We start from the raw sequence: 56,543 nt of genomic DNA on the forward strand, positions 1-56,543 counted from the left end.
CGCCGGGTTCCGCAGCTCGCTGGGGAAGATGCGGGACGCCTACGGCCGCGCCCGGGAGACCATCGACGGGCTGGGCACCGGCGAGCCGACCGTCTTCTACGACGGCGTGCGGGCCGCTGTGGACACCCTCAACAAGGAGTACGACGCCAGCGCGCTGGACACCAGCAAGCTCAACTCCGAGGAGTTGAAACAAGCCTTCGACGAGGTGCCGGAGTGTCGCTGAGCGGGCTCGGTGACACCGGGAAGGCGCAGCCGCCCCCGGCCCTGTTCCCCGCGCCCGAGGCGGACCCGCCCGCAGCCGCGCGACGTCGCGGCGGCCCGCCCCGCAACGCTCCTCCTCCCCAGGGTGGCGACGCGGGTCGGCAACTGGTCTTCTTCGGCGCGGAGGCGGCCGAACCGACGGTGGCCGACCTCACCGGGCTGCTCGCCGGGCCGGGCGAGGTGGTCCGGATGGGTGGTACCGCCCGGCTCTCGGTGCAGGTGGACGCCGCGTGGCGGGTGCACGTGCTGGTCGCCGAACTGGCGGCGCGGGGGTTGGCGGCGAGCTGGGAGCCGACCGAGGGCGAACGACACGCCGTCCGTACGTCGTACACCAGGGTCTTGAAGCCACTCGCTGTTGCCTGGCTGCACGGTTCGGCGAAGCGCCCGCCGGCGACCTTCCACCTGACCGGCCGGCGGTTGCGGCTGTGGCTCGCCGCCGCCGGTACGCCGGCGGCTCCCGACTGCTTTCTGTTGCGGCTGGGCGCCGACGAGCCGGAGTGCTGGGAGCCGATCGGCGTCGCGCTCGCCGCAGCAGGGCTGTCGGGGGAGCTGCTCGGCCCGGCCGAGGGCGGCCCCGCGTACCGGATCGCCGGCCGCCGCCGGTTGGCCCGGCTAGCCGAGCTGGTCGGCGCGCCGCCGCCCGCGACACCCCCCGACGCCTGGCCCACGCGCCCCTAACCCCTCCGCACCACCCCTCAGCCCGTCGATCATGGAGGCGTGGTGGGGACCTACTGCTCCTTTGGGGCTAAAACACCCACCACAAGTCCATGATCGACCAGGGTTCGGCGGCGGTGGCCGGGTGTCTGGTGTTGGACATCGGGTGGGGGAATCCGGGCGGGAAGGGGCGGGTTGGACGTCGGTCGTGGGGCCGGGATCGTCACGGTGACCCTCTCGAGGCCCTACCCACGGTGTACGGTGGCGCCGTCCGACAGTGCCGAAGCGGTTTACCGCCCCCGAAACCCGAAACGCGGGCGGCGCGTTACGTTGGACATCCGGACCGTCGGTGCGACGGCGGGTCGAGAGCGGTCACTGCCCGGGCGCCGGCAGGCCACGAGCAGGAGTGAGGTCGGGGAGAGACGTGCCTAGCAATGCTGGAACCACCCGTCTGGTCATCGTCGAGTCACCGGCGAAGGCCAAGACGATCTCGGGCTACCTTGGCCCGGGGTACGTCGTGGAGGCCAGCTTCGGTCACGTCCGCGACCTGCCGCGCAACGCCGCCGACGTGCCGGCCAAGTACAAGGGCGAGTCCTGGGCCCGGCTCGGGGTGGACGTGGACAACGGCTTCCACGCGCTCTACGTCGTCTCCGCCGACCGCAAGCAGCAGATCAGCAAGCTGGTGAAGCTGGCCAAGGAGGTCGACGAGATCTTCCTGGCGACGGATGAGGACCGCGAGGGCGAGGCGATCGCCTGGCACCTGGTGGAGACGCTCAAGCCCAAGGTCCCGGTCAAGCGGATGGTCTTCCACGAGATCACCAAGCCGGCGATCCAGGCGGCGGTGGCCAACCCCCGGGAGATCGACCGCGACCTGGTCGACGCCCAGGAGGCACGACGGATCCTCGACCGGCTCTACGGCTACGAGGTTTCGCCGGTGCTCTGGAAGAAGGTCATGCCGAAGCTCTCGGCCGGCCGGGTGCAGTCCGTGGCGACCCGCATCGTGGTCGAGCGGGAGCGGCAGCGGATGGCGTTCCGCACCGCCGAATACTGGGACATCCTGGCCACCCTTGCCGTGGCCGACGCCGGTGAGGGCCCGCGCGCCTTCAACGCCACACTGATCGCGTTGAACGGCGACCGGATCGCCACCGGTAAGGACTTCGAGCCGACGACGGGTCGCGTCCGGGCCGGTGCCGGAGTCGTCCACCTCGACGAGGGCGGCGCCCGTGGGCTGGCGGCCCGACTGGAGGGGCGGCCGTTCACCGTCACCCGGGTCGAGGAGAAGCCCTACCGTCGCCGCCCGTACGCGCCGTTCATCACCTCCACCCTCCAGCAGGAGGCCGCCCGCAAGCTGCGCCTGTCGTCACAGCAGACGATGCGTACCGCCCAGCGGCTGTACGAGAACGGCTACATCACCTATATGCGTACCGACTCGGTGAACCTGTCGGAGACCGCCATCTCGGCGGCCCGCCGGCAGATCGTCGAGCTGTACGGCGAGCGCAGCGTGCCGCCGGAGCCGCGTCGCTACACCGGCAAGGTGAAGAACGCGCAGGAGGCGCACGAGGCGATCCGCCCGGCGGGGGACAACTTCCGCACCCCGGGCGAGGTCGCCAAGGAGTTGTCGGCCGAGGAGTTCAAGCTCTACGAGCTGATCTGGCGGCGGACCATCGCCTCGCAGATGACCGACGCGGTCGGTTCCAGTGTCTCGGTGCGCATCCGGGCGGTCTCCACCTCGCAGGAGGAAGCCGACTTCGGGGCGACCGGTAAGACGATCACGGACCCGGGCTTCCTGCGCGCGTACGTCGAGTCCAGCGACGACGAGAACGCCGAGGCCGAGGACGCCGAGCGTCGCCTGCCCACCCTGGTCAAGGACCAGCCGCTGACCGCCGACGAGCTGGCCGCGCAGGGTCACCACACCCAGCCGCCGTCGCGCTACACGGAAGCGTCGCTGGTCAAGGCCCTGGAGGAGTTGGGCATCGGCCGCCCGTCCACCTACGCGTCGATCATGCAGACGATCCAGGACCGGGGGTACGTCACCAAGCGCGGTCAGGCGATGATCCCGACCTTCCTGGCCTTCGCGGTGATCGGGTTGATGGAGCGGCACTACCCCCGCCTCATCGACTACGACTTCACCGCCACGATGGAGAACGAGCTGGACGAGATCGCCGGCGGTGACCACGCCGCTGTCGACTTCCTCACCGCGTTCTACTTCGGCAGCTCCAACGGTGCCGGTGACCAGGACATCGCCCGTTCCGGTGGGCTCAAGAAGCTGGTCACCGAGAACCTCAGCGACATCGACGCCCGCAGCGTCAACTCCATCCCGCTCTTCACCGACGACGACGGCCGCGAGGTCGTCGTCCGGGTCGGCCGGTACGGGCCGTACCTGCAACGGGAGCTGCCCGGCGGCGAGCAGCCGGCACCCGCTGCCGAGGGCGAGGAGGGTGGCACCCAGGGCGACCGGGCGCCGATCCCCGAGGGCCTCGCCCCGGACGAGCTGACCCCGGAAAAGGTGCACGAGCTGTTCCTCGGCGGCAGCGGCGAGCGCAAGCTCGGCGACGACCCGGCCACCGGCGAGCCGATCGTGCTCAAGTCCGGCCGGTTCGGCCCGTACGTCTCCAGCGGCGAGCGGAAGTCGTCGCTGCTGCGTACGCAGACACCTGACTCGCTGACCCTGGAGGAGGCGCTCAAGCTGCTCAGCCTTCCCCGGTTGATCGGTGTCGCCCCGGACGGCGTCGAGGTCTTCGCCAACAACGGTCGCTACGGCCCGTACGTCAAGCGGGGCGAGGAGTTCCGTTCGCTGGAGTCCGAGGACCAGATGTTCACCGTCGGCCTGGACGAGGCGCTGGCCCTGCTGGCCGCCCCGAAGACCCGTGGCCGGCGTGCCGCCGCGCCGCCGTTGCGTGAGATGGGTGTCGACCCGGCGACCGAGAAGCCGCTGGTGATCAAGGATGGTCGCTTTGGCCCGTACGTCACCGACGGGGAGTTCAACGCGTCGCTGCGGCGTGGGCAGACCCCGGAGGCGCTGACCATCGAGGAAGCCTCCGAGATGCTCGCCGAGAAGCGGGCCAAGGGTCCGGCGCCACGGAAGAAGGCGGCGGCGAAGAAGGCCCCGGCCAAGAAGGCCACCGCGGCGAAGAAGACGGCTGCGGCCACAAAGTCCACGGCCGCAGAGAAGACGACGACGGCCAAGGCGACGACGGCCAAGAAGGCCGCCCCCCGCAAGGCCGCGTCGAACACGGAGTAGCCCGACCCAACGAGATCTTGGAAGGAATCCGCCCCTGGAGGGGCACTTTCCTTCCAAGATCTCGTCGTTTGTCCACAGGGGCGGCCGGGCTGGGTGGTCGGGCGGAGACTTGACGGTTATGAGTCTTCGGGGGACGTCGTCGACGGCCGCCTACGGTCGCCGGCTGCCGAGCGATGACGCGGACGAGCTGACCTGGCTGCTCTTCCACCAAGATGACGTGCTGAGCCTCGACCAGGCGCGGCGGCACCTGTCAGCAAAGGCCATCCGACATCGCCTGGCGGCCGGGATGTGGCGACAGGTTCACCGGGCCGTGTTCGTCGCCCACAACGGGCCGGTCGGCCCCGACCAGTTCCGGTGGGCGGCCGTCCTCGCCGCAGGGCCGCAGGCGCTCCTCGGTGGCCTGACCGCAGCGCAGGCCGGAGGTCTACGGGGGTTCCCCGGTCGCCCGATCCACGTGCTGCTCCCCGCCTCCTGCCGGCGTGGCTCGATGCCGCCAGGTGTGTTGGTGCACCGGACCACGACATTGACAGATCGAGACGTGCTGGCCGTCGGGCAGCCTCGACGGACCATGCCGGCTCGTTCGATCGTGGACGCCGCCCAGTGGGCCGGCGATGACCAGCAGGCCCGGGCGGTCGTCGCCGCAGCATTCCAGCAACGGCTCGTGGCCGCCGACGACCTGCACCGGATCGTCGAGGCGTTGCCCCGGGTCCGCCGTCGTCAACTGATCCTGGCCACGGCTGCGGACGCCGCCGGAGGTGCGCACTCCTTGGCGGAACTGGACTTCGCCGGCCTGGTCCGTCGCGCGGGCCTACCGGAGCCGGCGCGGCAGAAGATCCGTTACGACTCGACCGGGCGACGGCGCTACCTGGACGCCTACTTCGAGCAGTGGAGAGTGCACGTCGAGATCGACGGCGGGCAGCACGTCGATCCGCGCGCATGGTGGGCGGACATGCGTCGCCAGAACGATCTGTGGATGGTCGGCGACCGCATACTCCGGTTCCCGGCCTGGGTGATCCGCGCTCACCCGGACGAGGTTCTCCGTCAAATCCTGGGGGCGCTGCGTGCGGCCGGATGGAGCGGCTGAAGATCTTGGAAGGAACCTGCCCCTGGAAGGGCCATTTCCTTCCAAGATCTCCAAGCCGGGCCGGCGGCCGGGCCGACGGCCCGGCCGGCGGGCCGGGCTTCGGGCCGGGGCTTTAGGCGCCGAGGACGTGGGTCAGGTGGGGGTTGGTGAAGACCCGGTTCGGGTCCAGGCGGTCGCGGACGGCCTGGAAATCGGCGAAACGGGGATAGGCCGCCGCCAGCGAGGCCGCGTCGCGATAGTGCATCTTGCCCCAGTGCGGACGGCCGCCCAGCCCGGCGGCCACCTCCTCGAAGGCCCGGAAGTACGGCTCGTACGGCATGCCGACGTACTGGTGCACGGCGATGTAGGCGTTGTCCCGCCCGTAGCCGTGGGAGAGCCAGATGTCGTCGGCGGCGGTGAAGCGCACCTCCACCGGGAAGAGCACCTTGAACGGCAGCCCGTCCACGATCCGCCGGAGGGCGGTGAGCGCCTCGGGCAGTGCCTCGCGGGGCAGGCCGTACTCCATCTCCATGAAGCGGACCCGGCGTGGGGTGCAGAACACCCGGTCGGAGCGGCCGGTGTACCGGCGTTCGGTGAGGGCGCGGGCGGAGATTGCGCTGATCCCCGGCGCGAGGGCGGGCACGGCCCGGCCGAGCCGGCAGGCCCCGGCGAAGACGGTGTTGGACAGGAAGTCGTCGTCCAGCCAGCCGCGCCAGCGGGACAGCGGCCGGTCGTCGGCGGGTACCCGGTCGTTGGCCTTGACCTGGACCCGAGACGTGTACGGGAACCAGTAGAACTCGACGTGGTCGTGGCGGTCGATCAGCGCGGGCAGTTCGCCGAGCACGTCGGCCATCTCGGCCGGGCGTTCGTGGGCGTGCAGGACGAAGGCGTCCACGCAGCGCAGGGTCACCTCGACCAGTACGCCGAGCGCGCCGAGGGACACCCGGGCGGCGGAGAGGACGTCGGGATTCTCGTCGGCGGAGCAGCGCAGCACCTCGCCGGTGCCGGTGACCAGGGTGATCGCCTCGACGAAGGTGGACAGGCACCCGTAGCCGGCGCCGGTGCCGTGGGTGCCCGTGGAGATCGCGCCGGCGACGGTCTGCGCTTCGATGTCGCCGAGGTTGGGCAGCGCGAGGCCGTGCCGGGCGAGCAGACCGTTGAGCGTGTGCAGGGTCATTCCCGCCGGCACGGTGACCAACCGGTGTGCGACGTCGACGCTGACCGGGGTGTCCAGCTCGGACAGTTCCATCCGGCGGTCGTCGGCGAGTGCGACGGCGGTGAACGAGTGGCCGCTGCCCGTCACGCGGATCCGACCGCCGGTGGCGGCGGCGTCCCGGACGGCTTCTGCGACGTCGGTCGGCGAGCCGGGGCGCAGGATCGCGGTGGCGCTGCCACGCTGGTTGCCGGCCCAGTTGGACCAGGTGGCGGTGAGCGATCCGGTGCCGACCATGCGCGCTCCTCATTCATGAATATGAACTGACTTCATATCAGGAACGTTCTACCTGGTAAATACCGCAATTGCGATCCGCTCGTTGTACCGGTAGTCACGGACTCGTGACGTGGAGATATGTTCATCCGTCGAAGGGGGGTGGCGCAGAGTGTCCACACCAGCCGCCACGACCGGTCCGCTGCGCCGCGTACCGGTGCAGGGTCGAAGTGTCGCGCGGGTACAGCGCATGTTGGATGCCTGCGCCGAACTCGTCGACGAGGTGGGGTACGAGGGGCTGACCACGACCCTGCTCGCCGAGCGGGCCGAGGTGGCGATCGGGTCGGTGTACCAGTTCTTCCCGGACAAGCGGGCGATCGTGCAGGCGTTGACCCTGCGCACGATGGAGTCCTACCTCCAGCGCCTCGACGAGCGGTTCGCCTCCGACGAGATGACCCACTGGTGGGACGGCGTCGACGCGGGGATCGACGAGTACATCACGATGCACCGCACCGTTCCCGGCTTCCGTACCCTGCACTTCGGCGACGTGGTCGACCTGCACCTGCTCGACGAGCAACGGGACAACAACGGCGTGATCGCCGACCAGTTGGCCCGGGTGCTCACCGAACGTTTCGGGCTCACCGACGTACCGAAGCTGCGTTTCGTCCTGGAGATCGCGGTCGAGGCGGCGGACGCGCTGATCAAACTCGCGTTCCGGCGCAAGTCCGACGGCGACGAGCGGGTGCTGCTGGAGGCGAAGGCACTGATCCGGGAGTACCTGCATCGGCAGGTCGACGGTTCGGACAGCGCTCAGCCCGCCGTCGAGCAACAGGCCCAACCCGCCTGATCCGTGCTTCCGGCCCCGGGGTGGGGCGACGGGTCAGAGGAACGCCTGCCCCTCACCCCGGTAGGTGGGCACGGTCCCCACGACCGCGTCCCCCTCGACCAGGTGCAGCTCGTTGACCCGTTCACACAGCTCACCGGCCTTGGCATGGCGGAACCACACCCGGTCGCCGATGCGCAGGGTGGCAGCCGCCGCGCCGGACAGCGGGGTCTGCACCTCGCCGGCGCCCTCGGTGCCGACCAGCTTGAGCCCGGCCGGCAGCCACGGCCGAGGTAGCCGGCTGTCGGCGGCCGGGCCGGAGGCGATCCACCCGCCCCCGAGCACCGTCGCCAGCTCGGGCGTCGGCCGGCGGACGACCGCGCAGGCGAAGAAGGCGGCCGGAGTGGGTCGCCAGGCGCGGTAGGCGTCGAACAGCGTCGGCCCGTACAGGCCCGACCCCGCGGTGACCTCCGTTACCGCGGGATCGGCGCTGGTCGCCGCGACGCTGCCGGTGCCGCCACCGTTGACGAACTCCAGGTCGGCGTGCTCGCGTACCGCGGCCACCGCCGCACCCCGGCGGGCCAGCAACTCGCGGTACGACCCGCGCTGGGCCAGCCTGATCGCGCCGGCCAGCAGCGTCTGCCCGGGCGGTGCGTCGCCCAGGCCGGCGATCTGCGCCTCGTACGACATGAGCCCGACCAGCCGGAAACCGGCCCGGCCGGCGACGGTGGCGGCGAGCGCGCCGGCCGCCCGTGCGCTGTGCACCGGTGAGCGGCGGACACCGACGTGCACCCGCCCCCCCATCGGCCGCCAGGAGGCGTCCAGGTCGAGGCAGAGTCGCAGCTCGGCGCGCTGCCCCGGGGCGCGGACGGCGTCGATCAGATCGACTTGTCCGGTGCCGTCGATCATCAGGGTGATCGCGGCAGCCAGTGTCGGGTCGGCGGCCAGCTCGGTGAGCGCCGCCCGGTCCGCGCTCGGGTAGGCGACCAGGACGTCGTCGCTCACCCCGGCGCGGACCAGCCAGATCGCCTCGGGCAGGGTGAACGCCATGATCCCCCGCCAGCCGGGTCGGGTGAGGGCGCGAGTGATCAACTCCCGGCTGCGCACCGACTTGCTGGCCAGGCGGACCGGCTTACCGGCGGCGCGCTCGGCCAGGGCGGCCGAGTTGGCGTCGAAGGCGGTGAGGTCGACCACGGCGTAGGGCGGGTCGAGGTGGGCGGTCGCCCGATCCAGGCGCTCGCGAAGTTTGTCGCTTTCGATGGCCACGTGTGCACGCTAACTGTCCGACGAAGAATGCGAAACACCCTCGCGTACGTCCGGGCTGCGGCCGGTAGCTCCGGCGGCCTAGGCTCAGCGAGCAGGAGAATGTCGCCCGGGGGGTGGCCCCTACCCGGGTCTAGAGTGTTGCACCGGAGGTGCCCAGCGATGGGCCGGCACGTGGAGGTACGGCCATCGAAAGCCAGAACAGCGGCGAGTCGCCCGGCGTGTCGCGATCGAGTGACCAGTCGGGCAACGCCGCCAACCCGTCCAGCGGTGGTCAGGTAGATCCGTCCGGTTATGCCGCCATCCGGTCCGTGCTGCGCATCCAGCCGTTCCGCCGGCTCTGGATCGTGCTCGGCGCCGCCTCCTTCGGCGACTGGTTCGGCCTGCTGGCCACCTCGGTCTTCGCCGCCTCCCAGGTCCAGGGCAGCACCGCGAAGGGCGCGGCCTTCGGTGGCGTGATCGCGATCCGCCTGCTCCCCGCGCTGGTGCTCGGGCCGATCGCCGGCGTGCTCGCCGACCGGTTCGACCGGCGCTGGACGATGGTCATCTGCGACGTGCTCCGGTTCGTGCTCTTCGCCTCGATCCCGATTGTGGCCCTGGTCGGCGCGAGCGGCGCGATGGTGGTCCTCTGGGCGACCGTCGCCACGTTCCTGATCGAGTCGGTCACGCTGATCTGGATTCCGGCCAAGGAGGCGGCGGTCCCCAACCTGATCCCGCGCGCCCGGCTGGAGGCGGCCAACCAGCTCACGCTGATCACCACGTACGGCCTCACCCCGATCCTCGCCGCGCTGGTGGCCGCGGCGCTCGACCGCAGCGTCCGGGCCGTCGCCGGCGGCGACCTCGGCTGGGCGGAGCCCGCCCAGCTCGCGCTCTGGGTCAACTCCTTCTCCCGGCTCGCCACCGCACTGGTGGTGGCATTCGGGATCAAGGAGATCAGCGAGGCGCAGACCGGCGAGCGGGAACGCACCGAGCAGAGCATGCGACGCCAGTTCGCCGAGGGCTGGACGTACATCGGCCAGACGCCGCTCGTCCGGGGCCTGGTGCTCGGCATCTTCGGCGCCTTCGCCGGCGGTGGCATCGTGATCGGCACGGCGAAATTCTTCGCGGCCTCGCTCGGCGCGGGTGACGCCGCCTTCTACCTGCTCTTCGGTGCGATCTTCGTCGGCTTGGCGCTCGGCCTCGGTCTCGGCCCGATGATCGTCAAGGAGATGTCCCGGCGTCGCTGGTTCGGCATGAGCATCGTGCTGGCCAGCGCCGCCGTGATGACCCTCGCCTTCGCCATCCACCTGTCCATGGCGATCGTCGGTGCGGTGCTGGTCGGCGCCGGTGCCGGGATGGCATTCCTGGCCGGCACCACGCTGCTTGGCGGCGAGGTGGCCGACGAGGTGCGCGGCCGGGTCTTCGCTGTGGTGCAGATCGGCACCCGGCTGGTGCTGATCCTGGCCATCGGGCTGAGCAGCGTGTTGGTCGGTGTCGGCGGCTCCCGCAAACTGACCATCGCCGACCTCGGCATCTCCGTCTCCTCCACCCGACTGCTGCTGCTGGCCGCCGGTGCCGCCGGCATCTTCGCCGGGATCAGCGCGTTCGGGCAGATGGACGACAAGAAGGGCGTCCCGGTCCTCGCCGACCTGTGGGGCTCCATCCGGGGTCGCCCGCTGATGCCCGCCGAGCCGTTCGTCTCCGCCGGGCTGTTCGTGGTGTTCGAGGGTGGCGAGGGTGCCGGCAAGTCCACCCAGCTCACCGCGCTCGCCGAGCGGCTGCGCGGTCACGGCCGAGAGGTCGTGGTCACCCGCGAGCCGGGGGCCACCGGCGTCGGGCGGCGAATCCGGTCGATGGTGCTGGACACGTCCGGCGACGACGCGCCCTCCCCCCGGGCCGAGGCGCTGCTCTACGCCGCCGACCGGGCGCACCACGTGGCCACCGTCGTCCGGCCCGCTCTGGTTCGGGGCGGCGTGGTGATCAGTGACCGGTACGTCGACTCGTCCCTGGCGTACCAGGGCGCCGGCCGGACGCTGCCCGTCGACGAGGTCTCCTGGCTCTCCTCCTGGGCGACCGGTGGGCTCAAGCCCGACCTGGTGGTGTTGCTGGACGTCGAGCCGCACACCGGCCTGTCCCGGGTGGCCTCACGCAACACCGGCACCGACCGGCTGGAGGCCGAGTCGATCGCTTTCCACGAACGTGTCCGGTACGCGTTCCTCGACCTCGCCGCCGCCGACCCGAAGCGCTATCTGGTACTCGACGCGTCCCGTCCGGCCGACGAGATCACCGCGCTGGTGATCCGGCGGGTCGAGGAGATGCTCGGCAAACCGGGCGGCATCGTGCACCCCCGTCCGGCGCAGGGCCCGGACACCTCGGTGCAGCCCGAGTTATCCGACGCGGAGCTGGTGACGATGGAGCACAAGACCTGATGCCGGACGTCTTCGCCGACCTGGTCGGTCAGGACGAGGCGGTGGCCGAGCTGCGCCGGGCCGCCGCCGCCGCGGCCGCCGTGCTGCGCGCGGGCGCGGCAGACCGGGCGCGCACGCTGGTCGCCGTCGGCGACGCCGACTCCGCGCTCGCTGGCCATGCCGCCCCCGGCGGGGTGGACCCGGCCGCCGGGATGACGCACGCCTGGATCTTCACCGGCCCGCCCGGCTCCGGCCGCTCGGTCGCCGCCCGGGCGTTCGCCGCCGCGCTCCAGTGCGTGCACGGCACCGGCTGTGGTGAGTGCCCCGGCTGCCGTACCACGATGGGCGGGACCCACGCCGACGTCCGACTGGTGGTGCCGGAAGGGCTCTCCATCGGCGTCAACGAGATGCGCGCGCTGGTGCTGCGAGCGGCCAGCACCCCCTCCGGCGGACGCTGGCAGGTGGTGGTCATCGAGGACGCCGACCGGCTCACCGAGGCCGCCGGCAATGCACTGCTCAAGGCGATCGAGGAACCTCCGCCGCGTACGGTCTTCCTGCTCTGCGCCCCGTCCACCCACCCGGACGACATCTCGGTGACCATCCGGTCGCGTTGTCGCGTCGTACCCCTGCGGCAGCCGCCGGCCGCCGCGGTCGCCGAGGTGCTGGTCCGTCGGGACGGCATCGCGCCCGACGTGGCGCAGTGGGCGGCGGCGGCCGCGCAGGGGCACGTGGGTCGGGCCCGTCGGCTGGCCCGCGACCCGGAGGCGCGCAAGCGGCGCGAGGCGGTGCTCGCGGTACCGCGCCGGTTGACAGGTGTCGGCGCGGCGTTCGACGCGGCGTCCGCGCTGATCGAGGCGGCCGAGGCGGAGGCCGAGGCGGCGGTCACCGAGGCCGACGCGGCCGAGCGGGCGGCACTGGAGACCGCGCTCGGCGCGGGCGGCACCGGTCGGGGCGCCTCCGGCGCGATACGGGGTGCCGCCGGCCAGCTCAAGGAGTTGGAGAAGCGGCAGAAGTCCCGGGCCACCCGGGCCCAGCGGGACGCGCTGGACCGGGCGCTCGTCGACCTGGCGGGCTTCTACCGGGACGCGCTCACCATGGCGCTGCGCGCGCCCGTCGCCCCGGTGCACACCGACACCGCCGCGTTGGCCGGTGCCGGCGCGCAGAAGTGGGACGCCGAGGGGGCGCTGCGGCGGCTGGAGGCCGTGCTCGCCTGCCGGTCGGCGATCGAGGCGAACGTGAAGCCGCGGATCGCGGTCGAGGCGATGATGCTCGCCCTCTGGAAGGGCTGACCCGCACCCTCCTGCCGTTGTCCACAGGCATCGACAGGCCCGATTGCTGTGCGGTACGGTCCGTGTGCCGTGGTGACGGTGACAGCACGCTGAGTGAGGAATCACCCGGGAGGAGTCGGCCGATGCCGCGGGGGGAGATCGACGAAGCCTGGATCGAGGAGGCGGTGCGGCGCTACCGCCGCATCGAGTCGCTACAGGCCGAGTTCGACCAGGCGGTGTCGACCGTCGAGGTGACCGTGCGGTCCCCGGACGGTCTGGTCGAGGTGGTGGTCACCGCCGGGGGGCGGATCACCGACGTCCGGTTCCTCGGGCCGCTGCACACCCGCAGCCCTCGGGATGTGGCCGGCTCCGTGCAGGCCGCGGTCACCGCAGCGGCCGACGCCGCCGAATGGGCCCGGGAAAAGCTGCACAACGAGACGTTCGCCGCCTACCGACCGCTCGCGGGAGCCTGAGATGGACACACTGCGCGCGCTCTCCGCCCGGCTGGACGAGGCGAGCGCCACGCTCACCGCCGTTTCGCACAGCGTCACCGCCACCGATCCGGCCCAGGCCGCCTTCGGTGCCGACGCCCCGGGTCGGCCCGGAGAGATCGGTCGGGCACTGCATCGGCAGTGGACCACCGCCACCGACGACCGGGCGCGGGAGGCCCGCGCCGCCGCCGGTCGACTGGCCACCGCCGCCTCGGCCGTGCGGGAGGCCGCCGACCGCTATGCCGACGTCGACCGGGCGGCCCGCCGCAGGCTCGCCGGAGAGCCGTGATGGACGCGCTGGACCGGCTCGCCGAGCCCGGCCTCGACCTGCTGCGCCGGGTCGACACACTGATCGCCGCGGGCGTCCCGGAGGGGCACCGGGTCTGGCCGCTGCTGCGTCGGATGCAGGTGTTGCCGGGCGACGCGGTGCGCGGCTTCCTCGACCTCCACCCCGCGCCGCTCGCCAGCGCCGGGCACGCGGTGCGCCGGCTCGTCCGGGGGTACGACGACGTCTCCGCCGCACTGACCGACTCGGTGCTCTGGTCCGGTCCGGCCGCCACGGCGTACGGGCAGCAGCGGGCGGCACTGCTGCACCACCTCGACGAGGGGCCGGACAGCCTGGTCGGGCGACTCGAATCCACAGCTGGCTACGCCGACGCGCTCGCCGACTGGGTGGAGGGGAGCCGACTCGCGCTGGCCCGGACACTGGCCGACGTGCTGCGCTCGGCGGAAGCGGTCGCCGTGGTCGCCGCCACCGGTGTGTCGACGCGGTCGGGGCCGGTCGGCCCCGGTGTCGCCGACGCGGCTGAGATCGCCGCCCGGGTGCTGGCGGTGCTCTGCGTGGCGTACGACGGTGCGGAGACGCTGCTGCGTCAGTGGGCGCCGAGCCTCGCCGAGGCGGCCTGGCGACCGCCGATGGAGGGGCGTCCTCGATACGACGAGCCCACCCGGGTCGGCTGGTAGCCGGGTCCCGTCCGCCGGCCGTGGCCGCCCTGGTCCCGGACAGGCCACGGCGTCGCTCGCGGTGCCAGACCTGAGTCGGCTCCCCGGCGACGCCGTGGTCTTCCCCCTGCACCCCCCGCAGGTATGCCTTCACTCAACGCCCTGGGAGGGCGTCTTGTCTCCTGCCCGGGCCCGGATTCAACCGTCCGGGCGAGGAGCAACGGCACGACGGGCCGCCCGGCAATAGGTCAAGTCGACGGTCATGGATGGAAGTGGCGTCATCGGCCGAGGTGCTCTCCGACGCGAAGGCGTCGTAGGGTGGGGGGATGGGCATGCTCTGCGCGGTCAGCTTCAACCGGTACGGGCGCCTCTACTACCTCGACCCCGGCGAGTTGCGCCCCCAGGTGGGCGACAAGGTGCTGGTGCCCACCGACGACGGGCCCGAGGTGGCGGAGTGCGTGTGGGCCGCGCAGTGGGTGACCGAGGAGACCGACGGCTTCCCCCGGTTGCTGGGGCTGGCCGTCGAGGACGACCTGCGGAGGGACGAGGCGCTGCGTCGGCGCAAGGCCGAGGCCAAGGTGGCCGCGAAACGGCTGATCCGCTCGCACGGCCTGCCGATGAAGGTGGTTGCCGTCGACCATGTGCTCGGCTCCGCCGAGGGCGGCGGTGAGCGCAGCACCGTGTACTTCACCGCCCCGCACCGGGTGGACTTCCGCTCCCTGGTCCGCGACCTGGGCGCCACCCTGCACTGCCGGGTCGAGTTGCGTCAGCTCTCCGCCCGCGACTCGGCGCGCGTGCAGGGCGGCATCGGCTCCTGCGGTCGGGACCTGTGCTGCGCGACGTTCCTCACCGACTTCGAGCCGGTGACCATCCGGATGGCGAAGGACCAGGACCTGCCGCTGAACCCGCTGCGCATCTCCGGCGCGTGCGGCCGGTTGATGTGTTGTCTGAAGTACGAACATCCGCTGTACCAGCGCTTCCAGGAGACCGCACCGGCGGTCGGCAGCCGGGTCTCCACGCCCGAGGGCGACGGCCGGGTGGTCGGCCACAGCGTCCCCCGCGACGCGGTGACGGTCCGACTGGACGCCGACGGCTCCCGCTCGATGTGTTCCCGCGCCGACGTCTGCGGCTCCCGCCAAGCCCACGACCAGCACTACACCCCCTAACACCCCGCTTCCTGCGCGCGCCCACCCCGGCCCGTCGCGGTGATCAAGAGGTTTGCGTCATGCTCGGCGCGATTCCTGACGCAAACCTCTTGATCACCTGCGCTCTGCGGGTGGTGTGGGGTCAGGGCAGGACTGTGGGGGGTTCCGCCAGGCGGGGGGTCAGGTTGGTCTTCGGAGTCAGCCAGCTCGCGGTGGGGGACTGGTCCGGGTTCACCTGCCAGTTTCGGGAGACCCGGTCCACAGCGATCGGGAAGATCGTCAGCGTGCCGTCCGGGTCGATGCGCAGCCGCAGGAACACCTTCGAGTCCTCGATGCCCTGGCCGGCGAAGAGTTCGTTGACGTTCACCCCGAACGCGCCCGCCACCAGCAGGTACGCGGCGACCAACTGGCTGGCCACCAGGCCGATCACCGGGCCGTAGAGCACCGCCGCGGCGACCGCCGGCAGCGGCCACGGCCAGTCGTAGAACGGTAGGGCCAACCACACCCAGGTGCCGGCCGCCGCGAGGGCGACATGGGCCACGCCGTGGCCGACGCCGAGGATCCCGTGCCGTACGTGGCGCTTGCCGCTCGCGCTGGGCGGCTTGGCGAACAGGATCGCCGCCAGCACCGTCACGAGCACCATCAACACCAGCGGGACGCTGAACAGCCGCTGGTCGGTGCTGTCGGCCCAGTTCGCTGTGGCGCCCGCCATGGCCAGCATCAGCAGGGTGTGCAGGGTCCCGAGCAGAGTCGTGAAGCCCGGATTGCGGAACGGCAGCCTCGGGAAGATGCCCCAGCCGTAGCGACGGGAGCGGGCCGCGTCCGGATAGCGGGCCACCAGGTCGTACGGCTGGGAGGAGCTGGCCCGGCGAGCCAGGGTGTCCCGCGGCGGCACCTCGATGCGCTCCGGCAGTTTGTGGGTGGGATAGAGGTACGCGCCGCCGCCGCCGCACGTGATCAGCTGCCGGTCCGGCCCGGAGTAGCGGGCGTAGTGATGCAGGTCCCCGGAGAGCAGCAGCCGCACCCGCGCGCCGGTCGGGTCGATGATCGTCCGGATGAAGTAGTCGATCGAGTCGTACGCCGTCGGGCTGTCGGCTGCCTTGACCCAGGTCGGCGCCGGCGCTGCGATGATCACCTTCGACTCCGGGCCGAGCCGCCGGGCCACCTCGTCGAAGTAGGCCAACTGCGGGTCGTCCAGGTACGAGCCGGACTGGTCGTCCACACCGAGAAGCCACCAACCCGCAGGTAGCTCCACCGCGAAGTACGACCGGGACTGCCCGGTGCCCCACCCGGCGAAGTTCCGGTCCCGAGAGCGGACGAACAACCGCAGGAACGCGGTCAGGCCGTCGTACCAGTCGTGGTTGCCCGGCACCGCGAACAGCGTGGGCTTCTCGGGCGGCGACACGGGCAGCGCGGCCTGGTAGGGGCCCTTGCACCGGTCCTCGTACGAGGCGTAGGCCGCCGACGGGTACACCTGGTCGCCACCCATCACCAGGGTCTGCGCCCGGGGCAGCCGGTGCCCGTCCACCGTCAACTCGGGCTGCGCCAGCAGGTACGCCACCGAGTAGGTCGCGTTGAAACCGTCGCCCAGGTCGGCCACGTAGTCCAGCCACAGACCGCCGTCCGGCCCGACCTGGCGGAAGACGCCGTCGTCGAACGCGTTCTGCAACTCGCGCTTGTCCAGGTACGCACCGAAGAGCATCGCCAGCAACGTACGGATGCCGGTGCTGATCAGCAGGAACGGCGCCAGCCACGGCACCGGCTTGCGGGGCGTGAAGCCCAGTTCGAGCGGGTCGGTGCTGCTCGGCCGATGGGCGGCGCGTTCACCGGCCGGCGCGCGGTCAGGACGCTCCTGGTGGGTGGAATGGTCGCGTTCGTCGCTCACCCGCCGCAGCGTAGTCCCGCACCCGATCATCCGCTGTCCGGTAAACGGCTAGATGGCGGCCGATGTCCGGTTGTTGATGGCGGAGCGGGGTGGGGTATCCCGTTCGGTCCGGGGGCGCGGGGTGCCGTACACTTGCTGATCGTTGCCGCCTTAGCTCAGTCGGCTAGAGCGACGCACTCGTAATGCGTAGGTCGACGGTTCGATTCCGTCAGGCGGCTCGGCACAGAAGCCCAGGTCACAGACCTGGGCTTCGCCGTTTCCCGAGGTCGATCACCTCGCCATTGGCGGGTCGAGTCCTTGAAGTCCTTGTCCCGTGCAGCGACCGCCTCGTCCAGGCGGTTGGCGACCGCGTCCAGGTCGTCACCGAAGAGGCCCGCGTACACGTCCAGCGTCATCGACGCCGAGGCGTGTCCGAGTATCCGCTGCACCGCCTTGACGTTGGCGCCCGCCGCCACGGCCAGACTCGCCGCCGTGTGCCGCAGGTCGTGCGGAGTCAGGCCCGCCAGCCCGACGAGGAGATCCGCCCACTACCGTCAGTGCCCCACATCACCCCGACGACTCGTCGTCAGGCCATAGCTCAACGGCGCGATTGGCAGCATCGATGATCGGCTGAGCGTCGACGGTTACGCGGGACTCCGGGATCTTGAAGGTCGGCCACTCGCAGACGAAAGTCAACGGTCCCGGCGGTGGTAGCGGCCAAATCCAGTAGCGCATGTCGTTTCGTCGGTTGGTCCCACTGCCGCCTTGGTGCAGGAGCACCGGTGTAGCGGGTTCGGGCATCTGCGCCAACGGCGGTCGGGCCAGGTTGGTGGCAACCAGTCCGTCAGAAAACTGCACGCCGAATCGAAGGAGCTCGTCTGGCAACGGCCCAGCGCCGAAGCGCCTCATCCCGTGCGGTGGGCCAGGATCGAATGGCCGGCCGACACGCTCACGGCGCAGCACGGCGGTAAGAGTGAACTCAAGCCCGGCGGGAAGTGCCAGCAGGCCGGTAACGGCAACTGCGGCGTCAGGAGTACGTGCCAACAGGACTTCGTAGGGTACGCCGCCGGCCACCACGGCCTCAGGCTTCATCCATGCTGGCCGAGGCGGCCGGGGTGGCTCGGGCTGCGGCTCCAATGCGGGTAGGAGATCTTCGAAGAATCCCACCGGGAGATCCTGCCATGGACGACAGGGCAACGGCGCCCAACCGCGGCCCCCGGCTCTCCTCGTCACCGGCCCGCAAATAGTCCGCAAGAGGACGACGGACCATGGGGAGCGGTGAGAGATGTCGGAAGCCATTTCCGCTGCTAGACCGCCATGTTCCCAGGCCAGCGGGACAGGCAGTTCGATCTCGTAATGCGTAGGTCGACGGTTCGATTCCATCAGGCGGCTCGGTGTGCTGCCCTAACCAGCGGAGACGCAGGTCAGGTAGTCATTTTCGTCGATAAGGAATTGAGTCACCCCCGAAAACGCCTCGGGTGTCAGGACGGTGGCTGCCCGCACTCTCGAGGACGTGTGTGCCCAGGGTGTCTACCCTGGGCACACGAGCATCGCCGGATGGGAGCGGCCGGGGATGCCCAACGGTGTGCTCATGGCAGGGGGTCTCAAGGCCGAGAACGGGAATGTTGTGGAGTTCAACCGGTGGTCCGGCCACTACATGCCGCAGGACTACGGGGACGACGACGAGATGCTTGAAGAAGTCTCTCAGCGTGCGTTCGCGGTAGCCGGGTACGGCGGGTCCGCGACGTACAAGGGCGCAACGCTGTGTGAGGACAACTAGGACAGTGGAACGTTTGAGCGCCGCCGTAGTTGAAGCGTTGACCGATCGGGCGCGCGATGCCTCTCCCGATCAACTGACCGTCGACCGGTCGGTCCTGGCGACGTTCCTCGACACGCTGCTGGGCGAGCTGCCGTGGTGGAGTCGCGCCTGGCGGGTCGCCGAGGTGGGAGAAGTGCGTAAGAGCTCTTCGGCTCTGGCCCTGCCGCCTGGGGAGCCACAGGTTGTCGAGGTGACCGTGCCGGGTTCCCTGGGTGGCGACGCGGGCAAGGTTCAGTCGTTCTCCGCCCGGGTGAGGCTCCTGGAAGACCGGCTCCTTCGTTGGCAGATGAAGATCGGCGACACGGTCATCGGACCGGCGGTCGCGCCGGCAGGGGAACCGGAGCCGCATCCGTTCGGCGCCGTGTTCGGGATGCTGGTGGAGATGCGCGGCCTGTCGTTGCGCGAGGTGGCCTGGCAGGCCGGGCGAGCCCACTCGACGATCATGAAGCTCCGTCACGGAGGTCTGGTTCCCGAACGGGGGCTGATCGAGCAGCTCGCGCAGGCGTTGAACGTGCCGGCAGAGGACCTCACCCTCATCGCCGGAGTGGACTCAGCCGATCCGGGCCTGCCACGACGTTTCCGGACCTGACCAACGCTGGGGGTCGGTTTGGGAACCCTTTACTCGGCCGATCTGTGCTTGCAGAGACCCGGATCTGGCTGGCGTCTTCGCTGAAGGTGACATCGCGGATCCAGTGCACGCTGCGTTCCAATGGTCCAGTGTTCGCGGGGCCGACTCGCCGCAGGAATGGTTCCCCGGGTCCGGCTCACCCAGGTGTTCCGGCAGGCTGCGGACTCCGGTGTCGTCAGTAACGCCCACCGGATCAACGGGCGGGGGTGGGTCGGGAGCCGCGGAAGACGAGCCGGTCGACCGCCGGCCCGGCGGGGTACGAACGACTTCTTTCTGTTCCCCTGCGATGACACCGAGGCTGCGGCCGCGCTCACGGTCGAGGTGGCGTGCACTCGGATTGCGAAACGGTTCGGCCTCGACCCGCGACGTGACGTGCAGGTACTCGCGTCGATGCATCGGGGCCCGGCGGGCCGGTGCGTTGAACATCCTGATGCCAGCAGCTCACTCCGGCCCGCGAGGGGTCTGCCTGAACGGCGGGTCGACGGCCGGGTGTTTCGGATCGGCGACATGGTCACTCACTGGGCGGACGGCAGTGCGTTTGCGGTCGCGGCCGCCGGGCTGGGTCGGTGGCGCTGTGATGTGATCCGGGCATTCGCCTCGCGGACCTGCCGAGGCAGGATGAACATGTCGGCGAGCCAGCCCAGGCCGCACAGGCCGAGAGTGCACAGACGCAGCGCGCCGCGGCCATTCTGGCGGAGGTAGAAGTGGTGGCCGCCGAACAGGCCGAGGAAGAGCCACCACAGATACGCGACGCCGACGGACTTGGGGTCGCGCACCGCGAAGCGTTCCTCTACCGCAGCGGCTGGATTGGTAACTGGCACGGAGGGGGCGGTAGGCACGGAGACTACCGGGGCGCTCGCCGCGAAGCGCTCCCCTGCCGCAGCAGCCACGTTGGCAACCGGCACGGGAATCACCGGGGCGACGGGAGTTCGCTGCGGAGCGGATGCGCCCTCGACGGACACCTGGGGCAGGATACGGTCCAGCCAGCCGGGCAGCCACCAGTTCGAACGCCCCAGCAGGTGCATCAGCGCCGGGACCAGCGCGGTGCGCAGGATGAATGCGTCGATCGCCACCGCCGCGGCCAGGCCCACACCGTACTCGGCGATCACTCGCTGGCCGCCGAAGACGAAGGCGGTGAACACGCAGATCATGATCAGGGCGGCAGCGTTGATCAATCGTCCGGTTTCCGTCTGGCCGACCCGGATCGCCTGGTGGTTGTCGCGACTGTGCGTCCACTCCTCGTGCATCCGGCTCACCAGGAAGACCTGGTAGTCCATAGAGAGGCCGAATAGGATCGCGAGCAGGATCAACGGAAGCTCGGCCTGGACCGGCCCTGCCTTGCCCAGGCCCATGAACTCAGAGCCCCATCCCCATTGGAACACCGCTACGACGACCCCGAAGGACGCGGCCGAGGCGAGCAGGTTCATCAGGGCGGCCGTCAGTGGAACCAGGATGCTGCGGAACGCGACCATCAACAGCACGAAGCCCAGTCCGATGATCACTGCGAGGAACAAGGGCAGTTTGCCCGTCACCACCGAGGCGAGATCGGCGGAGCCCGCCGTCGCACCGCCGACATGCACCGTCAGACCGCTCCCTCGTACCGCGGCCGGAATGACGTCTTCGCGCAAGTGGGTGACCAGCGTGTCGGTCGCCTTGTCCTGGGGGGCGGTGGTCGGGACCACGTGGATGACGGACAACCCCGTTGACGCGGTGCTCGGCTCGGCTACCACGGAGGCCACTCCGGGAGTGACCCGCACAGCGGAGATCAGGGTTTGCAAGGCCTGCCCGTCGCCGGATGAGCCCTGCTGCGTCACCAACACCAGCGGGCCGTTGGAGCCCGGGCCGAAGCTCTGGGCGAGCAGATCGTAGGCAGCTCTGGTAGTGGAACCCTTCGGGTCGTTCCCCGCATCCGAGTTGCCCAGCCGCAGCGACAACGCCGGCAGCGACAGCAGGGCGACAAGCAGGACCGCGCCCAGGGCGAACAGCGTCTTGCGGCGTTCAACCCGTTCGGCCCAGCGGCCCGGGCGGCGGGCCCGGCCGCGCCGTCGTCCACTCGGCGGCGGTGAGTCATGGTCGGGGGTTGCCAGGGCCCGCCGCTGGCGCTTGTTCAGCAGTTTGGCGCCGAACACACCGAGCAGCGCCGGCAGGAGGGTCACCGCGGCGACCACGGTGAAAAGCACAGCGATCGCGCCGCTGATCCCCATCCCGTTCAGCGGCCCGATCCGGAGGACAAGCAGGCCCAGCAGAGCGGCTATCACGGTGAGGCCGGCGAAGACCACCGCCCGGCCGGCGGTATCGAGGGCACGCACCGCCGCATCCTCGGGCGACAGACCCGCCTGCAGGCCGGCACGGTGGCGGCTCACGATGAACAAGGCGTAGTCGATCCCGACTCCGAGACCGATCAGGGCCGCCACCGTGGGGCCGATGCTCCCCAGGATCATCAGGTGCGAGGTAAGTCCCACGGTGATCAACCCGGCGCTGAGCGCGGCGATCGCGGCCAGTAACGGCAGCAACATGCCCACCAGCGAGCCGAAGGCGATGAACAGGACTATGCCGGCGGCCACCACCCCCACCGCCTCGGTGCTCTTGATGGCGCCCTCGGCCGCGATGGCGATGGCCTCGCCGCCGAGTTCCACCTGCAGCTGATCATCGCGGGCGGCATGGGCGGTGTCGATGACCTTGGTGACGTCGGGGATCGCGAGGCGGTCGGCCGTTGCGTCGAATGTCACTGTCGCATAGGCAGTCCTGCCGTCCTTGCTGATCTGCGGCGCTCCTGCAGACCCGTACATGCTGGTCACCGACGCGACTGAAGGCAGCGCTGCGACCTTCTCCAGCATCGGGGTGATCTTCGCACGGACCTCGGCGTCGCGGATCGAACCGTCGCGCACGTGCACAACGATCTGACCGCTGTCCCCCGCCTGCTGAGGTGCGACCTTCTGGAGCAGCGCCTGCGCCTTGGCGGACTCGGTCCCCGGCAGACTGAACGCGTTGGAGTAGCTGGTACCGACAGTCGCGGACAGCAGGGCGAGCGCAACCAGCAGAGCAACCCAGCTCCCGATGACTAGGAAGCGGTGCCGAAAGCACCATCTGGCGAGTACAGGCATGGCTGATTGACCTTCTTTGTTGGCGGTGCGGAGAGCGGGATGCAACGGTTTCGCGATGGTGGACGTCGCTCTGCCGGTCAGCCCTGCCGGGAACGCGGACTTGTGCCCGTCGGGGCTGGTGGCGTTGAGGACCGTCATTCCAGGGACATCGCCGGGGTGCGGCCAGTACGCGTCGCAGCTGATGTCGACCCGGTAGATTCCCAGGCCTTACTGTGCGCCCGGCAGCGCGTCAGCGTGTTCCGGTGCGGGAACGGTCTGGTGCATCTGCCGCATCTGCGCCGGAGTCGCGCAGCCGGCCCCTCTGCAACGCCTGCCAAAAGCGCGCCAGGTCTGTCGGGGTACTCACCAGCGCGCCGGCGGCATTGGTATTGCTTCGCACCGGACGCGGAAAAACCGGGCCCGGGTTGCTGGGCGTACGCCGATGGCCTCGTACCGATGGTGGCCAGCCCACCGCCCAGCGAGGCACTGATTCAGGGGTCGCCTCCGCCCCGGTACGAACTGTCCGTGCCTTTTTCATTCCACACTCCTTCGTAGATCGTTTGACCGATGAAGCCTACGAACAAGTGGGGTTTCTGCTCGATCCTGCTAGCACTCCTGGGTGGTAGTAGGGTTTCCGCTACCTTTTCCTCGCCTTGCACGGATGACCAATCATCCGGCTGCCCATCCGTGAGGCCCGGTCATCTGTATATCTGCTGCGACATCATGGACGCGGCCCGTTACCGCGGCTGCCGGTGGAAGGCGCTGCCGACGGACCTCCGCACTCCAATCTGCCGCCGGAGTCCTGGCCCGGCGACCCCGGCCTCTGCTCCGCAAAGCGCAAGGTCGTGACCGCTCAGGAGCACGGAGTCATCGACGCTCCACGCGTCGGCCTATCGGAACGGTGGAAATCCGAGCAGGGCATCGATGTGGCGAGGAACATGGCATTTCGTCACCGACAGACTGTTGCCGGCCGTGGCGGTAACCGCCGCGTCAGTATCGGACTCTGACGCCGGCCGGAGCGGAGCTGCTCCGTGCGTGGCGCGGTGGCTTGACGAGCCCGCCAAGGCCTGACCGAAGATGCCAACGCCTGGGCCGGGTGGCCGATTTGAACTCCGCTTCTCAGTTCTGCAGGTAGGCCAGGACCGCCAGGATCCGGCGGTTGTCGTCCTCGGAGGGCTTGAGACCAAGCTTGGTGAAGATGTTGTTGCTGTGTTTGCTGACGGTTTTCTCGGTGACGAACATCCGGGCGGCGATCGCGGCGTTCGACCGGCCCTGGGCCATCAGGGTGAGGACCTCATGCTCGCGTGGGCTCAGCTCCAGGAGCTTAGGGTCGGTGGAGCGGTGGGTGAGCAGCGCACTCACCACGTCGGGGTCCATAACGGTGCTGCCGGAGGCGACCTGCCGGACATTGTCGATGAACTGGCTGACGTCCGTAACCCGATCCTTCAACAGATAGCCCACCGCACCCGCGCGATCCGACATCAGCTCCCGGGCGTAGATCTGCTCGACATACTGCGAGAGCACCAGAATGGGAAGCCCTGGAATCTGCCGACGGGCTTCTATGGCGGAACGCAGTCCCTCGTCGGTGAAGGTCGGCGGCAACCGCACGTCGACGATGGCGACGTCGGGACGATGCGTCATCAGCGCCCGGATCAGGGCGGCTCCGTTGTCAACGGCTTCCACAACGTCGAACCCATTGGCCCGCAAGATCCTGATCAGGCCCTCACGGAGCAGGGCGAGGTCCTCGGCTATCACAATACGCACGGCAGCGACATCCTCACCTCGGTAGGTCCGCCCGGCGGACTGTCAACGGCCAGCGTGCCGTCGAAGGCCGCCAGTCGACGCTGGATGCCACGCAGGCCGGTGCCGGAATCGATCGAAGCACCCCCACGGCCGTCGTCGGACACCAGCATCGTCAACTCTCCCGCAGCGCCGTACCGATGGGGTGTGAACTCCACGGTGATCCGGATCTGCCGGGCCTGGGCGTGCTTGATGGCGTTCGACAACGCCTCGGCGACGGCGAAATAGGCCGCGGACTCGACCGGGGCCGGCAGCCGTCCCGGTAGTCGGGTCACCACCGTGGTCGGGATCGGATTGACCAGGGTCAAAGCCTTGAGAGCGCCGTCCAGGCCACGGTCGGCCAGTACCGGCGGATGGATGCCCCGGACCAGGTCGCGCAGCTCGGTCAAAGCGCTGGAGGTCGACTCGCGGGCCTCGGCCAGCAACTGTTGGACGGCCTGCGGATCGTCGTGCAGCAACTGTTGAGCCAAGCCCAGGCTCATACCCAGCGACACCAGCCTTGCCTGCGCGCCGTCGTGCAGGTCGCGTTCGATTCGGCGTAGTTCACCGGCCTGGGTGTCGATGGTCTCGGCTCGCGAGGTCGCCAACTGTTGGACGCGGGCCCGAAGGCGCGCCTGTTCGGTGGGGCCGAGCAGTGCGCGGATCACCCGAGCGTTGAGGTTCGCGAGGCGCACCGCAGTGAAATACCAGAGCAGAAGGAGAACCGGACCGAGCGGTACCAACCCGAACGACTGCACGACGCTGTGCAGCCGGAAGGCCTCCCCCATCGGAGTGCGAAATACCTGAGGAAGCGTCAGCTGATAGATGAGCGGATAGAACAGATACCCGACTCCGAAGACGAAAAGCAGGAGCGACAGTCCGCAGCTCAACCAGTTGGTGATCGAGTTGACCACCAACCAGGCCCAGTCCCGCCAGGTCGCCGGGTCGCGCAGGATCGTCCAGAGCCGCACCAGCCACCCGGCGTCCGGCGTCGGCTGATAGGGGTGGGCGGGCACCGGTACACCGAGCCGGTCGGCGGCCCACTGGCGGTGCAGGTCGGCAAACCAGCGCACCAGCGCGGTGGTGAGCAGGACCAAGGGGATCCCGACGCCGAGAGCGGCGATTGACAGCGAGGTGATCCAGACCGTGGCCAGTACGGCACCCAGGGCCGAACCCGTCAGCAGCACCAGCGACCAGCCCAACAGGCTCATCCGCAAGGCCAGCGCGGAGCGTAGAGCCGGACTGCTGCGCGCGACGGGACCAGGCCCGGAGCGCTCCCGCGAGGGCGAGGAGCCGCCGGGACGTGTGGTTCCGCTGGAATCGGTCATCTCACTCCCTCATCGCGCATCGTGCCGAATCGACGGGACGGGCGGTCGGTCCATATCGGCCCTGGGCGATCCGCAATTTACTTGACGGTGGCGGTCATCTGTTCGATTTCCTTGAGCACCAGGACGGGATTGTCCTGGGGAACGTCGTGCGAGCTGCCCTTGGCGGTGACGAGGGTGCGGTCAGGCCCCGCCTTGACGAACGCGGCGGCCGCGTCGCGCCAGGCCTGGGCGTCCTGCGGCGATCCGTCGAAGGGCGTCTTGTCCGACACGATGTACGTGACGGGGACGTTGTTCGGCCACGAGAGCTTGTGGTACGCCTGGTGCGTGGGGCCGAAGTTGTCGGCCGTGGCGATGAGCTGACGGTTCGCCTTCGTCGACGGTGCCTTCTTGAGTTCTTCGATCTGCGGAGCGGTCAGTGCGATGAGGCGTTGGGTCTGCGTATCGGTGAAGAACTGCGGCACGTTGGCGTCGATCAGCACCGCCCCGGAGACGACACCGGGGTTCGCGAGGACGAAATGGTGGGCCACCTCCCCTGCCTGCGAGTGGCCCGCGAGGACCACGTTTTGTGCGACGCCGAGTTGACGCAGACCGGCCTGCAGGTCGGAGGCGGCGGCCTGGGGGTCCCAGGGGCCCTTCACCTCTTCGCTGGCGCCCATACCGGCCCGGTCGTAGGTGATGATCTGCGATCCGGTGGCCTTCGACAGTTGCGGCACCAGGGCGTCCCAATATGAGGAGTCCTCGCCGCCACCGGCATCCAGCACGATGGTAGGAGAGCTTCCGGGTGTGACGTGGAAGGCAAGCTCGTGCCCGTTGTTGGCGATCATGTGCAAGCCTGCTGCGGGGGCGGCGTTGGCCGAAGCCGTGGGAACCGGGGCTGCCGAACCGGCTGCGGGCGCAGCCTTCGGCGCCGCCGAATCGTCACACGCGGCGATTGCCGCTGCCACCGTGACGGGAAGGAAAAGGGCGAGGGCGGCCCGACGGAACCGGGACATTTTTTGCGCGGTCATGGCAATAAGTTTTCTCGGTTTCCGGATCTTTGCTCGATCCTGCTAACCACCCAATCGGGTTGGGAGTTATCTCTACCCTCCCGGGAGGGGAGCCAGGACCCGTCAGGTACTGCTGGACGCGCATCTCTCCAGGATCCGTCCGGGTAACGGGGCGCTCGGGCTGCCGCCCCAGCCAGGCCAGGTGCGCCGGGCGCCTGCCGGATCCGCACACCAGGGGAACACCAGATCCTCGCGGCGTCTGCCGGCGACGTGCGCGGCCGGTGTGGGCCAGGAACCGTACGAGCAGCCCGTACTGACCGCACGCCTCCGCGAGCATCGCCGCTGGCTTTCACCGAGCGTGTCCCTGATACTCACGGCATGATCATCAACGACCCTCGCGCCCCCTGGCTGCCTCGCGTGCCGCACCCGACCGACAGCTCAACACTGCCCATGTACATGGTCATCTTCTTCGTCTTGGGCCTCGTCGGCTTCGCGGCACACGGGCTGGCCGATGGCGGTGAAGCACTCGTTATCGCGAGCATCGTCTCGGGAGTGTTCTTCGCGTGCTTCCTGATCCTGTTCGCGATCTACTGGGTCGGGTACCTGCTGAAGGGACACGCCATCTGGCAAGCCGAGCGCCAGGCTGAGTCCGATGGGCCAATTGCGGGCCAGCAGCCAGAGGGCTGATCGGTCACGAGGGGGCGGGGGCGGAGGTCCGGCGGCGCAGGCCGTGTGTAGTCCGCAAGAGGGCGACGGACGGCGGCGGAGTGGTGAGAGATGGCGAGGGGCGTTTCCGCTGCTAGATCGCTGCATGACCAGGTCGATGGATCGCCCATTTTGATCTCGTAGTCGTTACCTGGGTGGATGGGCGTGCCTGGCACCGCCACGGGCACGCCGGAACCCCAAGCGGACCGCTCGAGGTCATCCGCGCCGTGTGCACCGCCCCTACGGGCCGCCTTCGCCACCCGACCTCCGTAGCGCATCGGGATGTCTGGGCATGTGGCGCGGCAGCGATTTTAGTAGTGTGTCGATTCGTGGGTCTGCGCTACTGGCGGATTTTCCTTGGCGGCCGGTCGATGCACTATGGGAGATTGCTCAGGTGAGTGGATTGATTTCAATGCGAGAAGCAACGCTGGTCGACCTGGATGACATTATCGACCTGCACACTCAGGCGCGTATGGCGTATTACGGAGCTGGCGGGCTGCCGCCCGAGGCCATCGTCAATCCCGCGTTAGTGCAGGAACAGGAGGCCGGGTGGACGGCGGCGATTGAATCCCCCCACAAAAGGATTCTATGCGCCGTTGACGAAGGTCGTATAGCTGGTATCGCTGCAATGGGCCCTCCTTTGTCGGCGAAGGTGGATGCCAGCACGACGGGGCAGTTGTATCAAATTCACGTGAATCCGGCCAGGTGGGGAGAAGGCATCGGTAGCACCTTGCACGCGGCATTCGTACGCTACCTGGACGAAGCTTCGCTCCCTATCGGCATGCTCGAAGTATGGGAGCGGAACAAGCGCGCGCAGTCGTTCTACGCCAGACATGGTTGGAGGCCTGACGGCGGTTTCCGGGCAGGACCAGATGACTCCAACTACGTTTCCATGCGGCTCGATTTGGTAGCCGATCGTGCACCACGGGAGTACACGGCAACGTGAAGCGCTGAGAACACGTCGCGACGAGTGCGAAGCCGAGGCGACGGCGCTTCGGCAATCCGCACGGCCTCCGCACTCCGTCGACCACGGGCAGACGTGTGCCACACGTGCCAGCCTATGAGCGCGCCGATCACCGCGAAGAGCGCTGCGGCCGGCCACATCTCAGCATCCTGCGACGCCGCACCCACGCCCGCCACCACGGCGTTGACCCACACGACGACGAGGAGGGCGACTCGCGCGGCCTGCCACCTGGCGTACGCCTTCACGACCCAGTACATGACGACGAACGGGAGCGCGATCATGGCCCCGACCAGCCACAGGCAGCCCATAGTGCCCGGATTGGTCGGGGCGGGGCGGGGGCGAGTGACGCGGTGTTCATTGACCCAGTGACCGCGTCGCCAATGCCTACGACGCCGGTACGTCGTCATGGGGCTCCGCCCCCTCCCGAGCCGACCACCGAAGTCCACCGCCGCGTCATGAACCCATGGAAGAGGCCCCCGGTGCACCGGGGGCCCCAGCGGTGTTTCCTCAAGTGTCAGCAAGAGAACCCAGAGGGAGATCCGTCAGGCACCGCACTCGCAGGTTACCCACCAAGATCCAGTTCGGCAGTCGTCCGAACGGATGCCTCCAGCCCCTTCATGGGCCGCGCACACGGGCCGACCCACTGCGGCGACGCGCCGCCCTGATCCATGGCGGGCTCCTTCGTGCCGTACCGGTGTCGCACAGCAGCACGAAAGGGCGGTGATGCCGGCTGCCACGGCTTATCGTGGCTCGGGGCCGCCGGCCAGAGTGGTGCGTCCTGCGACAGCGACCGGTCCACATCTCGGAGGTTTCCACCCATGCCCTTCACTCCGGTGATCGTCAGTCTGCCCATCGCCGACCGGGCGGCCTCGTACCGCTTCTACTCAGACGGCCTCGGCCTCGACGCCGTCGGCGAGTTGGCCGACGACGGCATGCCGGAGCCGTTGCAGTTCGTGGTCAACGACGGGCTGCGGCTGATGCTCGTCCCGACCGGGGGTTTCGGCTGGGTCATCGGTCGGCACGAGGTCGCTCCACGGGGGCAGAGTGAGTGCGTGCTCAACCTCGGCGTCGCCGCACCTGCCGACGCGGACGCGGTCGTCGACCGGGCGCGCGCCGCCGGCGCCGAGGTGGTCACCGAGCCGACCGCACAGCCCTGGGGGTACGCGGGCGTCTTCGCCGACCCGGACGGCCACCTGTGGATGGTGTCCGCCGATTCAGGGTCCTGAACAGCGTCGGTCGTGGTGGATGCGGTCCATCGGTGACCGTGAACCCTGATGCCGCTGGCACGCGCCCACTCCCGCCGACGAGGCCCGGCTCTGGGCACTCATCGAGTCGGCGTGGGCCGAGTCGGGCGTGGAGCCCGCCGCCCGGAGACCCCCGCATCGGCGGCCTGGGGTCGATCAGGCCCGGCGGGCGAAGGTGATTGCGCCGAGCTTGCTCTCGGGCGAGGTGAGGGTCGTCTCCGCCTCGACCCGGAAACCGTTCGCACGCAGCCAGGCTGCCATCCGGGCCGGCTGGCGACGGTGGACGCGCACCCTCATGAGGTGGCCGCCGTACCCCTGGGTCTTGAGGGTCGTCTCATCGCCCACGTGGAACCCGAGCAGCAGTGGGCCGCCGGGGCGTACGACCCGCCGGAAGTGCGCGAGGACCGCGCCCATCTGGTCGTCGGGGATGTGGATGAGTGAGTACCAGGCGAGCAGGCCGGTGACCGAGTTGTCGGCCAGGTCGAGGTCGGTCATCGAGCCGACCTCGAATCGGAGTCCCGGATGGTCGCGGCGGGCCACGGCGATCATCGCGGGTGAGAGGTCGATCCCGAAGGCGTCGATGCCGAGTGTGTGCAGGTGGGCGGTGATGCGTCCAGGCCCACAGCCGACGTCCGCCACCGGTCCGCCGCCGGCGGAGCGGACGAAGTCGGCGAACAGGCCCAGGGCCGCCCGCTCGTACGGTGCCCCGGGGAGGAGGCCGTGCACCAGACGGGCGTAGTCGACCGCGACCGTGTCGTACGAGGTGCGGGTGTCTGCCAACCAGTCGTCACCGTCCACGGCGGCAACGCTAGATCAAGGCACGTCCTGCGTTCTACGGTGACCTCACCAGAGTCACCGAGGACGGGGAGTTGTCGTGCCGTACGGGTACATCGCATCGATGAAGGCGAAGCCGGATCGCCGTGATGACGTCGTTGCCATCCTGCTGAGTGGCGTGGACGGCCTGCGGGAAGCGGGCTGTGACCTCTACGTGGTGAGTGTCTCGGCGACCGACGACGTCACCATCTGGGTGAGTGAGGTGTGGCAGAGCAAGGAGCACCACGACGCCTCCCTGCGGCTTCCCGAGACGAGGGCGGCCATCGGCCGGGCCATGCCGATGCTCACCGGCGAGTTCACGGGTCAGGAGACCGCAGTGGTGGGCGGCCTGGGCGTGGACGGGGAGGTCCGCCCGTGACTCAGGCGTAGATGGTCTTCGCGTAGTCGGGGCCGTAGTGCCGCTCCAGGTCCTCCAGGCTCTCGGCCGGCTCCTCGACCTCCTTGATGAGTCGGGCTCGGGTTGGCAGCAGGTCGGGCTGCCAGGTCTCCGGCTTCCACAACGCGGACCGCAGGAACGCCTTCGCGCAGTGGTAGAAGATCTGCTCGATCTGCACCACCACGGCGAGCACCGGTCGATGCCCCTTGACCACCATGTCGTCGAACCACGGCGCGTCGCCGACCAGACGCGCCCGCCCGTTGATCCGCAGCGTGTCGGTCCGCCCGGGGATCATGAAGAGCAGCCCGACGTGCGGGTTGTCGATGATGTTGTGGTAGCCGTCGGCCCGCTTGTTGCCCGGCCGCTCGGGCAGCGCGATGGTCGTGTCGTCCAGCACCAGCGCGAAGCCCGCCGGGTCGCCCTTGGGGGAGACGTCGCAGCTGCCGTCCGCGCCGGCCGTGGCCACCAGGCAGAACGGCGAGGCGGCGAGCCATTCGCGGTCCCGCTCGTGCAGGCGGACGCGTTCCTTGTTGGCGGCCCGCGCGTTCGGCGCACCGAGCAGGTCACGCAGTTCCTCGTGGGAAGTGATCTCCACCGTCACGTTGCTCCTCCCTCAGGCGTTGACCCGTTGGCGGGCACCACCATTCGTCAGCCTATGCCGCCGTGACCAGGGCGAGGTTTGTGCCCGGTTGACGGGGGGTACGGCCTCACCCGACACGCCCGCCGCACGCACCGTCCGCAGCACGCCGACCAGTGGAGGCCGGGAGATGGAGAGCCGACTCAAGGTGCTGGGTCACCCAGTCCATCCGATGCTGGTCATGTTCCCGGTCGCGCTGCTGGTCACCGCGGTGCTGTTCGACCTGGTGGACACCGTCGGCGGTCCCGACTTCCTGGGCGAGGTCGCGTACTGGAACATCACCGTCGGTCTGATCGGCGGCCTGCTCGCCGCAGCCGCCGGCTCGTTCGACCTGCTGGCGATCCCGACCGGCACCCGCGCCAAGCGGGTGGGTCTGCTGCACGCGGCCGCCAACGTCGCGGTGATCCTGCTCTTCGCGGCGGTCTGGGCGGTCCGGCTCAACGCGGACTCGCGGGCCGCCGGCGGCGCGCTGATCGCCATCGAGTTGGTCGCCGTGGCGATCCTCGGCATCAGCGCCTGGCTCGGCGGCGAGCTGGTCGACCGGCTCGGGGTGGGCGTCGACCGGGATGCCGGCCTGGACGCGCCCAGCTCGCTGCGGCCCACCACGGCCACCCGGCGGATCGGAGAGGTGTGATGAGCGAGCAGCAGAGCGGCGGTTTCGGCCGGGGGTGGCGGGGCCGCCAGCAGGGCTGGGACCCGATGGGCGAGTTGCAGTCGCTGCGCGCCGAGCTGAGTCGCCTGGTCGGTGGCCGGGCCGGGTCGTCCGACGTCGACCTGACCGAAACCTCGGACGGCTGGGAGGTCGTCGTCCGGCTGCCCGGGGTGGCGCCGGAGGAGGTGGCGGTCGAGCTGGACGACCGGGAGCTGTGCGTGCGGGCCCGTTCCGAGGCGGAGGTCAACGCCGACCAGGGCATCCCGGGCGGCTTCGAGACCCGTGGCTTCGAGTACCGGATCGACCTGCCGTCGCGGGTCGACCCGGAGGGTATCGACGCGGTGATGGACCACGGTCTGCTCCGGGTCCGGGTGCCCCGGGCGACCCGGCCCGCGCCGCGCACCATCACCGTCGGTCGCACCGGCCCGCGCTCCGGCGACCTCTCCACTGGTACGCCGATGCCGGCCGATCCCGCCGCCGACCGGGAGTTGCACCGCCCGGACACCGTCGGCGACATCGACCGGCAGTAGCGGGCTGCGTGGTCACCCCGTCCGTGCTCGGCCCGACCGTCGAGCGCCTTCCTGATGTGCGGCGGATCGCCGTGCTGCGCGCCAACGCACTCGGCGACTTCGTGTTCGTCCTGCCGGCGCTGGACGCGTTGCGTGCCGCGTACCCCTCGGCGGAGATCGTGCTGCTCGGCGCGCCGTGGCACGCGAAGCTCTGGCGCGACCGGCCGGGCCCGGTGGACCGGGTCCTGGTGGTGCCGCCCGCACCCGGCATCCGTACCCCGGACCCGGGGGAACCGGAGTCGTCGATGGACGACTTCCTGGCCGCTGCCTCCGGTGAGGGTTTCGACCTGGCGGTGCAGATGCACGGTGGCGGCGCCAACTCGAACCCGCTGATGAGTCGCCTGGGTGCCCGGATGACAGTCGGCCTGCGCGCCGACGACGCGCCGCCGCTGGACCGGTGGCTCCGCTACGTCTACTACCAGCACGAGGTGATCCGCTACCTGGAGTTGGTGGCGTTGGCGGGTGCACCCACCACCACCATCACTCCGACGCTGACGGTGACCGACGCCGACCGGGCCGAAGCGGCCCAGGTGCTCGGACCGGCGAACCGACAACGGGTGGCGCTGCACCCCGGAGCCAGCGACACCCGCCGCCGCTGGCCCGCCGAGCGCTTCGCGGAGGTGGCCCGCGAGCTGCACGGCGACGGCTACGAGGTGCTGGTCACCGGCACGCCCTCCGAGCAGGACGTGGTGGACCGGGTCGTCGCGGCGGCCGGGGTTCCGGTCCGTCCGCAGGTGGGGACGCTCAGCCTCGGCGGGTTGCTGGGCTGCTACGCCGACTGCGCGTTGGTCGTCTCCAACGACACCGGCCCGCTGCACGTGGCCGCCGCGGTGGGCACGTCCACGGTGGGCATCTTCTGGGTCGGCAACCTGATCAACACGGCGAATCCGTTGCGTGGCCGGCACCGGCCGATCTGTTCCTGGACGGTGCACTGCCCGGTCTGCGGGGTGGACTGCACACCGGGCATCTACCCGCACCGCCCCGGCGACGGCGAGTGCCCACACCGGGACTCGTTCGTGGCGGACGTGCCGGTGGTCGAGGTGCTCGAAGCGGCCCGGGAACTGCTCAACCCGTAGCCGCGCTCTCCTCGGCCAGGACGACCTCCCACGCCTCGACGTCCCGGTCGGTGACCGTGGTCGGCGACTCCAGGTGGTACGCGCCGCTGGGCAGGATGCCCGCACCGCCGTAGCGGGCCAGCACCGCGAGCTGCGCGGCCACGTCCTCACCCTGGTGTTTCTCCTGTACTCGACGCCAGAAGTCGAAGCCGCCGACGTCGAGGAGCTTGGCCCGGTCGTAGAGCACACACCCACCGATCCAGGAGACCTTGTACGCCCGCCACGCGCCCGGCGGCAGCGCCAACTGCGCGGTGATGTGCAGCAGGTTGGCCGCCGAGTGGACCCGGGCGCGGTTCCACTCCGGGGTGTCCGGGCGGATCCGCTCGGGCGTCGGGGCGCCGATCCACTCCTCGTAGTGCCGGTGCGACTCCGGCCGCACGTCGTCGGCGTAGGAGAGCCCGTGCACACCGTTGCCGACGAACCCGCAGCCCAGCTCGCCGATCGCCGTGACCAGCCGGTGCAACGCCCCCGGTTCCAACCAGATGTCGTCGTCGAGGTTGAGGACGTACCGGGCGGTCGAGGCGGCGAGCAGGTACGCCCGATGTTCGGCCAACCCCCGGCGGGGCAGTCGACGGGTCAGCAGCACCGGGTGACCCCGGTGGCGCAGCGCCCGGACCACGGCGGCCGCGGCGGGGTGCGCGTACGCGGGTTCCCCGTCGGACTGGTCGCTGACCACCACCCCGAAGCCGGGCACCCCGTCCTGGGCGGCGAGTCCGGCCAGGGTGGCCGCCAGTTCGGCGGGCCGGTTCCGGGTCGGAATCAGCACGTCGAGCAGCCGGTCGGCGCGGAACTCCTCCGGGTCGCCGAGGTCGAGGGGGCGGTTCACGACGCCTGGGTGCGGGTGCTCAGCGACTCATCGGGCGTGCGATCCGAGGCGTACGACGACGGGTCCTGGCTGTGTGACCGGATCCGCTCGATGATCGCGGAGGTGGAGCGGTCCGGCACGTACCCGAGGGTGCGCACCTGGCCGCCCAGGCGGCGCACCAGCGGGGCTTCCGGGACCAGCTCCGGTGGGTAGTCGCCGCCCTTGACGTAGACGTCCGGCCGGACCGCCTCGATCAGCGCGGCGGGCGAGTCCTCCTCGAAGACCACGACGTGGTCCACACAGGCCAGCGCGGCGAGCAGGGCTCCCCGATCCTCGACCGGGTTGACCGGACGGTCGGGGCCCTTCAACCGTCGGACGCTGCCGTCCGAGTTGACCGCCACGATCAGCAGGTCGCCCAGCGCGCGGGCCTGTTCCAGGTAGCGCACGTGCCCGCGGTGCAACACGTCGAAGCAGCCGTTGGTGAACACCACCGACCGTCCCGCCTCGCGGTACTCGGCGACGATCGCGTCCAACTCGTCGGTGCCGACCAAGGCGGTACGGTCCGTAATCCCGGTCGGTTGGTCCAGCGCGGTGAGCAGGTCCTCCCGCCGGCACACGCAGGTGCCGGTGTCGGAGACGGTGATGGTGGCCGCCAACTGGGCGAGCTGGGCGGCGGTGGGCAGCGGCGCGTCGGCGGCCAGGGCCAACGTCATCGCCGCCAGGTACGCGTCGCCGGCACCCACGGCGTGACTCGCCGGGACCGGGGTGCTGTGGCTGCGCCGCGGCGCCCCGTCGAGACCGCCGACCACCGCGCCCTCGGTGTCCAGGGTCACCGCGACCACGTCCGCGCCGGTGTGCGCGCGCAACTCGGCCAGGCGGGACTCGGCCAGTACGGCCCGGTCGACGCCCTCCCCGGCCTGGGTGTTCACGGTGACGCCGGTGCCGGTGACGCTGAGCCCGTCGCCGGTGAGGGCCACCCGGCCCTCGCCCCGGACCGGCTCACCGACCGGCCCGCGGCGGTCGGTGGTGCCGTCGGTGACGTCGTCGGCGCGTACCGCGCCCGGTGCCGCGCCCGCGGTCATCTCGGAGGGGCCGTCAGCCGGGTCGTGGTCCGGGTGTTCCAGGTGCAGGTCGCTCCCGCCAGCCGGTCGGGTCGTACCGTTGGCGCGGGCCAGCAGGCGGGTCGCCTCGGCGAAGCTGGGGGTGACGACGGTCGGCGCGAGCCCTCGCCAGTCGGCCAGGTCGTGGGCGTCCAGCGCGACCGTGGCGTACCGCTCGCGTTGCTCGACCAGCCACGCGCGGACCGGCGCGGGCAGCGCGCCCAGGCCGTAGTCGCAGACCACCAGGGTCGGCGCCTCTCCACCGGCGGCGGCGCGCAGCTCCTCGGTGGCGCAGCTCAGCGCGGTGAGCAGCCGGTCGACGCCCTCCGGGTCGAGGGCGTCGTCCGGGTCTCCGGAGTCCTCGCGCAGCAGGATCTGGTTGCCGGCCAGCATCCGCCGTTTGACCGGGGTGGGCCGTCCCGGCTGGTTGACGGTGCGGTCCCAGACGCCGGCGCGGTCCAGACAGTCGTGCAGTTCGTCGCCGGCCACGTCGGCGCCGACCGGTGCCACCAGCACCGCTCGGCCGCCGAGGGCGGCGACGTTGACCGCGGTGTTCGCGGCACCACCGGCTGCGGAGATCCGTCTGCGCAGGGTCAGGACCGGAGCGGGTGCCTCTCGGCAGAGCCGATCGGAGTCGGCGAACCGCCATTCGTCCAACATGGCGTCACCGACGATCAGGACTGGGCGTCCGAGCCAGCTCTCCACGACGGTGGCGAGCCGGCGCTGTTCCGCTGCTGCTCCTGCCATGCCTCCCCGGGTCCCCAGCGCCCTCCTGGCCAAACCTGCGCGCCGCCGGCGCACCCGCTGGTCGTGCGCGTTTCGGTGGTTCGTCACCGGTCGGGTCTGTTTCGGGCGTTGCGGGCGGGGAAGGGGATTGGGGTACCCCCGGAAAGGAGATGTACCGACATGACAGCGGCATTGCACGGCAAGCGGATCGCCTTCCTGGCCACCGACGGCGTCGAGGAGGTCGAGTACGTCCAGCCACGCGAGGCGGTCGAGAACGCCGGCGCGACGGCCGAGCTGGTCTCGTTGAAGCCCGGCACGATTCAGTCCTTCAACCATCTGGACCAGTCCAAGACGTACGACGTGGACGTGACAGCGGACAAGGCGGACGCCGCCGGCTACGACGCGCTGGTGCTGCCCGGTGGGGTGGCGAACCCGGACTTCCTGCGGGGCGACCCGGACGCGGTGCGGTTCGTGCAGGCGTTCTTCGACGCGGGCAAGCCCGTCGGGGTGATCTGTCACGGCCCGTGGACGCTCATCGAGGCGGACGTGGTGCGTGGTCGCCGGATCACGTCCTGGCCCACCCTGCGTACCGACCTGACCAACGCGGGCGCGACCTGGGTGGACGAGGAGTGCGTCACCGACGGCAACCTCACCAGCAGCCGCAACCCGGACGACCTCCCCGCCTTCTGCCGGAAGATCACCCAAACCTTCGCCGCCTAACCCCCGTCCCCCGCCCCACCCCCTCCCCGTTGATCATGAAGTTATTGCCACCCGGCTCGGCGTGTCGGGGCAATAACTTCATGGTCAACGCAGGCTGGGGTGGGGCGGGCGATGGGGGTTTTCGGCGGTTGGGCGCATGTTCTCGGGCTGTCGGGATAGAAGGGCACATGACCACCGAAGCCTCTGACGTGCCGGTGCTGAACCGTCAGCAGATCCGACTGCTCATGCTCGGTCTGATGACCGGCATGCTGTTGGCAGCGCTCGACCAGACCATCGTCGGCACGGCCCTGCCGACCATCGTGGGCGAGTTGGGCGGGATCAACCACTACTCCTGGGTGGTCACCGCGTACCTGCTCGCCTCGACCGCGTCGACGCCGCTCTACGGCAAGATGGCCGACCTGTACGGGCGCAGACCGGTCTTCCTCTTCTCGATCGGCACGTTCCTGGTCGGGTCGTTGCTGGCCGGGCTGTCCCAGGACATGACCCAGCTGATCATCACCCGGGGCATCCAGGGCCTCGGCGCCGGTGGTCTGCTGACGCTCGCGTTCACCATCATCTCGGACGTGGTGTCGCCCCGGGAGCGCGGTCGCTACCAGGGGCTGTTCGGTGCCGTCTTCGGGATCTCGTCGGTGGCCGGGCCGCTGGTCGGTGGTTACTTCGCGGAGACCGACTGGCGGTGGATCTTCTACATCAACGTGCCGCTGGCGATCCTGGCCATCGTGGTCTGCTACCACGTGATGCGGTTAATCCCGTTCGAACGCCGGGACCACTCGATCGACTGGCTCGGCGCCGGCCTGCTGGTCGCCGGGGTGAGTTCGCTGCTGCTCGCGCTGAGCTGGGGCGGCAACGAGTACGCCTGGGGCTCCGGCGTGATCATCGGATTGTTCGTCGTCGGTGCGGTGCTGGGGGTGCTCTTCGTCCTCCAGGAGGCCCGGGTGGCCGAGCCGATCCTCCCGCTGCGGCTCTTCAAGAGCGCCACCTTCGCGCTGGCCAACTCGGCCCTGCTCATCATCGGTCTGGTGATGTTCGGCTCGATCATCTTCATCCCGCTCTACCTGCAGATCGTCAAGGGCGCCTCGCCGACCCGAAGCGGTCTGCTGATGCTGCCGATGATGGCCGGGATCATCGTCACCTCGATCCTGACCGGCCGGGCGATGACCCGGATCGGCCGGTACAAGTGGTTCCCGGTGGCCGGTTCGGTGACCCTCCTGGTCGGCATGTTCCTGTTCACCCGACTGGAGGTGAGCACCTCGCTCTGGGTGGCCTTCGGGTTCATGGTGGTGATCGGCATCGGGTTGGGTCTGTGTATGCAGTCGCTGATCCTGGCGGTGCAGAACGCGGTCTCCGTACGTGACCTGGGGGCCGGTACGTCCTCGGCGACGTTCTTCCGGTCGCTGGGCGGTTCGTTCGGGGTGGCGATCCTCGGCACGGTGCTCTCGTCCCGGCTGACCGGCGGGCTCGCAGACCGACTGCCCGCCGCGATCGCTCAGCTCCCGCCGCAGGAGCAGGCCGCCGTGGCGGCGAGTGGTGGCTCCAACATCTCGATCAACGATCCGGCCACCATCCTGGCCCTGCCGGGGCCGGTGCGCGCGGCCATCCAGGGAGCCTTCGTCGACGCGTTGGACATGGTCTTCCTGACCGCCGGTCTGATCGCGATCCTGGCGGTGGTGGTCACCCTGACGCTGCCCAACACGCAACTGCGGGGCGCGGGACCGCAGGGCGCGACCGGCGGCGCCGACCCGCTCGGCGGTAAGGCTCCGGCCGCGGGTGGCAAGCCGCTGACCCGCGAGTCCAAGGAGGAGGCCGCCGCCGACATGGAGGCCAAGTCCCAGACGATGATCTGAGGGTCTCGACCGGCCGCCCCGGACCGCTGCGGGGCCGTCGGCGGTCAGGCCGGGCGGCGGTAGACGCCGTACCACCAGGTCGCGGCCAACTCCCGGGCGGCTGCCGCGTCGGTCTCGGGGTCCGCCGTGGTGGTGCTGACGTGGTCGGCCAGGAAGCGGTCGCCGCCGACCACGATCAGCCGGCTGGCCGCCGTCACGTCCAGGTCGGCGGGGGTACGCCCGGCCTCCTGCTCGATCCGCAGCGCGTCCACGGTGCGGGCCACGAACTGCTCCAACCCGGCTGCCCAGTACTCCCGGACCACCTCGTCGTACGCGGCGACCTCGCTGACCGCGGCCAGCACCGGGGCGTAGGTCCGGTAGATCCGGATCACGTCGGCGAAGACCTCGGTCAACCGCGCCAGCGGGTCGCCGGGTCCACCCGGATCCCAGCCGCCGGTGCGCTCGAAGGAACTCTCCCGCATGGTGCCGGCGAGGCGCATGAGCAGTTCGCTCTTGTCTTGGAAGTGGGTGTAGAAGGTCGACCGCGCCACACCGGCCTCGGCGGCGATCCGCTGCACCCCGAGGTCGGTGAAGCGGATCCCCTCCCGCAGGAGACGCTCGGTGGCCGCCAGCACCCGTGCCTCGACGGCGGCCCGACCATCGGGGTTGCGCGGGCGGCGGCGGGTGATCGAGGGCATAGCCGGAATCCTAGGTGGCCGGGCGTCGGGCAGGCGACGTACGCTCATTGCCGGACACAGTGTCCGACATAGTGACCACGGAGTGTCCGACCTCGGCCTCCGACCCACCACGAGGAGCAACACAGGTGAAGTACCGGCTGCTGGGCAACACCGGGGTGTACGTCTCGGAGATCTCACTCGGCGCGATGACCTTCGGGGGCGGCGGGCACCCGATCTACGGCACCCTCGGTGGGCTGGCGCTGCCCGAGGCGCAGCGGATGGTCGACACGGCGCTGGACGCGGGCGTCAACTTCGTCGACACCGCCGACGGCTACGGCGACGGCGAGAGCGAGGAACTGCTCGGTCAGGCGCTCGGCAAGCGGCGTCGCGACGTGGTGCTGGCCACCAAGGTGCACTCCCGGACCGGCCCCGGCCCGAACGACGTGGGCACCTCCCGGCTGCACATCATGCAGAACCTGGAGGACAGCCTGCGCCGGCTGGGCACCGATCACATCGACCTGTACCAGATCCACAACTTCGACCACATCACTCCGATGGAGGAGATGCTGCGGGCGCTGGACGACGCGGTCCGGCAGGGCAAGGTCCGCTACATCGGCGCGGCCAACTTCGCCGCCTGGCAGATGTCCAAGGCGCTGGGCATCTCCGCCCGGGAGAAGTTGGCCGGCTTCGTCTCGGTGCAGGAGTACTACTCCCTGCTGGGCCGGGACGTGGAGCGCGACGTGGTGCCGATGGCGCTCGACGCGAACGTCGGGCTGACCGTGTGGAGTCCGCTCGCCGGTGGTTTCCTCTCCGGCAAGGTCGGCCGGGACGGCACCGTCGCCGACAGCGGCGCGCGCAGCGCGCAGCCCGGTTACACCAGCTTCACGCCGTTCGACCCGGAGCACGCCTTCCGGGTGGTCGACGTGCTCAAGGGCGTCGCCGAGCGGCACGACGTCAGCCCGGCCCGGGTGGCGGTCGCCTGGTTGCTGACCCGGCCCGCCGTGACCAGCGTGATCGTCGGCGCGCGCAAGCTGGACCAGTTGGTGGACAACATCGCCGCCTCGGACCTCACCCTGACCGAGCAGGACCTCACCGAGCTGGACGAGGCCACCAAGCTGCCGGTCGCGTACCCGAACTGGATCCAGGAGGGGTTCTTCGCCGCGATGCGCCACCCGCAGTGAGGCACGGCCCCGGAGTCAGTAGATTCCGGGGCCGACCTACTTCAGGATCAGCCGGTTCGTCTGCTCGAAGACGTCCAGGTCGGCCAGGGTCTCGATGACCGAGGTGGAGAGCGGGGAGGGGAACCGGTCCCGGGGGAAGAAGCCGGCGTCGGTGGTCTCGTCGGTGACTCGGGACAGCTGCCCGTCCCACTCCTCCACCTTGAACGCCGTCGTGAAGACCTGGTACGTGTGCCCGTACATGTTGGTGCTGGTCCGGTCCGGCCCGGTGTAGAGGGCGAACGCGCAGACCCGCAACGCGCGCAGCCCGGTCTCCTCGCGGACCTCGCGGACCGCGCAGTCGGCGATCGACTCGCCCAGCTCCATCGCGCCGGCCGGCATGGCCCACTGGCCGTTGTCGGAACGCTGGATCAGCAGGATGCGTCCGGCGTTGTCGTTGACCACGGCGCGGGCGCCGACGAACATCAGCGTTCGGTCCCCGGCGATTGCGCGCAACTGCCCTACGTACGAGTCGGCCCAGGAGATGCTCACCTGCGACAACTTACGGGGGTTCCCAACGTGTGACCGGCGACACTAGCTTGTTACCCATGCGTAGCACGATGATGGACGCCCCTCTGCAGGTCTCCCGGATCCTCGACCACGGCGCAGGAGTGCACGGCACGGCCGAGGTGGTGACCTGGACCGGCGCCGAACCCCGCCGGATGACGTACGCCGAGGTGGGCCGCGCCGCCGCCCGGCTGGCACACGCGCTGCGTGACGAGTGCGGAGTGACCGGTGACGAGCGGGTCGCCACCTTCATGTGGAACAACAACGAGCACCTGGTCGCCTACTTCGCGGTGCCGAGCATGGGCGCGGTGCTGCACACGCTCAACATCCGGCTCTTCCCCGACCAGGTCGTCTACATCGCCAACCACGCCGAGGACCGGGTGGTGCTGGTCGACACCACGCTCATCCCGCTGTTGGCCCGGGTGATCGGCGAGCTGACCACGGTGCGGCACGTCGTGGTGGTCGGCGGCGGTGACCCGGCGCCGCTGGTGGCGGCAGCCGGCGAACGCATCACCGTGCACCACTGGGACACGCTGCTCGCCGACCGGCCCGAGGTGTACGACTGGCCCGAGGTGGACGAGCGCGACGCCGCCGCGCTCTGCTACACCTCGGGCACCACCGGCAACCCGAAGGGCGTCGCCTACTCGCACCGGTCGATCTACCTGCACTCGTTGCAGGTCTGCATGCCGGAGGGCTTCGGTCTCGGGCCGACCGACCGGGAGCTGGCCATCGTGCCCATGTTCCACGCCATGTCCTGGGGTCTGCCGTACGCGGCCTTCCTCTCCGGCGCGTCGCTGATCATGCCGGACCGGTTCCTCCAGGCCGCGCCGATCGCCGAGATGATCGCCGCCGAGCGGCCCACCCTGGCCGGCGCGGTGCCGACCATCTGGACGGATCTGCTGGCCTACCTGGACAGCCACGACGTGGACACCTCCTCGCTCACCGAGGTGATCGTCGGCGGCTCGGCCTGTCCGCCGGCGCTGATGCACGCGTTCGACGAGCGGCACGGGATCGACGTCATCCACGCCTGGGGGATGACCGAGATGTCCCCGCTGGGGTCGGTGTCGCGTCCACCGGCCGGTGCGACCGGCGAGCAGGCGTGGCGGTACCGCTACACCCAGGGGCGGGTGCCGGCGGGCGTGCAGGCGCGGATCGTCGGCCCGTCCGGCGAGCCGATGCCCGCCGACGGCAAGGCCGTGGGCGAGCTGGAGGTCCGGGGGCCGTGGGTGACCGCCCGGTACGTCGGTGACGACACCCCGGACGAGGAGAAGTTCCGCGACGGCTGGCTACGCACCGGCGACGTGGGCACCCTCTCGCCGGACGGGTACATCACGCTGACCGACCGCGCCAAGGACGTGATCAAGTCCGGCGGTGAGTGGATCTCGTCGGTGGAGCTGGAGAACGCGCTGATGGCCCACCCGGCGGTGCTGGAGGCGTGCGTGGTGGGTGTGCCGGACGAGCGGTGGGACGAGCGGCCGCTGGCCACCGTGGTGGTCCGGGAGGGCGCCTCGGTGACCGCCGAGGAGCTGCGGGACTTCCTGGCCGGCTCGGTGGCGCGTTGGCAGTTGCCCGAGCGCTGGGCGTTCATCGACACGGTGCCGAAGACCAGCGTGGGCAAGTTCGACAAGAAGGTCGTCCGTTCGCGGTACGCCGAGGGTGAGCTGACTGTCCGGGAGCTGACAGCCCCGTAACGTTTTCCCCGGCACTGTCGCCTGTTGGGGCAAGGGGCAACTCCTGAAGATCCCTCCCCAGGGGGCGGCCCCGGCGTTCGCACCGCGCCGGGGCCGCCCGTTCCACGCGGATGACCCGCACCGTCATTGTTGCGAAACTTCTTCGCTTCTGTCCTGATGACGGGGAAATCGGGTGGTGCGCGACCCCATCAGGCGTCGCTGGTGGTCACCAGCACCTTGCCCACCGTCGAGTCCTCCACCGCCTGGTGCGCCGCTGCCGTCTCAGCCAGCGGGTAGTAGTGCAGCGGCAGGCCAGCCTCCGCGCCGACCCGCAGCGCGCCCTGGCTGGCCGCCGCCGCCACGTCCTTGACGCCCTGCGCCTTGGCCGCCTTCGGTTCGGTGTAGACCAGCACGAACTGCCAGCGGGCGTTCGGCGCCATCATCGCCCGGATCGGGATGCTCACCTCACCCCCGCCGTTGTCCGCGTACATGCAGACCGCGCCGCCGTGCCGCAGCACCTGCACGTCCACCGCCGCGTTCTGGGCCGGGGCGACCTCCACGACCGTGTGGACCCCGTCCGGGGCGATCCGGTGGATCTCCTCGACCACGTCCTGCTCCCGGTAGTCGACCACGTGGGAGGCGCCGGCCGCCGCCGCGAGCTGTGCCTTCTCCGCACTGCTCACCGTCGCGATGACAGTGGCGTCGGCCCAGCGGGCAAGCTGGATCGCGGCGTTCCCGACCGCCCCCGCCCCGCCCTGCACCAGCACGGTGTGGTCCGCCAGCGCACCCGCGCGCAGCGTGTCCGGCATGAACTCGCCGGCGGTCAGGCAGCGATGCGCGGTGAGGAACGGGATGCCCAGGGCAGCCCCCAGCTCGAACGGGGCGTCGCCGAGGCGTACCGCCTGCCGGACCGGCACCAGCGTGTACTCCGCCGACGTGCCCCACGGCCGCTGCCAGGCCGCTTCCCAGATCCAGACCCGCTCACCGATCAGGTCGGGGTCGACCCCCGCGCCGACGGCCTCCACCACCCCCGCGCCGTCCTGCCCGGGAATCTGCCACCGGTCCGGCGTGGAGCTGCGGCGGGACTTCCAGTCCGTCGGATTGACCCCCGAGACCGCCATCCGCACCAGAACCTCGCCCGCAGCCGGCTCCGGCACCGGCCGGTCGACCAGCTCCAGCACCGAAGGGTCGCCGGTGCGCTCGTACACGATGGCCTTCATTCGTGGTCTCTACCCCGCCCGGCCCGGGTCAACCCAGCTCGTCCACCAGCTCCGGGGTCAGCTCACCGATCGCGCTCAGCGTCACCGTGGCCAGCCGGGCGGCGTCCGGGTCGAGAGGGTACGAACCGTGTGGCACCGCCACCACCCGCATGCCCGCGGCGGCAGCGGAGCGCACCCCGTTGGACGAGTCCTCCACGGCCACGCAGCGGGCCGGGTCGACGCCGAGGCGCTCCGCGACGCTCAGGTACACGTCCGGCGCGGGTTTGCCCCGCTCGGTCTGCTCGGTGGAGAGGGTCGCGCCGAACGCGTCGGTCAGGCCGGTGGCGGCCAGCGCCGCCTCGATCAGCCGGGTCGGTGACGAACTGGCCAACCCCAGTGGCCAACGTCCGGCGAGCCGGCGGACGACCTGGTCGGCGCCGTCGATGAGGGGTACGTGGTCCCGGTAGCGCCGGGTCATCTCCTCGACGACCTCGGCGGCGACCTGCTCGGCGGTGCGGCCGACGCCCAACTCGCCGCTGAGATAGTGCGCCCACTCGCCGGTGCTCATTCCCATCAGGCGACGTTGCGTGTCCGGTTGCCAGGTCCCGCCGTGCGCCGCCACGTACGCCCGGCGGACCTCCTCCCACACCGGCTCGGAATCCACGATCACGCCGTCCAGGTCGAAGACCACCGCATCCGTCACGGCACCATCCTGCCCGACCGGTGGGCGCCCGGTCAGCCGGGCAGGGCGGGCAGGCCGAGCGGGCTGTCCGCCGGGACCAGCGCGTGGCAGGACCGGGCGATGGGTTCCAGCAGCTCCCGGAGCCGGTCCCGGTCGTCCGGGGTGAGCGTCTGCCACGGGTGCGCGGCGGCCCGGTCGGTGGCGTCCTCGACGGCCTGGAACTCGGCCCGGGCGTCCTCCGTGGCCGCGCCGTCCGCCGCCAGCCAGCCCCGCTGCGTCAGCCGCTCGCGGGCGGCCTGCCACTGCTCCTCGGACCAGCCCCGACCCAGCAGGTACTGCGGCTGCAAGTCGTCCGCCGCCACCCGCCAGGTCAGCGTCTCGACCGGGTCCAGCCCGGCGGCCACCAGCGCCGCCACGTGCCCGTCGCCACGGTGCTCGCGCAGCGTCGTGGCGGCCTGCCAGAGCCGGGCCAGCGGGTACTCCCCGACCGGCAGCGCGGCGTTGACCGCGCCGAGCACCCGGCCGGCGGTCTGCACCGCCGAGGCGGCCCGCTCCAGCAGGTCGGCAGCCTCCGCCAGGTGCGACTCCGGCAGCTCGTAGGTCAGCTCGGCGAGCGCCTGCACCGCGCCGGTCAGGCGGGCGCGGAGCGCCTCCGGCGGGGTGGCCAACCGCCACACCGCCGGCAGTGCCCGGGCAACCATCGGCGGCGCGAAGTTGAAGAAGGCGGCGACCACCGGGGCCGCCTCGGTGGCGCCCAGCGGCGCGGCGCGGCCGGCGAAGTAACCCCGCCAGTAGCCGCGCAGCCCGACCGCCTCGTACGCGGCGCGGGCCCGGGGATGGAGGTAGGTGACCGCGTGCACCGGCTCGAAGTGCGCCCACATCACGCGGGCCGTCCGTCCAGCCTCGTCCAGCGCCGTCACATGCACCTCCGCGTCCCGGTTACGGATGCTCACCCCGGGCGGCGAACCGCCCGGGGTGACGCCGAAACTACTGCCGCTGGGTGACGGGCCGGAAGCCCCATGTGAACAAGCCCATCGCGACCGGTGGACAACCGGGGCGATTCGGTCAGGTCACTGGGCGGCGAGGACGTCCACCACGAAGCGCAGCGGACCGGTCGGGCGTCCGCCGGCGGCGGCCTCGTCGTTGCCGTACGCCAACTCGCCCGGAATGTCGAGCTGCACCCGGCTGCCCACCGTCACGCCGACCAGGCCCTGGTCCCATCCGGGGATGACCTGACCGACGCCGATCGGGAAGGTGGCCGGCTGCCCGCTGCTCCAGGAGGAGTCGAACTCCTTGCCGTCCTTGAAGAACACCCCCACGTAGTTGGTGGTGATGTTCTGGCCCTTCTGCACCGCCGGGCCCGTGCCCTTGATCAGCGGGGTGACCGTCAGCTTCTTGAGGTCACCCGTGCCCGGCGTCACCGTGGGCTTGCTGCCCAGCGCCGGGTCGGCGCCCTCGGGGAGCTGCGGGGCGGGGGGAGCGCCCGGCGCGTCGGGGGCCGGAGCGGAGGCGGACGGGGTCGCGCCGGCCTGGTTGGCGGGCTTGTCATCGCTGCGGTTCTGGTCGATCCAGACGAAACCGCCGATCAGCAGCGCCATCACCGCGACGCCGGCCAGGCCGCCCGCCCACGCGTTGCGCTTCCGCCTCGCGTCGGCTGCCTTCTTCGCTGCCAACTGGGCGGCCAACCGGCGCCCCGACTTGGTCGCCGGGCTCTGGTCTGGGCCCTTCTGCTGCGTCCGCTCGCTCACGTCGTCGACTCCCTGCTGCGAAGGTGTGGCCGGCACCCGGTGCCGGGGGGAAAGCCGACGCACACGGTACCCGCACCGCGGCCCACCGTGCCCGCCGCGGACGCCTCGGATCGCCCAGCGCGGCAGTTCCGGGAGCTTCCCGGGCGTTATTCCGGGACGACCATGAAGTCGGTCACGAACGAGGTGATCCGTCCGTCGGCGGTACGACCGATCCAGGTGCCGTAGCAGCCGTCGCCCCAACCGGTGGCCACGGTGACGACGTTGGCCCCGCTGGCCTCGTCCAGAACAGCGGTGATCAGCCCCGGCACCGGGGACGCGGGCAGCTCTGCCGGGATGAAGACCTCCTCGACCCGGTCCTCGTCCCAGCCTTCCAGGGCGGCGAGCGCCGTCGGATCGGCGAGGGTGCCGGCACCGGCGTCCACCCCGTACCCGAAGTAGTCGTCAGCGCCGAGCGTGGCGACGTCCTGGTCGCCCGCGACGGCCGGTTCCCAACGTGCGGTCGGCTCGTCGGAGACGACCAGCTCGAACGCGGCCACCCGCCGGTCCACCTCGGCGTCCTCGCGCAACACCACGGCCACCCAGGCGCGGGCGGGATACCGCCCGGGCGGCACGGTCACCGTGAACGGCTCCGCCTCCGGGCAGACCAGCGGATCACAGCCGACCACCCGGCCGGTCGGCAGCACGACGTCACCCGCCGGGTGGACCTCGATCAGGTATCCGCCGTGCTCGTCGGTGAAGCGTGCGCCGGGCGTCAGCAACCGGTCCAGATCAGGGGTGTACGACATGGGGGCTCCTCCGGGTCGCCAGCGGCCGGCGGAGCGTACCCGGTGCGGCGGACACCGCCGCGGCTGACGTCGGCGTCAGGCGCTCTTGCGGGGTGCGGTCTTGCGCGCTGTCGTCTTCTTCGCCGGCTCCGCCTTCTTCGCGGGGGTCTTCTTGGCGGCGGTCTTCTTCGCCGGCTCGGCCGTCTTCTTCTCGGCGGTCTTCTTCGCCGTGGTCTTCTTCGCCGGTGCCTTGGCGGCCTTCTTCTCGGCCGCCTTCTGGGCGGATCGGGCCGACGAGATGGGCGTCGGCTCACCGCCACCGCCGCTGCCACGGGCGGGTTGCTCGCCGCGGGCGGTCTTCGCGCGCTCCACCGACGCCTTGAGCGCGGCCATCAGGTCCACCGCGGCGGCCGGCGCCTCCTCGACCTCCTCCGGCTGCACGACCTCCCGACCCTCCACCTTGGCGTCGATGACCTCCTGCAACGCCGCCCGGTAGTCGTCGGTGAAGACGTCCGGTTCGAACTCACCGGTCATCGAGTCGATCAGGGAGCTGGCCATCGCCAGCTCCGGCGGGCGCACCTTGAGGTCCTCGTCGAGAAAACCGAAGTCCGGGGTACGGATCTCGTCGGGCCAGAGCATCGTGTTGAGCAGCAGCACGCCCTCGCGGACCCGGAGTGTGGCGAGCTGTTCCCGCTGACGTAGCGCCACCTTCACGATGGCCACCCGCTCCGAGTCGATCAGCGCGTCGCGCAGCAGCACGTACGGCTTGGTCGCCGCGCCCTCCGGTTCGAGGAAGTACGCCTTGTTGTAGAGAATCGGGTCGACCTGCTCGGCCGGCACGAACTCCAGCACGTCGATCGCACGGGAACTGGTCAGCGGCAGGTCGGCGAAGTCCTCGTCGGTGAGGATCACCATCTCGCCGCCGCCGATGTCGTAGCCCTTGGCGATGTCGTCGTAGGTGACCTCCTCGCCGCAGACCGAGCAGGTGCGCTTGTAGCGGATCCGGCCGCCGTCCTCGCGGTGCACCTGGTGGAACCGGATGTCCTTCTCCTCGGTCGCGGAGTAGAGCTTCACCCCGATCGAGACGAGCCCGAACGACACGGCTCCCTTCCAGATGGCACGCATCCTGCGCTCCCTTCCCCGGTATCGACCATGCTCGCATCCGAAAGAACCTGACGCGAGGTGTTCGGCCTGCTACTACAGTCGGGTCGTGCCTGGCGCGCCGCTCAAGCCGATGCTCGCGATGACCGGGCCGCTCCCGGCGGGTGACGGCTGGGCGTACGAGTTCAAGTGGGACGGGGTCCGCGCGCTCGCCGACATCTCCAACGGTGGTCAGCACCTGTACGCCCGCTCCGGCGTGGAGATCACCGCCGCGTACCCGGAGTTGACCACCCTGCCCGAGCAGGTCGACGACGCGCTGCTCGACGGCGAGGTGGTGCTGCTCGGCGCGAGCGGGCAGCCGTCGTTCACCGCGCTGGCCGAGCGGATGCACGTGCGGGACCGGAACAAGGCGGCCCGGTTGGCGGCGGTCATGCCGGTGACGTACATGATCTTCGACCTGCTGCGGCTCAATGGCGCCGACCTGACCGGCTGGTCGTACGAGCGCCGCCGGGAGGCCCTGGACGGGTTGGGGCTGGGGAGTGCCCGGTGGGCGGTGCCGCCGATGTTCGCCGACGGGCCGGCCACCTACAAGGCGGCTGGCGAGCACGGCCTGGAGGGCGTGATGGCCAAGCGGGTCGGGGCCGTCTACCGCCCGGGGGTGCGCTCACCGGACTGGGTGAAGGTCAAACTTGAGGTGACCGGTGACTTCGTCGTCGGTGGTTGGCGACCGGGCGCCCGCCGGATCGGCGGGCTGCTGGTCGGGGTGCCCGGCCCGGACGGCAAGTTGATCTATCGAGGGCGGGTCGGTGGCGGTATCGGCGCGGCCATCGAGCGGCAGCTCCTCGCCGAGTTGGAGCCGCTGCGCTCCGGCGCGTCACCGTTCGCGCCGGGAGTGCCGCGCGAGGATGCCCGGGGGGCCATCTGGGTAGAACCCCGGGTGGTCGTGGAGGTGAAGTACGGCCAGCGCACCCCCGACGGCCGGCTGCGCTTCCCCCGGGTGCTGCGGATGCGCCCGGACAAACCTCCGGAGGAGGTCGACGATGCCGGCTGAGCGGCTACGGGTGGACGTCGAGGGCCGCCCGCTGGAGCTGTCCAACCTGGACAAGGTGCTCTACCCGGCGGCGGGCTTCACCAAGGGTGAGGTGATCGACTACTACACCCGGATATCCCCGGTGCTGCTGCCGCACCTGCGGGACCGGCCGGTGACCCGGATCCGCTTCCCCAACGGGGTGGACGACAAGTCGTTCTTCGAGAAGAACGCGCCGGCCGCGACCCCGGACTGGGTGCGCGTGGAGAACCTGCCCGCGCCCGGGTCGACGAAGGGTCGGGAGACGATCGACTACGTGGTCGCCGACGACCTGCCGACGCTGGTGTGGTTGGCCAACCTGGCCGCGTTGGAGCTGCACACGCCGCAGTGGAAGGTCGGCGAGCACCCGGACATGATGGTCGTCGACCTGGACCCGGGGCCGCCGGCCGGGCTCGCCGAGTGCTGCCCGGTGGCGGTGCTGATGCGCGACCGTCTCGCCGAGGACGGCATCGAGTCGTACCCGAAGACCTCCGGAAAGAAGGGCATGCAACTCTGCTGCCCGATCGCGGGCACCCAGTCGTCGGACGTCGTCTCCGACTACGCCCGACGGATCGCCCAGGAGTTGGAGAAGGCGCACCCGAAGTCGATCGTGTCGAAGATGGCGAAGAACCTCCGCCCGGGCAAGGTGTTCATCGACTGGAGTCAGAACAACGCGGCGAAGACCACAGTGGCACCGTACTCCCTGCGGGCCCAGTCGGTGCCCTCCGTGTCGACGCCGCTGACCTGGGACGAGGTCGAGGCCGGCGCCCGTGGCCGGAAGCCGGCCGTCCGCCAGTTCACCGCCGCCGAGGTGCTGGCCCGGGTCGAGGAGTACGACGACCTGCTCGCCCCGCTGCTCGACGGCGGCCCGGAACTGCCCCCGGCCTGACAACCTTTGGCGATCCCGCCGCGTGTAAGGCGCGTGACCGACCAACAGACACCACTGTCCGCGACGGACCGGTCCTACGTCGCGTTCGTCGAGGTGGCGTGGCAGCGACACATCCGGCTCGCCATGCTGCTCAGCGGCGACCGGTGGCGGGCCGAGGAGCTGCTCCAGGACAGCCTGGTCAAGGTCTACGAGCGGTGGCGGCGACTGTCCCGGCTCGGCGACCCGCACGCCTACCTCCGCCGGGCCCTGGTCAACAACCACACGTCCGGTTGGCGTCGGCGTCGCCGCGAACGCCTCTTCGCGGACGTCCCCGACCGGGCCGCCCCGGCGGACGGCGTCGGGCCGGACGCGGTCGTCCTGCGCCGGGCGCTGATGTCACTGCCGGCCAAGCAGCGGGCGGTGGTGGTGCTGCGCCACTACGAGGACCTGAGCGAGCGCGAGGTCGCCCAGGTGCTGGGTTGCTCGCTGGGCACCGTCAAGAGCCAGAACGCCCGGGCGCTGGGCAAACTGCGCCACCTCCTCGAGGAATCCTTCGACTCGGTAAGCAGGTGAACGTCATGAACAGCATCGATGACCGTCTCACTCGACGGCTGCACGACATCGTCGACGGCGAAACGGGCTCCGAACCCCCGGTGGGCGCGCTGATCGAGCGCGGCCGGAGGGCCCGCCGACGCCGGAGCACCGCGCTGGTCGGCTCGACGTGCGCACTGCTGGCGCTGGGCGTCGGCACCGCATTGACCGTGACGACGAACTCACCGACGGGTCGTCCCGGCGTCACCACCGAGGCCGCGCGACCGGAGCCCGTCTCACCGGCGATGCGGCTCGTCTCGGCCGCCGCCGCCAGCGAGAACATCAGCTACCGGATGCGGCTGACCAACTCGGGCCCGGGCGGGCTGACCTACGAGGGCGCGTTCGACCCGAGGACCGCGACCGGCTACGTCCGCGCGCCGCAGGACGACTCGGTGATGACCGAGCTGCTGATCAACGGCACCCGGTACCAGGGTGGCGAGCGTCCCCTGAGCCCGCTGCCGGCCGACAAGGGGCCGGGCGAGACGTATGGCCGTTACGGGCAGTACCCGGGGACGTACAACCGGCTCTTCCTCTACGGCGACGGGAACGAGGTGCTGGGTGCCGCCGAACCTGACCCGGCTGCCCTGTTCGCCGCGTTGAAGCGCGTGAACGCGACGGTCACCGAGAACCCGGACGGCACGCTGCACTTCACGTACGCCACCACGGACAGGGACGGGTCGAGCAGCACGACCGGCGACGTCACGCTGGACCGCGACGGTCGGATCGCGAAGGTGGCGCTCACCGTTACCTGGCAGTCGACGGCGAAGGGTCGGCTCGACAGCGGAACTGCCACCTCGACGCTCGAACTGTTCGACTACGGCGTCGACGTGACGGTCACGCGCCCGACCGACGTTGTGATGATCAAGAAGTAGACCCGCGAGCCCGGTGTCCACCCTGATGGACACCGGGCCGAGGCGGCTGGTCCGGCCGGTGCGGGCGGCGAGCCCCACCGGCCTTGCCGGATCAGCGGTGGCCGAACACCTTCCGGCTGGAGCCGAGCCGCAGGAGCACCGTCTCGCCGGTGGCGTCCTGCACCCCGTCGTTGTCGGTGATCGCGTACACCTCGCCGTTGCCGGCCACGGTCAGACCTTCCAGCTTCTCCTGGGTCCAGCCGTTGGTGGCGCGCAACGCGGGCAGCACGTCGACGGCGAGCGTCTTCGGCAGCACGGTCAGCGGGCCGGTCGCCGCCGCACCCGGCAGCGGCACCGTGTAGATCCGCTTGACCGTGGCGGCCGGGCCGTTCAGCTTGTCCCGCTCGATGACCGCCAATCGGTCGCCGACCACGGTGATCTCGGAGAGCCCCATCCAGTCGCCGGGCACGGTAGTGGCCCCCAACTGGTAACCGAACCAGCTCCAGGTGCCCGCCGCGACGTCGTACCGGCCGAGCCGGACGACGCCGGTCGGGTCGGTGCTCAACTCCCGCTGCACGGCCACCCAGACGATCTCCCGGCCCTGCCGGTCGGTGGTAGCGGTGACCCCCTCCAGCCCCTGCTTCCCGAGACCGGCGGCGACCTCGGCGGGCAGTGCGACGCTCTGCCGGGTCACCCCGGCCGCGTCGAGCCGGACCAGCTTGTTCTCCGCGCCCTTGGCACCCTCCACGGCGAGCCAGAAGCCGCCCTGCGGGCGGGCGAAGATGCCCTCCGCGTCGTACCCGACGGGCGCCCCGGCCGCGTCCCTGACCGGCAGCGCGCCGGTGATCACGGCGGGCGTCCGGTTCGCGTCGATGGTGAGGATGCGGGTCTGCGTGTACGCCGCGTCGGTGACGCTGTAGAGCTGGTCCCGCTTCCCCGGTGCCGCGCTCAGCGCGCCGAGTGCGCCCCAACCGATCGGTGCACCGGCCCGATCGGTGTCGGACACGATGCTCGGGAACGTCGGCGTGCCCTTACCCAGCTGGAAGAGCGACACCGACGCCCGGACGTTCACCGACGCGTCGTCCTCCTCGCTGGAGACCGCGAGCAGACCCCGCGACGGGATCGGCAGCAGCCCCTCCGGCCCGTTGGTGGTCGGCAGGATCTGCGTGAAGACGGGCTTGGTGGGGTTGCCCAGGTCGTAGACGGCGACGAAGTTGCTGCGCTCCGAGCCGACGAACGCGTACCGCACCCCGTTGTACTCGGCGACGGCCACGCCCTCCGGCTCGGTTCCCTTCTTGCCGGCGCGGTCCTCGTTGTGCAGCCCGTACCTGACGGCGAGCCGCTCGAACGTGTTGCCGGCGTCCCAGGCGACCCGCCCGCTGCGGCTGTCGAAGACGGACCAGCCGCGGGTGCCGCCGTGCCAGTCGCCCTCGTTGGCCGTGGCGAGATAGCGATCGTCGACCCAGGCCACCGCGTCCGGCTCGCGCGGCACGTCGGTGATGCTCCCGGTCAGGTCGATGACACCGTCCTTGCTGGTGTCGATCCCACTGACCGTGGCGGTGCCCGCGCTGAACACCTTGGTGATCCGGCCGGTGGGCAGGTCGATCAGGGCGACGCCGTTGTTCTCCTGCAGCGTCACGGCCAGCTGGTTACGGCTGTTGATCGAGACGTACTCCGGCTCCGGGTCGGTGGGCGCGGCGAGGCCGGCCTGGACCAGCGCGGGCAGCGCGCTGCCGTCGGTACCGGTCAGCGCGACCGGCCGCAGCCGCCAACCCGCCGGGGACTTCCCGGTCAGGTCGACGATCTGCACGAAGCCGGCGGGTGCCTGCGGCAGGTCACCCTCCTCCCCGCCGGGCGGGGTGGCCTCCTCGTCGCGCTCGTTCTCGATCGCGATCGCGGCGTACCGCTTGTCGGTGCTGATCGCGATCGAGTCGGGCTGGCCGCCCAGGTCGAAGCTGGCGACCCGCTTGCGGCTGGCCAACTCGATCACGTCAAGCCGACCGGACGGCTCGGTGAAGCTGCTGCTGGTGTTCACCACCACCAGCACGTACCGCCCGACCACGGCGACCGAGGTCGGCTCGTCCTCGGCGTCGCCGAGCTGCGCCAGCGAGAGCGTGCCGAGGCCGCGCGGCCGGTCGGCCCGGGAGATGTCCAGGAAACCGATCCGCTTGGCCAGCGCGTCGGTGTGGATCAGGGTGCGGCCGTCCTCGCTGACCGCCGAGATCTCGGCGACCGTCGCCGTCGCCGGGTCCTCACCGGCCGGGCGGTTCTGGAACACCGGGTACGTGGCGACCCGGTCGAAGGCGAGCGACGGGTGGTGGTGTCCGCCGGCCGACGCGGGGGTGGCCCCGGTCAGGCTGGCGGCAGCGACACCGGCTGCGGTGAGCGCGGTGAATGCTCTTCTGAGTGTCAAGGACTTCCTCCGTTAGGTCGTACCCGCACGGAGGCTGACACCTGTCGGGGAGCATCAGCTTGCGCCGACGTGAACAGCGGGCGAAGCACGCAGCCGCAGGGTGCCGGCCGCTACAGTGCGACCATGCGGCAGAGTGAACTTGTCGATGCGCTCCGTGAGATTCCGGCGTTGAAGGTGGTGACCGACGGCCCCGCCCTGGTGGTCACGGTGCCCGCGATCGGCGAGAGCCTCCGGCTGCACCCCGAGGCGCTGACCTGGCTGAAGCACGGTGTCCTGCCGACCGGGGCCCCGTTCCTGCAGCTCCAGGGACGGCAGCAGGACCAGGACGTACGCCTGGTGCTGCTGAACGACGACCTGGGGTGGGTGCCACCCGACGTCAACTCGCTGCTGGACACCCAGATCCCGGTCCGGATCACCGACGCGCCGGAGATGGTCGCGTACACCGACCTGGAGCGCGAGTCCGTCCGGGCGCTGGAGGGAGCCGACCGCCCGGACGTGAACCTGTTCGCCCTCACCGCGACGCTGCTGGTGCACCGATGCGCCATCGTCGGCGCCCTGCGACTCGGCCTACGGCCGCTGCGTGCTGTTCGGCTCTGGCACGAGCTCTGGTGCCACGTGGGCGAGTTCCTGGCCGGTCCGTTCTGGCCCGATCCGTACTGGGACCGGCTCCTGCTGGAGGCGGGCGTGCCGCTGGCGCCGTACGAGGAGGCCCGAGCCGGGGAGCGCCCGGCCATAGCGGCGTTGACGGTGGCCGACCTGCGGGCGATGGAACCGGTACTGACGGTCACCCGGGCGGACGACCACTTCCTTGCCGCCTGGCGACAGTGGATGAAGCTGACCCCGCGCCAGGTGTGCGAGGTGCTCGCGGCGGACCTGCCGGAGGCGAGGATCGAGGTGTCGCTCTACATCGAGGGCGGGGGAGCGGTCTCGATGCGCATCGCGCCGTCCGGAGTCTTTCAGGCTCTGATCGAGTTGCGGCTGTCCTTCACCACGAGGTCCGCCTCACTCGACGAGATCCGCATCGCCGACGAGCTGAAGGGCAGCGGGCTCTTTGGGCGCCTGCGGTCGAACCTCGAGAACTTCACCCGGGCCTTGGGACTGCTCTCTCTGAAGGTGTACGCCACCGGTGACGGCAGTGTGGCATTCGCCCGCGCCGGCTACGACTGGGACCGATCCTGAGTCAGCGCCGTCAGCCCCGGCCCGTCAAGGTCCGCCGGAGGTGGGCGGTGGCGTCGGCGCCGATGGCCTCCTGAGTTGCCGTCAGCAGTCGCCCACACAGCACCCGGGCGGTCTCGATCTCGGAGCGGGCGTGCCCCACCTCCCGGAGCAGGGTCTCGCGCTCGTCGTCCTCCACCGCTCGGATGTCCGGGACCTCCCGCCGGCGCGCGTTGCGCACCTCGTCCGCCACCACCAGCACGAAGTCCGTCCGGTTGCGGTCGAGCGCGGTTGCGGTGGCGGCGGCCGGGCTGCCGGCCACCAGGCGGGTGACGGCCTCGGCGGGCAGGAAGAACAACGTCGTCGTGGAGAACTGGCTGAGCGCGGCCTGTTGCTGCCAGCGGGTCAGCAGTCCCGACTTGCCGTCGAGGAACGGTGCCATCGCGAACGCGAAGTCCACGTCGACGGTGGCGAGCAGCGCCCGGGAGTCCTCGATACCGCTTTTGAGTTGGTTGATCAGCGCGGACTGGCGGTGCACCAGCGCGGCGAACTCCGACTGGTCGTCGGCGCGGGGTTCGTCGGTGGAGATCAGGGTGTCGGCCAGGACCAGTAGGCGCTCGCCGTTCACGCACAGCTCCTGAAGCGTGAGGGCCAGCTCCAGCAGCTCACCGCCGACCTTCGCGTCCTGGGACACCGCCCGCCGGTCCAGCAGCCTGGTGACGTACGAGCTGATGATCTGGACCATCGTGGACAGCAACTCACCCACTGCGCGGCCCCCTCGAAAGCGGTGTGGCCGCGAGTGTAGTCGCCGTCCGCCGGCCCTCGCCGGATCGCCACCAGGCGCCGCCCACCAGGGCCACGGTGATGACGGTGACCGCGACGTCGCCGGCCAGGGCCGCCGCCGGGCTCGCCGGGGAGTACGGCGGCACCAGGTACGCGAACCCGGCGGCGCTGACCACGCTCGCCGAGCCGGCGGCGAGCACGTGCCGCTGCCCCCAACCTTGGCGGGACGACCAGTACGCGACCAGGCCCCCGACGGCCGCCGCGAGCCCCAGCGCGATGGCCACTCCCGCCCAGCCGGGGGTCAGGTCGGTGCCGAGATGAACGAGGACGATCAGCAGACCCACCCACAGCGGATGCGGCACCCGCCGGGTGCGGCGTGGCTCCCTTTGCTCTGCTGCCCTCCATGCACCACCGGCCGCGTGGCCCGGGCGTCGCCAGCGGGGCAGCAGGGCCACCGTGACGAGTGCGAGGACCACCAGCGCGGCGAAGGTCAGTTGGAGTGGGCTGGCCAGGAAGTTCTTCCGGCCCCC

At 70.6% G+C, this 56,543-nt stretch carries 52 protein-coding genes, 1 tRNA gene and 2 pseudogenes (2 of these 55 only partly in view); 31 read left to right on the forward strand and 24 right to left on the reverse strand.

The annotated features are described in order from the left end of the window. The 4 genes from O7614_RS03500 to O7614_RS03515 all read left to right on the forward strand — a co-directional run. A protein-coding gene (locus tag O7614_RS03500; RefSeq protein ID WP_278137051.1) for a hypothetical protein crosses the window boundary here: on the forward strand, positions 1-223 show its end. Its footprint begins 320 nt before the window's first position; 223 of the gene's 543 nt are visible here — the last part of the coding sequence; the start codon falls outside the window, past its left edge; the stop codon is at positions 221-223. Next, positions 214-939 (forward strand): hypothetical protein, encoded by a 726-nt coding sequence (locus O7614_RS03505; RefSeq protein WP_278137052.1) that lies wholly within the window; start codon positions 214-216, stop codon positions 937-939. The genes O7614_RS03500 and O7614_RS03505 overlap by 10 nt, the downstream gene beginning before the upstream one ends. A 400-nt stretch (positions 940-1,339) precedes the next feature. Next, positions 1,340-4,156, forward strand: a complete 2,817-nt coding sequence (gene topA / locus O7614_RS03510) for a type I DNA topoisomerase (RefSeq protein ID WP_278137053.1) — start codon at positions 1,340-1,342, stop codon at positions 4,154-4,156. A gap of 118 nt (positions 4,157-4,274) precedes the next feature. Beyond that, complete coding sequence (locus O7614_RS03515; protein ID WP_278137054.1) at positions 4,275-5,240, forward strand: DUF559 domain-containing protein; 966 nt, start codon at positions 4,275-4,277, stop codon at positions 5,238-5,240. Between the two features lie 112 nt (positions 5,241-5,352). Here the strand turns inward: O7614_RS03515 and O7614_RS03520 are convergent, their stop codons facing one another. Beyond that, positions 5,353-6,669 (reverse strand): D-arabinono-1,4-lactone oxidase, encoded by a 1,317-nt coding sequence (locus O7614_RS03520; protein WP_278137055.1) that lies wholly within the window; start codon positions 6,667-6,669, stop codon positions 5,353-5,355. A gap of 226 nt (positions 6,670-6,895) precedes the next feature. Here O7614_RS03520 and O7614_RS03525 point away from each other — a divergent pair, with 226 nt between their 5' ends. Continuing rightward, complete coding sequence (locus O7614_RS03525) at positions 6,896-7,492, forward strand: TetR family transcriptional regulator (RefSeq protein WP_278142133.1); 597 nt, start codon at positions 6,896-6,898, stop codon at positions 7,490-7,492. Positions 7,493-7,525: 33 nt separating this feature from the next. Here O7614_RS03525 and O7614_RS03530 read toward each other — a convergent pair whose 3' ends face one another. Next, a complete protein-coding gene (locus O7614_RS03530; RefSeq protein WP_278137056.1) occupies positions 7,526-8,734 on the reverse strand; it encodes an amino acid deaminase/aldolase in 1,209 nt (402 codons plus the stop codon). Between the two features lie 308 nt (positions 8,735-9,042). Between O7614_RS03530 and tmk the strand changes: the two genes are divergently transcribed. From tmk to ricT, 6 genes are all read left to right on the forward strand, one after another. After that, entirely contained in the window at positions 9,043-11,139 is a 2,097-nt protein-coding gene (gene tmk / locus O7614_RS03535; RefSeq protein WP_278142134.1) for a dTMP kinase, read from the forward strand. Further along, positions 11,139-12,407: a DNA polymerase III subunit delta' gene (locus O7614_RS03540; RefSeq protein WP_278137057.1), complete on the forward strand. Its 1,269-nt coding sequence runs from the start codon at positions 11,139-11,141 to the stop codon at positions 12,405-12,407. Before tmk ends, O7614_RS03540 begins: the two co-directional genes overlap by 1 nt. 122 nt (positions 12,408-12,529) lie before the next feature. Further along, positions 12,530-12,859, forward strand: coding sequence for a YbaB/EbfC family nucleoid-associated protein (locus tag O7614_RS03545; protein WP_007454690.1), 330 nt, complete (start codon positions 12,530-12,532; stop codon positions 12,857-12,859). Between the two features lies 1 nt (position 12,860). After that, on the forward strand, positions 12,861-13,166 hold the full coding sequence (locus O7614_RS03550) for a hypothetical protein (RefSeq protein ID WP_278137058.1): 306 nt from the start codon (positions 12,861-12,863) through the stop codon (positions 13,164-13,166). Then, on the forward strand, positions 13,166-13,840 hold the full coding sequence (locus O7614_RS03555; protein WP_278137059.1) for a hypothetical protein: 675 nt from the start codon (positions 13,166-13,168) through the stop codon (positions 13,838-13,840). The genes O7614_RS03550 and O7614_RS03555 overlap by 1 nt, the downstream gene beginning before the upstream one ends. A 305-nt stretch (positions 13,841-14,145) precedes the next feature. After that, positions 14,146-14,985 (forward strand): regulatory iron-sulfur-containing complex subunit RicT, encoded by an 840-nt coding sequence (ricT, locus tag O7614_RS03560; protein ID WP_278137060.1) that lies wholly within the window; start codon positions 14,146-14,148, stop codon positions 14,983-14,985. A 121-nt stretch (positions 14,986-15,106) separates the two neighbouring features. Here the strand turns inward: ricT and O7614_RS03565 are convergent, their stop codons facing one another. Then, on the reverse strand, positions 15,107-16,849 hold the full coding sequence (locus tag O7614_RS03565; protein ID WP_278137061.1) for a metallophosphoesterase: 1,743 nt from the start codon (positions 16,847-16,849) through the stop codon (positions 15,107-15,109). A gap of 144 nt (positions 16,850-16,993) precedes the next feature. On the opposite strand from O7614_RS03565, the gene O7614_RS03570 reads away from it, so the two are divergent. Next, positions 16,994-17,067, forward strand: a tRNA-Thr gene (locus O7614_RS03570). A gap of 168 nt (positions 17,068-17,235) precedes the next feature. Here the strand turns inward: O7614_RS03570 and O7614_RS03575 are convergent. Then, positions 17,236-17,355: pseudogene (locus tag O7614_RS03575) on the reverse strand (tyrosine-type recombinase/integrase); the annotation flags it as partial. Between the two features lie 40 nt (positions 17,356-17,395). Next, positions 17,396-17,920: a hypothetical protein gene (locus O7614_RS03580; protein ID WP_278137062.1), complete on the reverse strand. Its 525-nt coding sequence runs from the start codon at positions 17,918-17,920 to the stop codon at positions 17,396-17,398. A 397-nt stretch (positions 17,921-18,317) separates the two neighbouring features. On the opposite strand from O7614_RS03580, the gene O7614_RS03585 reads away from it, so the two are divergent. The 3 genes and pseudogenes from O7614_RS03585 to O7614_RS03595 all read left to right on the forward strand — a co-directional run. Continuing rightward, positions 18,318-18,608: a hypothetical protein gene (locus O7614_RS03585; RefSeq protein ID WP_278137063.1), complete on the forward strand. Its 291-nt coding sequence runs from the start codon at positions 18,318-18,320 to the stop codon at positions 18,606-18,608. A 13-nt stretch (positions 18,609-18,621) separates the two neighbouring features. Then, positions 18,622-19,236: a helix-turn-helix transcriptional regulator gene (locus O7614_RS03590; protein WP_278137064.1), complete on the forward strand. Its 615-nt coding sequence runs from the start codon at positions 18,622-18,624 to the stop codon at positions 19,234-19,236. Positions 19,237-19,380: 144 nt separating this feature from the next. After that, positions 19,381-19,791: pseudogene (locus tag O7614_RS03595) on the forward strand (ATP-dependent RecD-like DNA helicase); the annotation flags it as partial. Here O7614_RS03595 and O7614_RS03600 read toward each other — a convergent pair. From O7614_RS03600 to O7614_RS03615, 4 genes are all read right to left on the reverse strand, one after another. Next, entirely contained in the window at positions 19,791-22,517 is a 2,727-nt protein-coding gene (locus O7614_RS03600; RefSeq protein WP_278137065.1) for an MMPL family transporter, read from the reverse strand. The pseudogene O7614_RS03595 and the gene O7614_RS03600 overlap by 1 nt on opposite strands. Positions 22,518-23,477: 960 nt before the next feature. Then, positions 23,478-24,122: a response regulator transcription factor gene (locus O7614_RS03605; protein WP_278137066.1), complete on the reverse strand. Its 645-nt coding sequence runs from the start codon at positions 24,120-24,122 to the stop codon at positions 23,478-23,480. Then, positions 24,110-25,348: a sensor histidine kinase gene (locus O7614_RS03610; RefSeq protein WP_278142135.1), complete on the reverse strand. Its 1,239-nt coding sequence runs from the start codon at positions 25,346-25,348 to the stop codon at positions 24,110-24,112. The genes O7614_RS03605 and O7614_RS03610 overlap by 13 nt, the downstream gene beginning before the upstream one ends. A 194-nt stretch (positions 25,349-25,542) precedes the next feature. Then, positions 25,543-26,472 carry an alpha/beta hydrolase gene (locus tag O7614_RS03615; protein WP_278137067.1) on the reverse strand — a complete coding sequence of 310 codons (930 nt, stop codon included), beginning with the start codon at positions 26,470-26,472 and terminating at the stop codon, positions 25,543-25,545. Between the two features lie 357 nt (positions 26,473-26,829). Between O7614_RS03615 and O7614_RS03620 the strand changes: the two genes are divergently transcribed. From O7614_RS03620 to O7614_RS03630, 3 genes are all read left to right on the forward strand, one after another. Then, a complete protein-coding gene (locus O7614_RS03620; protein WP_278137068.1) occupies positions 26,830-27,138 on the forward strand; it encodes a hypothetical protein in 309 nt (102 codons plus the stop codon). Between the two features lie 310 nt (positions 27,139-27,448). After that, the gene (locus tag O7614_RS03625) at positions 27,449-28,102 is read left to right on the forward strand and encodes a GNAT family N-acetyltransferase (protein WP_278137069.1); all 654 of its coding nucleotides are present in this window, start codon (positions 27,449-27,451) and stop codon (positions 28,100-28,102) included. Positions 28,103-28,938: 836 nt separating this feature from the next. Next, the gene (locus O7614_RS03630) at positions 28,939-29,346 is read left to right on the forward strand and encodes a VOC family protein (protein WP_278137070.1); all 408 of its coding nucleotides are present in this window, start codon (positions 28,939-28,941) and stop codon (positions 29,344-29,346) included. Positions 29,347-29,520: 174 nt separating this feature from the next. On the opposite strand, the gene O7614_RS03635 is transcribed toward O7614_RS03630, so the two are convergent. Continuing rightward, positions 29,521-30,162, reverse strand: a complete 642-nt coding sequence (locus O7614_RS03635; RefSeq protein WP_278137071.1) for a class I SAM-dependent methyltransferase — start codon at positions 30,160-30,162, stop codon at positions 29,521-29,523. A gap of 76 nt (positions 30,163-30,238) precedes the next feature. Between O7614_RS03635 and O7614_RS03640 the strand changes: the two genes are divergently transcribed. Further along, positions 30,239-30,556 carry a putative quinol monooxygenase gene (locus O7614_RS03640; RefSeq protein ID WP_278137072.1) on the forward strand — a complete coding sequence of 106 codons (318 nt, stop codon included), beginning with the start codon at positions 30,239-30,241 and terminating at the stop codon, positions 30,554-30,556. Between the two features lies 1 nt (position 30,557). Here the strand turns inward: O7614_RS03640 and O7614_RS03645 are convergent, their stop codons facing one another. Continuing rightward, on the reverse strand, positions 30,558-31,175 hold the full coding sequence (locus tag O7614_RS03645) for a pyridoxamine 5'-phosphate oxidase family protein (RefSeq protein ID WP_278137073.1): 618 nt from the start codon (positions 31,173-31,175) through the stop codon (positions 30,558-30,560). A gap of 166 nt (positions 31,176-31,341) precedes the next feature. Here O7614_RS03645 and O7614_RS03650 point away from each other — a divergent pair, with 166 nt between their 5' ends. The 3 genes from O7614_RS03650 to O7614_RS03660 are packed head-to-tail and all read left to right on the forward strand — an operon-like array spanning position 31,342 to position 33,508. Continuing rightward, on the forward strand, positions 31,342-31,845 hold the full coding sequence (locus O7614_RS03650; RefSeq protein ID WP_278137074.1) for a DUF2231 domain-containing protein: 504 nt from the start codon (positions 31,342-31,344) through the stop codon (positions 31,843-31,845). After that, on the forward strand, positions 31,845-32,393 hold the full coding sequence (locus O7614_RS03655) for an Hsp20/alpha crystallin family protein (RefSeq protein ID WP_278137075.1): 549 nt from the start codon (positions 31,845-31,847) through the stop codon (positions 32,391-32,393). Before O7614_RS03650 ends, O7614_RS03655 begins: the two co-directional genes overlap by 1 nt. Positions 32,394-32,401: 8 nt before the next feature. Next, positions 32,402-33,508 (forward strand): glycosyltransferase family 9 protein, encoded by a 1,107-nt coding sequence (locus tag O7614_RS03660; protein WP_278137076.1) that lies wholly within the window; start codon positions 32,402-32,404, stop codon positions 33,506-33,508. Here the strand turns inward: O7614_RS03660 and O7614_RS03665 are convergent. After that, the gene (locus tag O7614_RS03665) at positions 33,498-34,373 is read right to left on the reverse strand and encodes a glycosyltransferase family A protein (RefSeq protein ID WP_278137077.1); all 876 of its coding nucleotides are present in this window, start codon (positions 34,371-34,373) and stop codon (positions 33,498-33,500) included. The genes O7614_RS03660 and O7614_RS03665 overlap by 11 nt on opposite strands. Then, entirely contained in the window at positions 34,370-36,199 is a 1,830-nt protein-coding gene (gene rfaE2 / locus O7614_RS03670; protein WP_278137078.1) for a D-glycero-beta-D-manno-heptose 1-phosphate adenylyltransferase, read from the reverse strand. The genes O7614_RS03665 and rfaE2 overlap by 4 nt, the downstream gene beginning before the upstream one ends. 159 nt (positions 36,200-36,358) lie before the next feature. Here rfaE2 and O7614_RS03675 point away from each other — a divergent pair, with 159 nt between their 5' ends. Next, positions 36,359-36,898 (forward strand): type 1 glutamine amidotransferase domain-containing protein, encoded by a 540-nt coding sequence (locus O7614_RS03675; protein ID WP_278137079.1) that lies wholly within the window; start codon positions 36,359-36,361, stop codon positions 36,896-36,898. A 167-nt stretch (positions 36,899-37,065) separates the two neighbouring features. Further along, entirely contained in the window at positions 37,066-38,742 is a 1,677-nt protein-coding gene (locus O7614_RS03680) for an MDR family MFS transporter (RefSeq protein WP_278137080.1), read from the forward strand. Between the two features lie 44 nt (positions 38,743-38,786). Here the strand turns inward: O7614_RS03680 and O7614_RS03685 are convergent, their stop codons facing one another. Then, entirely contained in the window at positions 38,787-39,419 is a 633-nt protein-coding gene (locus O7614_RS03685) for a TetR/AcrR family transcriptional regulator (protein WP_278137081.1), read from the reverse strand. A gap of 125 nt (positions 39,420-39,544) precedes the next feature. On the opposite strand from O7614_RS03685, the gene O7614_RS03690 reads away from it, so the two are divergent. After that, a complete protein-coding gene (locus O7614_RS03690; protein ID WP_278137082.1) occupies positions 39,545-40,579 on the forward strand; it encodes an aldo/keto reductase in 1,035 nt (344 codons plus the stop codon). Between the two features lie 36 nt (positions 40,580-40,615). On the opposite strand, the gene O7614_RS03695 is transcribed toward O7614_RS03690, so the two are convergent. Next, positions 40,616-41,107: an NUDIX domain-containing protein gene (locus O7614_RS03695; RefSeq protein ID WP_278137083.1), complete on the reverse strand. Its 492-nt coding sequence runs from the start codon at positions 41,105-41,107 to the stop codon at positions 40,616-40,618. Positions 41,108-41,178: 71 nt separating this feature from the next. On the opposite strand from O7614_RS03695, the gene O7614_RS03700 reads away from it, so the two are divergent. Further along, a complete protein-coding gene (locus O7614_RS03700; RefSeq protein WP_278142136.1) occupies positions 41,179-42,813 on the forward strand; it encodes a fatty acid--CoA ligase in 1,635 nt (544 codons plus the stop codon). Between the two features lie 188 nt (positions 42,814-43,001). Here O7614_RS03700 and O7614_RS03705 read toward each other — a convergent pair whose 3' ends face one another. From O7614_RS03705 to O7614_RS03730, 6 genes are all read right to left on the reverse strand, one after another. Next, a complete protein-coding gene (locus tag O7614_RS03705; RefSeq protein WP_278137084.1) occupies positions 43,002-44,012 on the reverse strand; it encodes an NADPH:quinone reductase in 1,011 nt (336 codons plus the stop codon). 28 nt (positions 44,013-44,040) lie between these two features. Continuing rightward, the gene (locus tag O7614_RS03710) at positions 44,041-44,694 is read right to left on the reverse strand and encodes an HAD family phosphatase (protein ID WP_278137085.1); all 654 of its coding nucleotides are present in this window, start codon (positions 44,692-44,694) and stop codon (positions 44,041-44,043) included. Positions 44,695-44,726: 32 nt separating this feature from the next. After that, positions 44,727-45,554, reverse strand: coding sequence for a hypothetical protein (locus O7614_RS03715; protein ID WP_278142137.1), 828 nt, complete (start codon positions 45,552-45,554; stop codon positions 44,727-44,729). A 189-nt stretch (positions 45,555-45,743) separates the two neighbouring features. After that, a complete protein-coding gene (locus O7614_RS03720; RefSeq protein ID WP_278137086.1) occupies positions 45,744-46,457 on the reverse strand; it encodes an FKBP-type peptidyl-prolyl cis-trans isomerase in 714 nt (237 codons plus the stop codon). A gap of 110 nt (positions 46,458-46,567) precedes the next feature. Continuing rightward, on the reverse strand, positions 46,568-47,206 hold the full coding sequence (locus O7614_RS03725) for a DUF4241 domain-containing protein (protein ID WP_278137087.1): 639 nt from the start codon (positions 47,204-47,206) through the stop codon (positions 46,568-46,570). Positions 47,207-47,281: 75 nt separating this feature from the next. Beyond that, positions 47,282-48,310, reverse strand: a complete 1,029-nt coding sequence (locus tag O7614_RS03730) for a Ku protein (protein WP_278137088.1) — start codon at positions 48,308-48,310, stop codon at positions 47,282-47,284. Between the two features lie 85 nt (positions 48,311-48,395). On the opposite strand from O7614_RS03730, the gene ligD (O7614_RS03735) reads away from it, so the two are divergent. The 4 genes from ligD (O7614_RS03735) to O7614_RS03750 are packed head-to-tail and all read left to right on the forward strand — an operon-like array spanning position 48,396 to position 51,683. After that, positions 48,396-49,337 (forward strand): non-homologous end-joining DNA ligase, encoded by a 942-nt coding sequence (gene ligD, locus O7614_RS03735; protein ID WP_278137089.1) that lies wholly within the window; start codon positions 48,396-48,398, stop codon positions 49,335-49,337. Next, a complete protein-coding gene (gene ligD / locus O7614_RS03740) occupies positions 49,327-50,241 on the forward strand; it encodes a non-homologous end-joining DNA ligase (RefSeq protein ID WP_278137090.1) in 915 nt (304 codons plus the stop codon). The genes ligD (O7614_RS03735) and ligD (O7614_RS03740) overlap by 11 nt, the downstream gene beginning before the upstream one ends. Before the next feature lie 33 nt (positions 50,242-50,274). Then, positions 50,275-50,793, forward strand: coding sequence for a SigE family RNA polymerase sigma factor (locus O7614_RS03745; protein WP_278137091.1), 519 nt, complete (start codon positions 50,275-50,277; stop codon positions 50,791-50,793). Between the two features lie 5 nt (positions 50,794-50,798). Beyond that, entirely contained in the window at positions 50,799-51,683 is an 885-nt protein-coding gene (locus O7614_RS03750) for a hypothetical protein (protein WP_278137092.1), read from the forward strand. Positions 51,684-51,774: 91 nt separating this feature from the next. On the opposite strand, the gene O7614_RS03755 is transcribed toward O7614_RS03750, so the two are convergent. Continuing rightward, positions 51,775-54,075, reverse strand: coding sequence for an esterase-like activity of phytase family protein (locus O7614_RS03755; RefSeq protein ID WP_278137093.1), 2,301 nt, complete (start codon positions 54,073-54,075; stop codon positions 51,775-51,777). Between the two features lie 123 nt (positions 54,076-54,198). On the opposite strand from O7614_RS03755, the gene O7614_RS03760 reads away from it, so the two are divergent. Then, the gene (locus tag O7614_RS03760; protein WP_278137094.1) at positions 54,199-55,254 is read left to right on the forward strand and encodes a hypothetical protein; all 1,056 of its coding nucleotides are present in this window, start codon (positions 54,199-54,201) and stop codon (positions 55,252-55,254) included. A gap of 10 nt (positions 55,255-55,264) precedes the next feature. Here O7614_RS03760 and O7614_RS03765 read toward each other — a convergent pair whose 3' ends face one another. Together O7614_RS03765 and O7614_RS03770 are read right to left on the reverse strand one after the other, a co-directional pair. Beyond that, positions 55,265-55,996, reverse strand: a complete 732-nt coding sequence (locus tag O7614_RS03765) for a hypothetical protein (protein WP_278137095.1) — start codon at positions 55,994-55,996, stop codon at positions 55,265-55,267. Further along, positions 55,989-56,543: the 3' end of a hypothetical protein gene (locus O7614_RS03770; RefSeq protein WP_278137096.1), read on the reverse strand. It continues 618 nt past the right edge of the window; only the last 555 of its 1,173 coding nucleotides appear in the window; its start codon lies off the right edge, out of view; its stop codon occupies positions 55,989-55,991. Before O7614_RS03770 ends, O7614_RS03765 begins: the two co-directional genes overlap by 8 nt.

The organism is Micromonospora sp. WMMD961 (genome assembly GCF_029626145.1).
Taxonomy (GTDB): Bacteria; Actinomycetota; Actinomycetes; order Mycobacteriales; family Micromonosporaceae; genus Micromonospora.

Excerpts from the sequence above, each read along its gene's own strand:
- O7614_RS03685 (WP_278137081.1), bottom strand. The coding sequence starts at position 39,419 with ATGCCCTCGATCACCCGCCGCCGCCCGCGCAACCCCGATGGTCGGGCC.
- O7614_RS03680 (WP_278137080.1), top strand. The coding sequence starts at position 37,066 with ATGACCACCGAAGCCTCTGACGTGCCGGTGCTGAACCGTCAGCAGATC.
- O7614_RS03580 (WP_278137062.1), bottom strand. The coding sequence starts at position 17,920 with ATGAAGCCTGAGGCCGTGGTGGCCGGCGGCGTACCCTACGAAGTCCTG.
- O7614_RS03515 (WP_278137054.1), top strand. The coding sequence starts at position 4,275 with ATGAGTCTTCGGGGGACGTCGTCGACGGCCGCCTACGGTCGCCGGCTG.
- O7614_RS03600 (WP_278137065.1), bottom strand. The coding sequence starts at position 22,517 with ATGACGGTCCTCAACGCCACCAGCCCCGACGGGCACAAGTCCGCGTTC.
- O7614_RS03630 (WP_278137070.1), top strand. The coding sequence starts at position 28,939 with ATGCCCTTCACTCCGGTGATCGTCAGTCTGCCCATCGCCGACCGGGCG.
- O7614_RS03650 (WP_278137074.1), top strand. The coding sequence starts at position 31,342 with ATGGAGAGCCGACTCAAGGTGCTGGGTCACCCAGTCCATCCGATGCTG.
- ricT (WP_278137060.1), top strand. The coding sequence starts at position 14,146 with ATGGGCATGCTCTGCGCGGTCAGCTTCAACCGGTACGGGCGCCTCTAC.
- O7614_RS03675 (WP_278137079.1), top strand. The coding sequence starts at position 36,359 with ATGACAGCGGCATTGCACGGCAAGCGGATCGCCTTCCTGGCCACCGAC.
- O7614_RS03540 (WP_278137057.1), top strand. The coding sequence starts at position 11,139 with ATGCCGGACGTCTTCGCCGACCTGGTCGGTCAGGACGAGGCGGTGGCC.
- O7614_RS03760 (WP_278137094.1), top strand. The coding sequence starts at position 54,199 with ATGCGGCAGAGTGAACTTGTCGATGCGCTCCGTGAGATTCCGGCGTTG.
- ligD (WP_278137090.1), top strand. The coding sequence starts at position 49,327 with ATGCCGGCTGAGCGGCTACGGGTGGACGTCGAGGGCCGCCCGCTGGAG.
- O7614_RS03545 (WP_007454690.1), top strand. The coding sequence starts at position 12,530 with ATGCCGCGGGGGGAGATCGACGAAGCCTGGATCGAGGAGGCGGTGCGG.
- O7614_RS03725 (WP_278137087.1), bottom strand. The coding sequence starts at position 47,206 with ATGTCGTACACCCCTGATCTGGACCGGTTGCTGACGCCCGGCGCACGC.
- O7614_RS03555 (WP_278137059.1), top strand. The coding sequence starts at position 13,166 with ATGGACGCGCTGGACCGGCTCGCCGAGCCCGGCCTCGACCTGCTGCGC.
- O7614_RS03610 (WP_278142135.1), bottom strand. The coding sequence starts at position 25,348 with ATGAGCCTGTTGGGCTGGTCGCTGGTGCTGCTGACGGGTTCGGCCCTG.
- O7614_RS03525 (WP_278142133.1), top strand. The coding sequence starts at position 6,896 with ATGTTGGATGCCTGCGCCGAACTCGTCGACGAGGTGGGGTACGAGGGG.
- O7614_RS03655 (WP_278137075.1), top strand. The coding sequence starts at position 31,845 with ATGAGCGAGCAGCAGAGCGGCGGTTTCGGCCGGGGGTGGCGGGGCCGC.
- O7614_RS03715 (WP_278142137.1), bottom strand. The coding sequence starts at position 45,554 with ATGTGGGCGCACTTCGAGCCGGTGCACGCGGTCACCTACCTCCATCCC.
- O7614_RS03705 (WP_278137084.1), bottom strand. The coding sequence starts at position 44,012 with ATGAAGGCCATCGTGTACGAGCGCACCGGCGACCCTTCGGTGCTGGAG.
- O7614_RS03700 (WP_278142136.1), top strand. The coding sequence starts at position 41,179 with ATGGACGCCCCTCTGCAGGTCTCCCGGATCCTCGACCACGGCGCAGGA.
- O7614_RS03730 (WP_278137088.1), bottom strand. The coding sequence starts at position 48,310 with ATGCGTGCCATCTGGAAGGGAGCCGTGTCGTTCGGGCTCGTCTCGATC.
- O7614_RS03550 (WP_278137058.1), top strand. The coding sequence starts at position 12,861 with ATGGACACACTGCGCGCGCTCTCCGCCCGGCTGGACGAGGCGAGCGCC.
- O7614_RS03615 (WP_278137067.1), bottom strand. The coding sequence starts at position 26,472 with ATGACCGCGCAAAAAATGTCCCGGTTCCGTCGGGCCGCCCTCGCCCTT.
- O7614_RS03750 (WP_278137092.1), top strand. The coding sequence starts at position 50,799 with ATGAACAGCATCGATGACCGTCTCACTCGACGGCTGCACGACATCGTC.
- O7614_RS03620 (WP_278137068.1), top strand. The coding sequence starts at position 26,830 with ATGATCATCAACGACCCTCGCGCCCCCTGGCTGCCTCGCGTGCCGCAC.
- rfaE2 (WP_278137078.1), bottom strand. The coding sequence starts at position 36,199 with ATGGCAGGAGCAGCAGCGGAACAGCGCCGGCTCGCCACCGTCGTGGAG.
- O7614_RS03520 (WP_278137055.1), bottom strand. The coding sequence starts at position 6,669 with ATGGTCGGCACCGGATCGCTCACCGCCACCTGGTCCAACTGGGCCGGC.
- O7614_RS03625 (WP_278137069.1), top strand. The coding sequence starts at position 27,449 with ATGTGGCGCGGCAGCGATTTTAGTAGTGTGTCGATTCGTGGGTCTGCG.